The sequence below is a fragment of the Thermotoga petrophila RKU-1 genome (genome assembly GCF_000016785.1).
Classification (GTDB): domain Bacteria; phylum Thermotogota; class Thermotogae; order Thermotogales; family Thermotogaceae; genus Thermotoga; species Thermotoga petrophila.
In genome coordinates this window covers 1661671-1719341 of the sequence record NC_009486.1, presented here as the reverse complement: position 1 = coordinate 1719341, position 57671 = coordinate 1661671, and the positions used below count along the sequence as shown (strand labels likewise).

General features: G+C 46.8%; 56 protein-coding genes (2 of these 56 only partly in view). 21 read left to right on the top strand and 35 right to left on the bottom strand.

Annotated elements, in window-relative coordinates; genetic code table 11:
- The 3 genes in view from TPET_RS08790 to TPET_RS08780 are tightly spaced (at most 10 nt apart) and all read left to right on the top strand, a layout consistent with a single transcriptional unit that may run on beyond the window.
- On the top strand, positions 1 to 551 hold the 3' portion of the coding sequence (locus TPET_RS08790) for an ABC transporter ATP-binding protein (RefSeq protein ID WP_011944133.1). 331 nt of this gene lie to the left of the window's left edge; the window shows 551 of its 882 coding nt (coding positions 332-882); the start codon falls outside the window, past its left edge; its stop codon occupies positions 549 to 551.
- Positions 548 to 1339 (top strand): ABC transporter permease subunit, encoded by a 792-nt coding sequence (locus TPET_RS08785; protein ID WP_011944132.1) that lies wholly within the window; start codon positions 548 to 550, stop codon positions 1337 to 1339. Before TPET_RS08790 ends, TPET_RS08785 begins: the two co-directional genes overlap by 4 nt.
- Positions 1340 to 1349: 10 nt before the next feature.
- Positions 1350 to 1952, top strand: coding sequence for a TetR/AcrR family transcriptional regulator (locus TPET_RS08780; protein WP_011944131.1), 603 nt, complete (start codon positions 1350 to 1352; stop codon positions 1950 to 1952).
- Between the two features lie 21 nt (positions 1953 to 1973).
- On the opposite strand, the gene TPET_RS08775 is transcribed toward TPET_RS08780, so the two are convergent.
- Entirely contained in the window at positions 1974 to 2216 is a 243-nt protein-coding gene (locus tag TPET_RS08775; protein WP_011944130.1) for a glutaredoxin family protein, read from the bottom strand.
- 144 nt (positions 2217 to 2360) lie between these two features.
- On the opposite strand from TPET_RS08775, the gene TPET_RS08770 reads away from it, so the two are divergent.
- On the top strand, positions 2361 to 3470 hold the full coding sequence (locus tag TPET_RS08770; RefSeq protein WP_011944129.1) for an MFS transporter: 1110 nt from the start codon (positions 2361 to 2363) through the stop codon (positions 3468 to 3470).
- Here the strand turns inward: TPET_RS08770 and TPET_RS08765 are convergent.
- Complete coding sequence (locus tag TPET_RS08765; protein WP_011944128.1) at positions 3445 to 4452, bottom strand: mannose-1-phosphate guanylyltransferase; 1008 nt, start codon at positions 4450 to 4452, stop codon at positions 3445 to 3447. The genes TPET_RS08770 and TPET_RS08765 overlap by 26 nt on opposite strands.
- Before the next feature lie 43 nt (positions 4453 to 4495).
- On the opposite strand from TPET_RS08765, the gene wecB reads away from it, so the two are divergent.
- A complete protein-coding gene (wecB, locus tag TPET_RS08760; RefSeq protein ID WP_011944127.1) occupies positions 4496 to 5635 on the top strand; it encodes a non-hydrolyzing UDP-N-acetylglucosamine 2-epimerase in 1140 nt (379 codons plus the stop codon).
- On the opposite strand, the gene hisIE is transcribed toward wecB, so the two are convergent.
- From hisIE to TPET_RS08715, 9 genes are read right to left on the bottom strand one after another with little or no spacing between them, the layout of a single operon-like run.
- Positions 5636 to 6226 carry a bifunctional phosphoribosyl-AMP cyclohydrolase/phosphoribosyl-ATP diphosphatase HisIE gene (gene hisIE, locus TPET_RS08755; RefSeq protein ID WP_011944126.1) on the bottom strand — a complete coding sequence of 197 codons (591 nt, stop codon included), beginning with the start codon at positions 6224 to 6226 and terminating at the stop codon, positions 5636 to 5638.
- Positions 6223 to 6987 (bottom strand): imidazole glycerol phosphate synthase subunit HisF, encoded by a 765-nt coding sequence (hisF, locus tag TPET_RS08750; protein ID WP_011944125.1) that lies wholly within the window; start codon positions 6985 to 6987, stop codon positions 6223 to 6225. The genes hisIE and hisF overlap by 4 nt, the downstream gene beginning before the upstream one ends.
- The gene (gene hisA / locus TPET_RS08745) at positions 6977 to 7702 is read right to left on the bottom strand and encodes a 1-(5-phosphoribosyl)-5-((5-phosphoribosylamino)methylideneamino)imidazole-4-carboxamide isomerase (RefSeq protein ID WP_011944124.1); all 726 of its coding nucleotides are present in this window, start codon (positions 7700 to 7702) and stop codon (positions 6977 to 6979) included. Before hisA ends, hisF begins: the two co-directional genes overlap by 11 nt.
- Positions 7681 to 8286 carry an imidazole glycerol phosphate synthase subunit HisH gene (hisH, locus tag TPET_RS08740; protein ID WP_011944123.1) on the bottom strand — a complete coding sequence of 202 codons (606 nt, stop codon included), beginning with the start codon at positions 8284 to 8286 and terminating at the stop codon, positions 7681 to 7683. The genes hisA and hisH overlap by 22 nt, the downstream gene beginning before the upstream one ends.
- A complete protein-coding gene (hisB, locus tag TPET_RS08735; RefSeq protein WP_011944122.1) occupies positions 8283 to 8870 on the bottom strand; it encodes an imidazoleglycerol-phosphate dehydratase in 588 nt (195 codons plus the stop codon). Before hisB ends, hisH begins: the two co-directional genes overlap by 4 nt.
- Entirely contained in the window at positions 8867 to 9874 is a 1008-nt protein-coding gene (gene hisC / locus TPET_RS08730; protein ID WP_011944121.1) for a histidinol-phosphate transaminase, read from the bottom strand. The genes hisB and hisC overlap by 4 nt, the downstream gene beginning before the upstream one ends.
- The gene (gene hisD, locus TPET_RS08725) at positions 9871 to 11157 is read right to left on the bottom strand and encodes a histidinol dehydrogenase (protein WP_011944120.1); all 1287 of its coding nucleotides are present in this window, start codon (positions 11155 to 11157) and stop codon (positions 9871 to 9873) included. The genes hisC and hisD overlap by 4 nt, the downstream gene beginning before the upstream one ends.
- Positions 11129 to 11755 (bottom strand): ATP phosphoribosyltransferase, encoded by a 627-nt coding sequence (gene hisG / locus TPET_RS08720; protein WP_011944119.1) that lies wholly within the window; start codon positions 11753 to 11755, stop codon positions 11129 to 11131. Before hisG ends, hisD begins: the two co-directional genes overlap by 29 nt.
- Entirely contained in the window at positions 11749 to 12576 is an 828-nt protein-coding gene (locus TPET_RS08715; RefSeq protein WP_148186846.1) for an ATP phosphoribosyltransferase regulatory subunit, read from the bottom strand. The genes hisG and TPET_RS08715 overlap by 7 nt, the downstream gene beginning before the upstream one ends.
- Positions 12577 to 12839: 263 nt before the next feature.
- Between TPET_RS08715 and TPET_RS08710 the strand changes: the two genes are divergently transcribed.
- Positions 12840 to 14105: an ArsB/NhaD family transporter gene (locus TPET_RS08710; RefSeq protein ID WP_011944117.1), complete on the top strand. Its 1266-nt coding sequence runs from the start codon at positions 12840 to 12842 to the stop codon at positions 14103 to 14105.
- Here TPET_RS08710 and TPET_RS08705 read toward each other — a convergent pair.
- Entirely contained in the window at positions 14088 to 14945 is an 858-nt protein-coding gene (locus TPET_RS08705; RefSeq protein ID WP_011944116.1) for an alpha/beta fold hydrolase, read from the bottom strand. The two genes, TPET_RS08710 and TPET_RS08705, sit on opposite strands and share 18 nt — an antisense overlap.
- Positions 14946 to 15004: 59 nt before the next feature.
- On the opposite strand from TPET_RS08705, the gene minC reads away from it, so the two are divergent.
- The 9 genes from minC to TPET_RS08660 are packed head-to-tail and all read left to right on the top strand — an operon-like array spanning position 15005 to position 21616.
- Complete coding sequence (minC, locus tag TPET_RS08700) at positions 15005 to 15637, top strand: septum site-determining protein MinC (RefSeq protein WP_011944115.1); 633 nt, start codon at positions 15005 to 15007, stop codon at positions 15635 to 15637.
- 2 nt (positions 15638 to 15639) lie between these two features.
- Complete coding sequence (locus tag TPET_RS08695) at positions 15640 to 16638, top strand: M42 family metallopeptidase (protein ID WP_011944114.1); 999 nt, start codon at positions 15640 to 15642, stop codon at positions 16636 to 16638.
- A 3-nt stretch (positions 16639 to 16641) separates the two neighbouring features.
- On the top strand, positions 16642 to 17661 hold the full coding sequence (locus TPET_RS08690) for a M42 family metallopeptidase (protein ID WP_011944113.1): 1020 nt from the start codon (positions 16642 to 16644) through the stop codon (positions 17659 to 17661).
- Positions 17658 to 18653: a M42 family metallopeptidase gene (locus TPET_RS08685; protein ID WP_011944112.1), complete on the top strand. Its 996-nt coding sequence runs from the start codon at positions 17658 to 17660 to the stop codon at positions 18651 to 18653. Before TPET_RS08690 ends, TPET_RS08685 begins: the two co-directional genes overlap by 4 nt.
- 3 nt (positions 18654 to 18656) lie before the next feature.
- Positions 18657 to 19358 carry a hypothetical protein gene (locus TPET_RS08680; RefSeq protein ID WP_011944111.1) on the top strand — a complete coding sequence of 234 codons (702 nt, stop codon included), beginning with the start codon at positions 18657 to 18659 and terminating at the stop codon, positions 19356 to 19358.
- On the top strand, positions 19355 to 19900 hold the full coding sequence (locus tag TPET_RS08675; RefSeq protein ID WP_011944110.1) for a ComEA family DNA-binding protein: 546 nt from the start codon (positions 19355 to 19357) through the stop codon (positions 19898 to 19900). The genes TPET_RS08680 and TPET_RS08675 overlap by 4 nt, the downstream gene beginning before the upstream one ends.
- A gap of 14 nt (positions 19901 to 19914) precedes the next feature.
- Positions 19915 to 20394 (top strand): OmpH/Skp family outer membrane protein, encoded by a 480-nt coding sequence (locus TPET_RS08670; protein WP_011944109.1) that lies wholly within the window; start codon positions 19915 to 19917, stop codon positions 20392 to 20394.
- Positions 20391 to 21104 (top strand): LPS export ABC transporter ATP-binding protein, encoded by a 714-nt coding sequence (gene lptB, locus TPET_RS08665; protein WP_011944108.1) that lies wholly within the window; start codon positions 20391 to 20393, stop codon positions 21102 to 21104. Before TPET_RS08670 ends, lptB begins: the two co-directional genes overlap by 4 nt.
- Positions 21101 to 21616, top strand: a complete 516-nt coding sequence (locus TPET_RS08660; protein ID WP_011944107.1) for a TIGR00725 family protein — start codon at positions 21101 to 21103, stop codon at positions 21614 to 21616. Before lptB ends, TPET_RS08660 begins: the two co-directional genes overlap by 4 nt.
- On the opposite strand, the gene cutA is transcribed toward TPET_RS08660, so the two are convergent.
- On the bottom strand, positions 21597 to 21902 hold the full coding sequence (gene cutA, locus TPET_RS08655) for a divalent-cation tolerance protein CutA (RefSeq protein ID WP_011944106.1): 306 nt from the start codon (positions 21900 to 21902) through the stop codon (positions 21597 to 21599). The genes TPET_RS08660 and cutA overlap by 20 nt on opposite strands.
- Position 21903: 1 nt before the next feature.
- A complete protein-coding gene (locus tag TPET_RS08650; protein ID WP_011944105.1) occupies positions 21904 to 22902 on the bottom strand; it encodes a potassium channel family protein in 999 nt (332 codons plus the stop codon).
- A gap of 122 nt (positions 22903 to 23024) precedes the next feature.
- Between TPET_RS08650 and TPET_RS08645 the strand changes: the two genes are divergently transcribed.
- Entirely contained in the window at positions 23025 to 24623 is a 1599-nt protein-coding gene (locus TPET_RS08645; RefSeq protein WP_011944104.1) for an FMN-binding glutamate synthase family protein, read from the top strand.
- Between the two features lie 41 nt (positions 24624 to 24664).
- Here the strand turns inward: TPET_RS08645 and TPET_RS08640 are convergent, their stop codons facing one another.
- The 18 genes from TPET_RS08640 to TPET_RS08555 form a co-directional block, all read right to left on the bottom strand.
- Positions 24665 to 24928: a stage V sporulation protein S gene (locus TPET_RS08640; protein WP_004080441.1), complete on the bottom strand. Its 264-nt coding sequence runs from the start codon at positions 24926 to 24928 to the stop codon at positions 24665 to 24667.
- Between the two features lie 48 nt (positions 24929 to 24976).
- Complete coding sequence (locus TPET_RS08635; protein WP_048810895.1) at positions 24977 to 26311, bottom strand: MFS transporter; 1335 nt, start codon at positions 26309 to 26311, stop codon at positions 24977 to 24979.
- An 85-nt stretch (positions 26312 to 26396) separates the two neighbouring features.
- On the bottom strand, positions 26397 to 27551 hold the full coding sequence (locus TPET_RS08630; RefSeq protein WP_011944102.1) for a DUF2264 domain-containing protein: 1155 nt from the start codon (positions 27549 to 27551) through the stop codon (positions 26397 to 26399).
- Between the two features lie 5 nt (positions 27552 to 27556).
- Positions 27557 to 29248 (bottom strand): glycoside hydrolase family 2 protein, encoded by a 1692-nt coding sequence (locus tag TPET_RS08625; RefSeq protein WP_011944101.1) that lies wholly within the window; start codon positions 29246 to 29248, stop codon positions 27557 to 27559.
- A 17-nt stretch (positions 29249 to 29265) separates the two neighbouring features.
- Positions 29266 to 30450, bottom strand: a complete 1185-nt coding sequence (locus TPET_RS08620; protein WP_238374300.1) for a glycoside hydrolase family 140 protein — start codon at positions 30448 to 30450, stop codon at positions 29266 to 29268.
- A 73-nt stretch (positions 30451 to 30523) separates the two neighbouring features.
- Entirely contained in the window at positions 30524 to 32482 is a 1959-nt protein-coding gene (locus TPET_RS08615) for an ABC transporter substrate-binding protein (RefSeq protein ID WP_048810894.1), read from the bottom strand.
- Between the two features lie 32 nt (positions 32483 to 32514).
- Positions 32515 to 33537 carry an ABC transporter ATP-binding protein gene (locus TPET_RS08610; RefSeq protein ID WP_011944098.1) on the bottom strand — a complete coding sequence of 341 codons (1023 nt, stop codon included), beginning with the start codon at positions 33535 to 33537 and terminating at the stop codon, positions 32515 to 32517.
- Entirely contained in the window at positions 33524 to 34519 is a 996-nt protein-coding gene (locus TPET_RS08605; RefSeq protein ID WP_011944097.1) for an ABC transporter ATP-binding protein, read from the bottom strand. Before TPET_RS08605 ends, TPET_RS08610 begins: the two co-directional genes overlap by 14 nt.
- A gap of 11 nt (positions 34520 to 34530) precedes the next feature.
- A complete protein-coding gene (locus TPET_RS08600; RefSeq protein ID WP_011944096.1) occupies positions 34531 to 35634 on the bottom strand; it encodes an ABC transporter permease in 1104 nt (367 codons plus the stop codon).
- Between the two features lie 10 nt (positions 35635 to 35644).
- A complete protein-coding gene (locus tag TPET_RS08595) occupies positions 35645 to 36628 on the bottom strand; it encodes an ABC transporter permease (protein ID WP_011944095.1) in 984 nt (327 codons plus the stop codon).
- Positions 36622 to 39252, bottom strand: coding sequence for an alpha-L-rhamnosidase (locus tag TPET_RS08590; protein ID WP_011944094.1), 2631 nt, complete (start codon positions 39250 to 39252; stop codon positions 36622 to 36624). The genes TPET_RS08595 and TPET_RS08590 overlap by 7 nt, the downstream gene beginning before the upstream one ends.
- Positions 39253 to 39445: 193 nt before the next feature.
- Positions 39446 to 40249 (bottom strand): carbohydrate ABC transporter permease, encoded by an 804-nt coding sequence (locus TPET_RS08585; protein WP_011944093.1) that lies wholly within the window; start codon positions 40247 to 40249, stop codon positions 39446 to 39448.
- Between the two features lie 3 nt (positions 40250 to 40252).
- Positions 40253 to 41104: a carbohydrate ABC transporter permease gene (locus tag TPET_RS08580; RefSeq protein ID WP_011944092.1), complete on the bottom strand. Its 852-nt coding sequence runs from the start codon at positions 41102 to 41104 to the stop codon at positions 40253 to 40255.
- A gap of 40 nt (positions 41105 to 41144) precedes the next feature.
- Positions 41145 to 42425: an ABC transporter substrate-binding protein gene (locus tag TPET_RS08575; protein ID WP_011944091.1), complete on the bottom strand. Its 1281-nt coding sequence runs from the start codon at positions 42423 to 42425 to the stop codon at positions 41145 to 41147.
- 25 nt (positions 42426 to 42450) lie between these two features.
- Positions 42451 to 44307, bottom strand: a complete 1857-nt coding sequence (locus TPET_RS08570; RefSeq protein ID WP_011944090.1) for a rhamnogalacturonan lyase — start codon at positions 44305 to 44307, stop codon at positions 42451 to 42453.
- A 118-nt stretch (positions 44308 to 44425) separates the two neighbouring features.
- Entirely contained in the window at positions 44426 to 46393 is a 1968-nt protein-coding gene (locus tag TPET_RS08565) for an ABC transporter substrate-binding protein (protein ID WP_011944089.1), read from the bottom strand.
- A gap of 247 nt (positions 46394 to 46640) precedes the next feature.
- Positions 46641 to 48041, bottom strand: a complete 1401-nt coding sequence (aglA, locus tag TPET_RS08560; protein ID WP_011944088.1) for an alpha-glucosidase AglA — start codon at positions 48039 to 48041, stop codon at positions 46641 to 46643.
- 24 nt (positions 48042 to 48065) lie between these two features.
- Positions 48066 to 48824, bottom strand: coding sequence for a DeoR/GlpR family DNA-binding transcription regulator (locus TPET_RS08555; protein ID WP_048810893.1), 759 nt, complete (start codon positions 48822 to 48824; stop codon positions 48066 to 48068).
- A gap of 107 nt (positions 48825 to 48931) precedes the next feature.
- Between TPET_RS08555 and TPET_RS08550 the strand changes: the two genes are divergently transcribed.
- From TPET_RS08550 to TPET_RS08530, 5 genes are read left to right on the top strand one after another with little or no spacing between them, the layout of a single operon-like run.
- Positions 48932 to 49276 carry a sensory rhodopsin transducer gene (locus TPET_RS08550; protein ID WP_011944086.1) on the top strand — a complete coding sequence of 115 codons (345 nt, stop codon included), beginning with the start codon at positions 48932 to 48934 and terminating at the stop codon, positions 49274 to 49276.
- A gap of 5 nt (positions 49277 to 49281) precedes the next feature.
- A complete protein-coding gene (gene rhaI / locus TPET_RS08545; RefSeq protein ID WP_048810892.1) occupies positions 49282 to 50424 on the top strand; it encodes an L-rhamnose isomerase in 1143 nt (380 codons plus the stop codon).
- Complete coding sequence (gene rhaD / locus TPET_RS08540; RefSeq protein ID WP_011944084.1) at positions 50421 to 51131, top strand: rhamnulose-1-phosphate aldolase; 711 nt, start codon at positions 50421 to 50423, stop codon at positions 51129 to 51131. The genes rhaI and rhaD overlap by 4 nt, the downstream gene beginning before the upstream one ends.
- Positions 51122 to 52552, top strand: a complete 1431-nt coding sequence (locus tag TPET_RS08535; protein WP_011944083.1) for a rhamnulokinase — start codon at positions 51122 to 51124, stop codon at positions 52550 to 52552. Before rhaD ends, TPET_RS08535 begins: the two co-directional genes overlap by 10 nt.
- A complete protein-coding gene (locus TPET_RS08530) occupies positions 52549 to 55509 on the top strand; it encodes an alpha-L-rhamnosidase (RefSeq protein WP_011944082.1) in 2961 nt (986 codons plus the stop codon). The genes TPET_RS08535 and TPET_RS08530 overlap by 4 nt, the downstream gene beginning before the upstream one ends.
- A 71-nt stretch (positions 55510 to 55580) precedes the next feature.
- On the opposite strand, the gene TPET_RS08525 is transcribed toward TPET_RS08530, so the two are convergent.
- The 3 genes in view from TPET_RS08525 to panC are tightly spaced (at most 29 nt apart) and all read right to left on the bottom strand, a layout consistent with a single transcriptional unit that may run on beyond the window.
- Complete coding sequence (locus TPET_RS08525) at positions 55581 to 56492, bottom strand: adenine nucleotide alpha hydrolase family protein (RefSeq protein WP_011944081.1); 912 nt, start codon at positions 56490 to 56492, stop codon at positions 55581 to 55583.
- 29 nt (positions 56493 to 56521) lie between these two features.
- The gene (locus tag TPET_RS08520; RefSeq protein ID WP_010865261.1) at positions 56522 to 56995 is read right to left on the bottom strand and encodes a metallophosphoesterase family protein; all 474 of its coding nucleotides are present in this window, start codon (positions 56993 to 56995) and stop codon (positions 56522 to 56524) included.
- Between the two features lie 4 nt (positions 56996 to 56999).
- A protein-coding gene (gene panC / locus TPET_RS08515; RefSeq protein WP_011944080.1) for a pantoate--beta-alanine ligase crosses the window boundary here: on the bottom strand, positions 57000 to 57671 show its 3' portion. It continues 171 nt past the right edge of the window; the window shows 672 of its 843 coding nt (coding positions 172-843); the start codon falls outside the window, past its right edge — the gene reads right to left on this strand; its stop codon occupies positions 57000 to 57002.

Here is a 57671-nt window from a genome sequence, read left to right as displayed (position 1 = left end):
ATGTGAAGGAGCTCTGTGGTGTTTTCTCGCTCGACATGAAAAAACGTATCAAGGAACTCTCCATGGGAAACAAAAAGAAAGTGGCTATCGTTCAGTCTTTGATGCACAGGCCAAAACTTCTTATCCTGGATGAGCCCACGAATGGACTCGATCCTATCGTTCAAAACACCTTCTTTGAAATTCTGAAAAAAGAGAAAGAAAAAGGAACGACCGTGTTTTTCTCTTCTCACATACTGAGCGAGGTGGAAAAGCTGTGTGATCGTGTGGCGATGATAAAGGATGGAAGAATCATCAGGGTAGAAAAGGTGGAGAATCTCAAAGGGGAAAGGTACAAGGTGGTCCGGGTCAAAGGAGAAAATCTGGAAAAGCTGAAAGATCTGGCTGAAGTGAATCGACTGAAGTTTGAAAACGGCACAGCAGAGTTCCTCTTCTCAGGAAGTGTTGAAAGACTCATTGAAATTCTTCGTAGCTTGAAACTGTCCGATTTCTGGGTGGAGGAACCTTCTCTTGAAGAGATATTCATGTCCTACTATCGGGAGGGAGAAAAATGAACATATTCAAATGGGATATGAAGAGGTACATAAAGAGCACGATCGCTTGGACGGTCGTTCTCATTCTCCTTCAGCTCATGTACGCCGCGTTCTATCCGAGTATGGCAAAGGAGACAGAGTTCATAACAAAGTGGATGAAGGTAATGCCAAAAGCGTTTGTGAAACTCTTTGGGTTAGAAGACATGGACTTTTCCAACATCATGAACTACCTTGCCATGGTGTCCAGTATCTACGTAACACTCGTTGGAGGAGTTTTCGCTTCTTTGGTAGGTGTGAGGAGTATTTCGAGAGAAGAAAACGAAAAGACCGTTGAGTTTCTCTTGTCGAAACCTGTTTCGAGGCTTGAAGTTGTGATCTCGAAGTTTTTCTCATCTCTGGTGCACGTTCTCATTTTCGATGCGCTCTTGTTCAGCAGTCTGTTTGTGTTCGCAAATATCTACAGTTCAGGCCCGGTTGAAGTGGAAAAGTTTGTTGCCTTCGCTTTTAGTCAGGTTTGTCTCCACTTCACATTGATGAACATATCTCTCTTTGTGGGTACTACGAAGTCAGACGGAGCACTCTCTCTTGGGCTCGGTACTGTGTTCGTTCTGTACATTTTGAACATGATATCGAAGATCACGGACAAAGCGGAGTTTTTGAAGTATTTCACTCCGTTTTCCTACGCAGATCCCTCCACTGTCATAAGGCACGGTTTTCCGACGTTCTCCGGTCTTTTCTTTGTACTTGTGAACATAGCTCTTCTGATCAGTTCGATCGTTCTGTTTTCAAAGAAAGACATTCTTGTGTAATGGAGGGATCGTGTTGTCGAAGAAAGATGCGATATTGAAAGCGTCGATCGAGGTTTTTGGAAAAAAAGGTTACGATCGAGCCACAACAGACGAAATAGCGGAGAAGGCCGGAGTAGCCAAGGGATTGATCTTTCACTATTTCAAGAACAAAGAAGAACTGTACTACCAGGCATACAGGTATGTTGTAGAGAAACTGCAGAGGGAATTCAAGAATTTTCTCAGGGAGAACAGAAATAGAGACATCTTCGATTTCATGGAACGATGGATAGAAAAGAAACTGGAGTACTCTGCTTCTCATCCCGAAGAAGCGGATTTTCTGATAACACTTGTGAGTGTGGGTGAAGATCTCAGGAAAAGAATACTTCTCGACCTCGAAAAATCACAGAGGGTCTTTTTCGACTTCGTAAGGGAAAAGTTGAAAGACTTAGATCTCGCAGAAGATGTAACGGAGGAAATCGCATTGAAATTTCTGATGTGGTTCTTTTCCGGATTCGAAGAAGTCTATCTGAGGACCTATCAGGGTAAGCCTGAACTATTGAAAAAAGACATGAACGTACTCGTTGAAGAAGTGAAGGTCATGCTCAGGATTTTGAAGAGAGGTATGACAAAATAAAGCGGGGGAATCCCCCGCTTTTCACGATATTCCGAGGATTCTGTCGATTTTTGCTTTGTCGAATCCGATGACTATCTTGTTGCCGATCTCGATCACGGGAACTCCCATTTGTCCTGTCTTCTTCACCATGAGCTCGGCTTCTCTTGGGTTTTTTGTTACATCGACTTCTTTGAACTCGAGCCCCAGCGATCTGAAGTATTCCTTTGCTTTTCTACAGTACGGACAGGTGGGGGTTGTGTAGATTTTGATTTTCAGGTGCTGCATCGGTTCACCTCCATTTTCTACTTTTTTAGTCCAAATTTATTCTATCACAGCTGACGAATCATTTCAATTAATTCTCACAGAACTGAAAAGTTCAGGAAGCGAATCAATATGTTACAATTCCTTCTATGCAAAGGAGGGAACTTTGTGCGGTACAGACTCATGTCGATAGAATTCTTTGTCTACGGCACGATGGCCGTTTATTCACTGTTGAGTCAGTTTCTGGCAAACGAAGAACTCTCGAAATCTCAGATAGGCATTCTGATGTCTATCCTGCCGATCACATCACTCTACGCGAACCATCTAAATTTCGAAATCGCCTCTACCATAGGAAGAGTGAACTGGCTGAAAAAAGTGATTCTGTTCGCTGGAATCCTCTTCTGGGGGCTGTTTCTGTTCGAGGAGTTCTACCTGAAACTCATATTCATGTCAGTGTTCGCTTTCTTCTTCTCTGCGGTGACTCCTCTTGCTGAGTCCGTTATCGTGGACATCACACACCAGATGAAAATGAACTACGGCAGGATCAGGTTGTTTGGAACCTTTGGGTTCTCTTTCACAGCGCTTTTGATGAGCGGACTCATCAGACTGGGTTTCGTCACGATATTTTACGTTTTCACTGCCTTGATGCTTTTGACCTTTTGGATACTGAAGCCGATGAAAGAAGTAGACCTCGGTGAGGAAGAAAAAAGAAAAAGCAAAAAACCTCTTCCCACTTTCTTCTGGCTCCTTCTCCCTGTAGTGATCTTTGGTATAGCGGCAAACAATTTCAATTTTGTCTTTCTACCCGTTTTGATGAAGGAAAGAAACTACGACGTGTCTCTTGCGAGTATAGCCCTTTCTCTCATGGCCATCACAGAGACGCCGTTCCTCCTGTGGGCCGATGAGACAGTGAAAAGACTCGGTGTGGGTTTCATGCTCGCTTCGGGTGTGTTCGTTGTGGGTCTCAGAAACCTGCTGGTAACTCTGACAAGTTCTCCAGCTACTCTGCTGATGGTTCAGCTCTTGCAGGGATGGACTTACATAGTGATCTATTACTCCATGATGTTTCTCATTCGAACGTTTGGTCCCGCAAGGATCAGAGCACAAAAGTATTTCTGGGTCGCTATGGGAATAGGGCCGTTCATAGGCTCATCGGTAGGTGGTGTGCTCGCAGAAAATCTTGGTCTTATCGATTCATACAGGATTCTCGGTTTGGTTCCCATGATCGTTTCTCTTTTTGTCTTTCTTTTCCTCAGGAAGTACGAAAGAGCTTCTTGACCACCTCTCTCACTTTTTGAGCATACTCTTCTTTGCAGATCAGAATCCCGTTCGGTGTGTCGACCACGATCAGATCAGATAGCCCAACAACCGCTATGGGTTTGTTGTGGGTTTTCACGAAGATGCGTTCACTGTCGATGAGTATCACTTCGTCCGATTCTTCTGTGTATCCCTCTATTTCTCTCACGGAAGACCAGTTTCCCACGTCAGACCACTCGAAATCCGCCTTCACAACCCGCACCTTTTTCGATCTCTCCATGACAGCGTAGTCCACGCTGATCGAAGGTACTTTTTCGTAGGCTTTTTTGAGCTCTTCGAAATTTCTTGGATCGACATCCTTCAGGTTTTCGTATATGGATGGTTCACACACCTTCGCTTCTTCGATGAATTCTTTCGCTTTCCACAGGAACATTCCGCTGTTCCAGAGGAATCTTCCACTTTCGACGAATCTTTTAGCCGTTTCAAAGTCCGGCTTTTCCCTGAACTGAGCAACTTTGTGAACTCCTTCTTCCAGTTCTTCTCCGATCTCTATGTAGCCGTAGCCGGTTTCCGGCCTTGTTGGAACGATGCCGAAAGTGAAAAGACCGCCGTACTTATCCAGGGCATCGAGTGATTTCTTCACCGTTTTCCAGAATTTTTTTGTGTCCGGTATTCTGTGGTCCGCGGGTAGAACAAGCACCGGCTCATCGTCATCCGCCAGCTTTGTTCCTATGAAACAGGCTGGAGCGGTGTTTTTCTTCGTTGGCTCTGCGATGATGTTCTCATCAGGGATCTCTGGAAGTTCTCTTTTCGTTCTCTCAACGTAGTCTTTGTGAGTTACAACGATCACGTCTTTTGGGTCCATTTCCTCCATAACACGTTCGAAGGTCCACCTTATGAGACTCTTGTTTCCAAAGAGTTTCAAAAACTGTTTTGGAGTCTCAGGAGTGGAAAGGGGCCAGAATCTTTCTCCAGATCCTCCTGCGAGAATCAGAGCTTTCATTACTTCACCTCCTCGTGTACAATTTTAACAGGAGGTGGAGGACGTGATCAGAGTTCTCAGCGTCTTCGGAACAAGACCCGAAGCAATAAAGATGGCACCTCTCGTGAAAAAACTCGAAGAAGAAGAACGAAACGTGGAAAGTTTGGTCTGTGTCACCGCTCAGCACAGACAGATGTTGGACCAGGTGCTGGAAGTTTTCGATATAAAACCGGATTTTGACCTGAACATAATGAAAGAGCGGCAGAGTCTTGCCGATATAACTGTGAACGCACTGTCGGGTCTCTACGATTTGATTGAAGAGTTAAAACCGGATATCGTACTGGTTCAGGGAGACACAACGACTACGTTCGCAGGAGCACTCGCGGCCTTCTATCACAGGATCCCGGTTGGCCACGTTGAAGCAGGCTTGAGAACAAATGACAGGTACTCCCCTTTCCCAGAGGAGATCAACAGAAGACTAACGGGTGTTCTTTCTACACTGCATTTCGCACCTACAAAGAGGAACAGAGAGAACCTTCTTAGGGAAAACGTCATGGGAAAGATCTACGTGACTGGAAACACGGTGATAGACGCCCTCAGGTACACCGTGAAGGAGAGCCACGTTTTTGAGAATCCGGTTTTGAGGAATATGGATTTTTCCGACGGAAGGTACATCCTTCTCACTTCCCATAGAAGAGAGAACATCGGAAAGCCCCTTGAAAACATCTGTAAAGCAGTGAGAAGGATCGTTGAAGAATTCGAAGATGTGAGGGTGATTTACCCGGTTCACATGAACCCCGCCGTGAGAGAGATCGTCTTCCCGATGCTCGAAAACATGGAGAGAGTCTTCTTGATCGACCCCGTGAATGTGATAGACATGCACAATCTGATGGCAAGAAGCTATCTCATCATGACGGACTCTGGAGGAATACAGGAAGAGGCACCGGCCCTCGGAAGGCCGGTGATCGTTCTGAGAAGGGAAACTGAAAGGCCCGAAGCGATCGAAGCGGGTGTTGCCGTTTTGGGAGGAGTGGAGGAAGAAAGGATATTCGAACTCGCAAAAAAGCTTCTTTTGGACAGAGAAGAATACGAAAAAATGGCGAAAGCCGTGAATCCATTCGGGGATGGCAGGGCTTCAGAGCGCATAGTGAAGGCGATTCTCCACGAATTCGGGCTTTCAGATCCACCGGAGGAATTTGGCTGATCACTTTCTTCTCTTTTCGAGCTCTTTCATGACATCCTGGATAGTGACACCAGCGTCGACCATGAGGACGGTGAGGTGGTAGATCATGTCCGCTATTTCCCAGACGAGGTTTTCTTTGTCATTCTGGAGATACCCTGTGACCACCTCTACCGCTTCTTCACCGAACTTTTTGGCGATTTTTCCCTTGCCTTCCCTGAAGAGCTTCGACGTGTAGGAACCTTCCGGCATCTCTTCTTTTCTTTTTTTAACGAGTCTGTAGAGATCCAGCCAGAAGGTGGGAGAGCCCGTTTCTTCAAATCTGTGTTCCACCTTGAAAAAACAGGATCTGTTTCCCGTGTGACACGCCACCTTGTCTTCTGGAAAATCGACGATGTACAGGTAAGTATCGTCATCGCAGTCTCTTCTTATTTCAACCACTCTCATCGTGTTTCCAGAGGTCTCTCCCTTTTTCCAGATTTTCTGTCTCTCCCTCGAAAAGAAATGCGCGTATCCCGTTTTCTTGGTGAGCTCCAAAGCCTCCTCGTTCGCGTAGGCCAGCATCAACACTTCACCCGTTGTTTTCTCCTGAACCACCACTGGATAGAGCGTCATCGCAACCCCTCCAGTCTCACGTTCACTCCGTGTTTTTTGAGATATTCTTTCAATTCTCTCACATCGATCTCTCTGAAGTGAAAGACGGAAGCCGCAAGGGCAGCGTCGGCACCCGCCAGAAACGCTTCAAGGAAATGTTCCATTTTTCCCGCACCACCAGAAGCGATGATGGGAAGCGTAGTCAGTGGTCTCACAAACCTTATCATCTCCGTGTCGTAACCTGCTTTCGTGCCGTCTCTGTCGATACTGGTGAGTAGAATCTCTCCTGCCCCTCTCCTTTCTACTTCAACCACCCAGTCTCTCAGAAGTATGCCCGTGTTCTTCTTTCCGGAGTAGGTGAAGACCACGAACTCTCCATCCACCTTTTTTGCATCTATCGCCACGACGACGGCCTGGCTTCCGAAAGTTCGGGCGATCTTCGTGATCAGGGAAGGATCCTCCACAGCCGCCGTGTTTATGCTCACCTTGTCCGCACCCCGGAGAATGAGTTCGGAGGCCGTTTCGAAGTCGTGGATGCCTCCTCCAACGGTGAACGGAATGTCGATCTGCTCGGCCACCTTTTCGACCAGTTCCAGCATGGTTTTCCTCTTCTCAACAGATGCGGTGATATCCAGAAAAACGAGTTCGTCTATTCCAATTTCGGAATAGAACTTCCCCAACTCGACCGGATCACCGCTGTCCCTGAGATTTTCGAAGTTCGTTCCCTTCACCACACGGCCGTCTTTCACGTCGAGACATGCGATTATTCTCTTAGCGAGCATATCTCTTCATCACCTCAACTGTGAGAATTCCCTCCAGAAATGCCCTTCCCACGATCACACCTTTGAGAAGCCCGTTCGTTTCTCTGTGAACCCTCTGCGCTGTTTTCAAAGAGTTCTCCGAAGAGATTCCCCCTGCTGCGAATACGTTCACTTCAGCTTCGATCGCTATCTTCCTGGTGAGAGAAAAATCGTGCTCCTGAAGAGTGCCATCTTTTTCGATCTCCGTGTGTACGATCTCTTCAAGACCGTATTCCTTCAGTCTCTTCAGAAGAGATATCGGATCGATTTCCTCTTCCGCCAGCCATCCTTTGAACGCGACTTTCCCACCTCGGGTGTCCAGACTGAACACGGGCTCCACGTCGATTTCTTTCAGAAATTTCAGAAAAGAAGGATCTTCCAGAACTTTTGAACTCACAATCTGTCTCTTGTATCCCAGCTTGCGGAGTCTTTCTGCGTAATCGAATGATCTGATCCCGCCTCCGATCTGTATGTGTTCGGCAAATTCGGAAAGTCTTTCGAGGACAGGAAAGTTCTCAACGCTGTTTTCTATCGCCTTCGAAAGATCCACAACGTGGATCAGTGTGAATCCCTCTTCGATGAGTTTTTTCACCAGCTCTGCGGGATCTTTTTCGTAGAATATGGTGTTCTCCTTTTTTCCTTTCACCATTCTCGCTACCTTTCCTCTGAAGAGATCTATCGCCGGGACAACGAGCATTCGATCACCTTCTCAAGCAGTTTTCTTCCGATTTTTGAACTCTTTTCGGGATGGAACTGAAAACCCAGAATTCTCCCCTTCCTCACCGCGGATGGAAAGATCTCACCGTCGTATTCCGTTGTTCCCAGAACGTGTTCCTCTTTGCACACGGCTCTGTAGGTGTGGACGAAGTAGTAATACCCGTTCGGAAACGTGCCTTTGAAGATCACCTCGTTCCAGCCCATGTGTGGAAGTCTTCTACTCTTCAGTTTCACGACGTTTCCTTCTATGAGAGAAAGACCCTTTACGCCGGGTGCCTCTTCGCTCTCTTCAAAAAGGAGCTGCATTCCAAGGCAGACTCCGACCACGTATTTTCCATCTTCGACGTGTTTTTTTATGAACTCAACAAGACCGTTCTCTCTGAGTCGTCTCATTCCTTCGCCGAAGTGTCCTACACCCGGGATGAACAGAAGATCGTACAGATCGTCTTGAGGTGACTCCACGAGTTCTATCGAAACATCCTCAAAATTTTCTGATGCCCTCTTCACTCCACGGTACAGGTTCATTATGTTTCCCGGACCAACAGAGATTATTCCGATCCTCAATCTATCACACCCTTAGTGGTCTTTTTTTCCGACCCCTCCAGAGCCCGGGCGATCGCGAGTCCAAAAGATTTCATGGCAGATTCAGAAATGTGATGGTCGTTCTTTCCAAAGAATTTGAAGAAGTGGACCGTGATCCTTGCATGGTTTACGAATCCGCACATGAACTCCTCGAATCCTTCGACGGGCATGTCTTCTATCTTTTCAACGGAGAACTCGAAGTTCTTCTGGAAGAAGGGTCTTCCGGAAAGATCCACGTAGCATCCCACCAGCGCCTCGTTCATGGGAACGGTGGCTTCCCCGAATCTTCTCACTTTCGTGTAGTCGAAGAGCTCCCTGAATGCGAGACCCAGTGAGATTCCAAAGTCCTCTATCAGGTGGTGGAGGATACCGTCTTTGCTTTCGCAGGTACTCACCCTGAGACCCAAGCCGGAGTAATGACAGAAGGTGTTCAGAAGGTGATCGAAGAAGTTCACACCAGTACTCCCTTCGAGTTTTCCGTGTACCGTGTCGAGTGTTATAGAGATCTCGATCTCGTTGGTGTTTCTCTGAACGATCACGCCGTTTTCCAATCTTTCTACCGTCATTTGAACACCTCCAGTTCTTTCAGGATCATATCGTTCTCCTCGCGCTTTCCGATTGTGATTCTAACACCTTCCCTGAAACTACGAACAGCAATGTTCTTTGCCCGGAGGTGTTCGAGAAGTCTTTCTTTTTCTTCCTTTTCCATGAATATGAACACGAAGTTTCCTCTGGAATCGGTGATTCGGTATCCCATTTTTCTGAGGATACTCTTCATTCTCTCGCGTTCTTCCACGATGAACTTCGTTCTCTCCTCAAAGATCTCTCTGTGATCGAGAGCCACCTTCGCGAACATCTGGGAAACGTAGCTCACGTTGAAAGGAAGTCTCATCCTGTTGTAAGCGTCAATGAACTTTTCTGAGGATACAACGTATCCGATACGCTGCGCTGCCAGAGAAAACGCTTTCGAGAAGGTCCTGATCACGGCGAGGTTCTCGTATTTTTTCAGAAGATCCACGTAACTCTCTCCATGGAATTCGTAGTAGGCTTCATCCAGTGCGACGAAGGCACCCGTTTTCAGGATTCTTTCGATTTCCTCTCTTTCGAAGACGTGGCCCGTTGGATTGTTCGGGTTCGGAATGAAAACAACGTCTCCCTCTCCCACGTTCACCTCAGGTATCCTCAGATCCTTCGTGAGCGGCACCTCCAAGAATTTCGCTCCAACTGCCTTCGCAAAGATCCTGTAGCAACTGTAGGTCGGAGGAAAAAAGACGGAACGGTCGAACATGAGCATCATCACGTAGATGATCTCGTCCGCTCCGTTTCCCACAGAGACGTTGCTTTTCGAGAGGAAATCGGTGTTGAGGTATGAGAGTATCTTTTCTATTAATTCTTCATCGGGGGAGTCGTAGTAGATCTTCAGGGTGTCGCTGTTCAATCGTCGAAACACTTCATCCACGAGATCCTCTGGAAAGGGGAAGGGATTTTCGTTCAGCGCGAGGTAGGTTCTGTCTCTCTTTTCGGTTTCGTACGGATACGCCCTCCTTGCTATCAAATCGAGAGGATTCACAGTTTTCCCCTCCTGACGTCTATTGCCCGAGCGTGGGCTTCAAAACCTTCCCAACGTGCCATCTTCGAGTAAAGCTCGCCCTTTCTTTTGAAATCTTCTTCGGAGAGATACGTGATGAATATCTTCTTCGTGAAATCGGAAACTCTGAGTCCGGAGGAGAATCTCGCGGATCTGAAGGTGGGAAGGACGTGGTTCGGTCCCGCACCGTAGTCTCCCACAGACTCACAGGTGTACTTTCCAAGGAAAACAGATCCCGCGTTCTTTATATATCCCAGCGATTCAAACGGCTTTTCCACGAGGACTTCCAGATGTTCGGGAGCGATGAGGTTGGAGATCTCAAAGGCCCTTTTCAGACTGTCTGTCAAGATGATGGTACCGAAGTTTTCCGTTGAGATCCTGGCCGTTTTTCTTCTCTCTTCTGGAAGAGCTTCCAGGTGTCTTTCTATGACATGAGGCAATTTTTCGAAGACTTCTCTCGAGGTGGTTATCACCACGCTCATCGCGTTCTCGTCGTGCTCCGCCTGGGAGAGAAAATCCGCGGCTACGAGATCCAGATCAACGCTACCGTCCGTCACGATCGTGATCTCACTGGGACCTGCTATGGAGTCGATTCCGACGTCTCCGTAAACGTGTTTCTTCGCGAGCGTGACGAAGACTCCACCTGGTCCCACGATCTTGTCAACGGGTTTCACTGTTTCCGTGCCGTACGTGAGAGCAGCCACCGCATGAGCTCCTCCCATCCGATAGATCTCTTTCAGACCGAGGATTTCGCAGGTTTTCAGGATGTATGGGGAGATGCCTCCGTTTTCATCTGGTGGTGTTGTGACGACGATCCTTTCCACACCAGCGACGATAGCAGGAACCGCACACATGAGGAGCGTAGAGAAGTACGGAACCTTTCCTCCAGGAACGTAAATTCCCACGCTCTCGAGAGGGACAACCATCTCTCCCAGGAAACTTCCACCCTTCGTCGTGAAAAAGAAAGATCTTTCCTCCTGTCTTCGATGGAATTCTTTCAGGTCTTCTATCACCATTTTTATCGTTTCAACGAATTCTTCTTCTACTTGGGCTTCCGATATTTCCTTCTTTGTGACACGAAGGTTCTCGATGCCCACCGGGTGCTTCTCAAACCTTTTGAGGAATTCTTCGAGGGCTCTGTCTCCTTCTTCTTTCACTCTCCTGATGATCTCTTTTACGGCCTCTTCCACCTGCGATACGGATTCCATCCTCTGTTTCAACAGTCTGAGCACTTCTTTATCTCCGGGGTTGTTCATCAAAATCATGTTCGATCACCTCCTGGAGCTTTTCAAGGAAGGAAACCACCTCTTCTCTTTTCGTTCTGTAACTCACCGGGTTCACCACAACATGGGTTCTTATGACGAATATCTCGTCGAGAATCTCCAGATTGTTCTCTTTCAGTGTTCTTCCCGTTTCGGTGATGTCCACGATGAGATCTGCGAGCCCGGCTATTGGAGCGAGCTCAACAGAACCTTTCAGCGGTATGATGCGACAGTGCCATCCTCTGGTTTCGCAGTATCTCTGAGTTACGTTCGGAAACTTCGTGGCGATTCTCTTTTCACCCTCTGGAATTCCTTTTCCCTTCGGACCGGCGAGAACCATTCTGCTGATGTTTGTGGGAATGAAAAAGGGTTGAATAAGACTGGTTTCCTTTTCGAGGAGCACGTCTGTTCCACAGAACCCGATGTCTGCCACCCCGTGAACGAGATACGTTGGTACATCGAATGGTCTCACCATGAAACAGACGATATCCTTTCCTTCTCGAAGAATGGATGACTCTCTTTCAAAAGTAAATCCCGTTTTTTTCAGGTATGTCATCACCTTCTCTTCTAGTCTTCCTTTGGGAATAGCGAGTTTCAGCATGTTTTTCCCTCCAGAAAAATGGATCCACCCACACCCTTTTCTCCGTTCACTGTGTACTCTCCACCGGCAGCCACAAGTCTGGAAGAAGATGTGTCGTATATGGTGAATATCAGGCCACTGTATTCTTCGATCGTCCTCGCAAGGGTGAGATCGATCTCAACGGAGACGATGGGAAACTTTTCCTGAAGGAAAGAAGACACTCGAAGCAGATCTTCCTTCACTGAAGGTGGGAGATCCATCGCTTTCAGGTGTTCCGGTGATCTCCGGTATATACTGTCTTCAATGATCTTTCCTACCTTGGAGAGGTCTATCTTCTTCATGTGAGAGAGGAACTCGATTTCTGCGAGATTTTTCGTGTCGATGAGATTCAAAACCTTCTCGTGGAGGTTCTTCGGAATTTCTTTCAGCAGGTCCTCATAAACTCCGGTGTGTCCGATCTCCACTATCACCGGACCTTCGAAAAATTCCGATGCACTTTCGACGATGATCTCAAGAACTTCCAGCGAATCGTCCATGGAGTTCCTTGGAACCTTTTCGAGTCCGAGTTGGTACTCCGCCACCAGATCGTTTCCAGAGTACCTGTAAACGAAATCAGCGTACCAGACCTTGACCTGAGATCCAGGGGAATATCTTTTACGATGGTTGAGAACAGTTTTTGTGAAGTCTTCCCTGATGGAGAAAAGATTGCCCTTTCTGTCGAGAAAGAAATTTCCCGTTGGGCCTTCCGTTCTCTCAAGTGCTGGAACGAAGAACGGTGAAAATCCTTTTTTTGTGGCCTTGCTGTAGAACGAAACCACCTTCTCGAAGTCCAAGTAGCTCACCTCCCAATAAACGAAAAGGCCACGTCTTCTCGACGTGGCCCGAACGATTTTCCACCATCACACACCCGGTGGAGAAACCGCCGGGCCATAGCAGTGATGGTGGTGTTCATCAAAAAACATTTTCATGATTTCGTTCTGTATTTTCATACCCTTTCACTCCTCTAGTCTTTATTCTACCATTCTTGCCGTAGAATTCACTATTTTGAATAATACTTTTAAAAAAACCGGTGTTAGAATAATCCCGTGACAGGGAGGCGAAGAGTATGAACGAAGCACTGCTGGTACTATTGTTTGCGATCCTCGCCTACTACTTCATCATCTTTGGGAAGATCGCTAAATCTGTTGTTACTCTCCTCATAGCACTCGTTCTCATGGCAATAAAAGTTGTCGAGGGTCTCGATCTTAGAAACATAGGTGAAGTGGTAGATTTCAACACGTTGGGGCTTCTCTTAGGAATGATGATCATCGTACACATATTGAAAGGGACTGGTTTTTTCGAGTATCTTGCGATTTCCGCTATAAAGATTTCCAAGGGTAGATTCTGGCTTCTGTTCGCTTTCCTCATGGTACTCACCGCTGTGACCTCCGCCTTCCTTGACAATTTGATCACCATCATCCTCATTTCTCCCATACTGTTTTTGATCCTCGATACGATGGAAGTGAATCCCGTGCCTTTCTTTCTTTTCACGATCTTCATAGACAACATCGGGGGAATGTCGACACTCATCGGGAGTCCTCTGAACATCGTGCTTGGTTCGATAAGTGGACTCAGCTTCAACGATTTTCTGAAGAACATGGGTCCTGTGACTGTTCTTGTATTCGTGATCGTCTTCTTCCTCTTCAAAAGGTACGTTCACATCGATGAAAAAGCCTTTGAAAGACTGAGAAATCTTCTCAATGTAGATCCGAAACGATCGATCACGGATCCTGTGGTTCTCAAAAAATCGCTGTTCGTTTTCCTCTCAACGCTGGTGTTGTTTGGCCTTCATTCCCTCGTGGAAGTGGAACTTTCGTTGATAGCGCTCATAGCTGCCTGTGCGCTTCTTCTCATGCTTGGAAAGAATTTCGAAGAAGTGTCAGAGGGAATGGACTGGGACACGCTGTTCTTCTACACAGGGCTCTTCATCATCTCGTACTCTCTGGAACAGATCGGTGTTATGGAAGTCATAGCCAGTTTCCTGAAAGCTCTATCTTTCAACAGATTTCTTTTCGTTAGCACGGTAACATGTATCTCCTTCTTTTCCACTGCCTTTTTGAGCGCCGTTCCCGCGACTCTCATAATCGCTCCCACACTGAAAATTCTCATCTCGCAGGGCTTCCCCGCTTCGCTGTGGTGGGTGTACGCCTTCGGGGCGAATCTTGGAACGAATCTGACACCACTTGGGGCTGTTCAGAACATAGTTGGTCTTTCTCTACTAGAAAAGCACACGAAACACACGGTGAGTTTCAAGGAATTTTTCAAAGTGGCGTGGAGTTTCATGTTCATACCGTTCATAATCGCAATACTCTATTCACTCATCATTTATTAAGAATCTCATCGCTCTTCTTGCGATGTATCTCCTGAAGAAGTAAGAACCTTTGTGACCCGATGGAAGATAGACGGTCTTCTTGTTCTTGAGAAGCTTGTGAAGACACGCGTAGGACTGGTACGGTATCACACGATCGAAGAGCGCCCAGAAGAAGAGAACTTTCTGATCCACGAACGGCGCGAAAGATGCCGGATCGTAGAAATAGCAACCCACCGGTGGTTTTCTCCTGATATCTTCGATAGAGTTAAACGATCTGACGACTTCAAGGACACTTCCTCTGTTCTTAATACAATCTTTCTCTGATCTACAACCGTATTCGTTTCCGTTCTCTCTGTAGAGTTCTCTCAATTTCTCTGTGTAGGGTGAATACCAGTTGATCCACCTCCAGTCCCCACCGGAACAGCAGATAACACCCTTCCCAATTTGTTTTTCACGGGCGAGTGCTATGGTCGTTATCATCCCTCCGAAACTGAAACCCATCAGCGAGATGGGCTTGTCGTTGTCTTTCTTCACAACACCAACCAGATCGATCACGTCCTGCACAGCCTCGTCGAATCGCTTCACACAGAAAGAAGGTGAGGAATGGTAAAAAGGTTCTCCCCCAGTCCAGTTCTTCGGTGCTCGCTTCTCGTGGTAGGGAAGGATGAGAAACCAGGTTTTGATGTTGTGCTCTCTGAACTTCTCTCCGAACCAGAGAAGGTATGGAATATTTCCGTTTCCTATCCCGTGAAGAAAGATCAGATTGTGTTCAATCCTCTCCGGTTCAAAAACATAGACCCGTACAGTTTTACTCTCCTCAACAATGGGTTCGTAAGAAGCATCGAACGTTATCAGTCTCATTTCAGACACCTCCGATTATTATTTTAAACATGATAGAATCTAAAGATGAGGTGATAGGAATGGTGGACTTCAAGATGACAAAGGAAGGTCTCGTACTCCTCATAAGAGATTATCAGAACCTCGAAGAAGTCTTGAACGCGATCTCCGCTCGTATCACCCAGATGGGGGGATTCTTTGCCAAGGGAGACAGGATTTCTCTGATGATCGAGAATCACAACAAACACTCTCAGGATATTCCAAAGATCGTTTCTCACCTGAGAAATCTCGGTCTTGAAGTCTCCCAGATACTCGTTGGAAGCACTGTTGGTGGAAAGGAAAATGACCTGAAAGTAGAATCACGAACGACGGTTGAAAGCACCGGGAAAGTGATAAAAAGGAACATCCGATCCGGTCAGACTGTTGTTCATTCCGGTGATGTGATAGTCTTCGGGAACGTGAACAAGGGGGCTGAAATCCTCGCCGGAGGTTCTGTTGTTGTCTTTGGGAAGGCACAGGGCAACATACGTGCGGGATTGAACGAAGGAGAACAGGCTGTGGTGGCCGCTCTCGATCTTCAAACCTCCCTCATTCAGATAGCGGGTTTTATCACGCATTCCAAAGGAGAAGAGAACGTGCCTTCCATCGCGCATGTGAAGGGGAATCGAATAGTGATCGAACCGTTCGACAAGGTGAGCTTCGAAAGGAGTGAATGAAGGTGGAAACCAGAAAACTATTGATGGAACTGTCGAACCTCGACGGTCCTTCAGGTTACGAGACGAACGTGGTTTCTTACATAAAGTCAATCATTGAACCTTTCATAGATGAAGCGAGAACAACCCGCCACGGGAGTTTGATCGGGTACAAAAAAGGTAAAGGAATAGGAAAACTCGCACTCTTTGCCCACGTGGATGAAATCGGTTTTGTTGTTTCGAAGGTGGAGGGGCAGTTCGCCAGACTCGAGCCCGTGGGTGGAGTGGATCCAAAGGTAGTTTATGCTTCGAAAGTTCGTATTTACACAAAAAACGGAGTCGAACGTGGCGTGATAGGGATGCTCGCTCCACATTTACAGGATCTGGAATCTGGAAAAAAGGTCCTGATGTACGATGAAATTTTCGTTGATTTATCTTTGTGCGAAAGAGATGTCCGTGTAGGGGATATAGCGGTGATAGATCAAACTGCTTTCGAAGCGAATGGGAAGGTGGTTGGGAAAGCTCTGGACAACAGAGCGAGTTGTGGAGTTCTTGTGAAAACACTCGAATTTCTCAGAAAGTACGATCACCTGTGGGATGTCTACGTTGTCTTTTCTGTTCAGGAAGAGACAGGATGTCTGGGTGCTCTCACGAGTGCGTACGAGATAAATCCCGACGTGGCGATCGTGATGGATGTTACGTTCGCTTCCGAGCCTCCATTCAGTGATCACATAGAGCTCGGAAAGGGACCGGTGATAGGCCTGGGACCGGTTGTGGATAGGAATCTTGTCCAGAAGATCATCGAGATAGCGAAGAAACACAACGTTTCTCTTCAGGAAGAAGCGGTTGGAGGAAGGTCTGGTACAGAAACGGATTTCGTTCAGCTTGTTCGAAACGGCGTTAGAACATCTCTCATATCCATTCCCTTGAAGTATATGCACACTCCCGTGGAGATGGTAGACCCACACGATGTGGAGGAACTCGCAAGACTTCTCTCCCTTGTCGCGGTAGAATTGGAGGTGTGACAGATGTATCTCAAAGAGCTTTCGATGATGCCGGGTGTGTCTGGAGATGAAGGAAAAGTTAGGGATTTCATAAGGTCAAAGATAGAAGGTCTTGTTGACAATCTTTACACCGATGTCCTTGGGAATTTGATAGCCCTGAAAAGGGGCAGAGATTCTTCAAAAAAACTGCTCGTTTCGGCTCACATGGACGAGGTTGGTTTCGTTGTGAACAAAATAGAAAAAGATGGAAAAGTGGCGTTCTTGCCCGTTGGAGGGGTCGATCCCAGGATACTTCCCGGAAAGGTGGTTCAGTTGAAGGATCTCAAAGGAGTCATCGGCTACAGACCGATTCACCTTCAGCGTGATGAGATGAATACCCCACCAAAGTTTGAGAATCTGCGAATTGATTTTGGTTTTTCTTCTGCAGACGAAGCGAAAAAGTACATATCAATAGGGGATTACGTTTCTTTTGTGAGTGATTACATCGAAAAGAACGGTCGGGCAGTTGGAAAAGCATTTGATGACAGAGCGGGTTGTTCCGTTCTGATCGATGTTCTCGAGAGTGGTGTGAATCCCGCCTACGATACGTACTTTGTATTCACAGTTCAGGAAGAGACAGGCCTTCGTGGAAGTGCAGTTGTGGTGGAACAGCTGGAACCCACCTGTGCCATCGTCGTGGAAACCACCACAGCCGGTGACAATCCGGAACTGGAGGAAAGAAAGTGGGCAACACATTTGGGTGACGGTCCTGCCATCACCTTCTTCCACAGGGGATACGTGGTTCCAAAAGAGATTTTCCAGACCATCGTGGATACGGCGAAGAACAACGACATTCCGTTTCAGATGAAAAGGAGAACCGCTGGGGGAACAGACGCTGGACGCTACGCCAGAACCGCCTACGGAGTGCCCGCAGGTGTGATCTCCACTCCAGCCCGATACATTCACAGTTCGAATTCGATCATAGATTTGAATGACTACGAAAACACAAAGAAACTCATAAAAGTACTTGTCGAGGAAGGAAAAATCGTGGAGGTGGTCTCATGAAGGAACTGATCAGAAAGCTGACGGAAGCCTTCGGTCCGAGTGGACGGGAAGAAGAGGTGAGAAGAATCATCCTCGAAGAACTCGAAGGGTACATAGATGGTCACAGAATCGATGGGCTCGGCAATCTCATAGTTTGGAAAGGAAGCGGTGAGAAGAAGGTGATACTGGACGCTCACATAGATGAGATAGGTGTTGTTGTTACAAACATAGATGAAAAAGGATTTCTGACGATAGAACCCGTCGGTGGTGTCTCTCCGTACATGCTTCTTGGAAAAAGGATCAGGTTCGAAAACGGTGTGGTAGGCGTTGTTGGTATGGAAGGTGAAACAACAGAAGAAAGGCAGGAGAATGTGAGAAAGCTCTCGTTCGACAAGCTGTTCGTTGACATCGGTGCAAGTTCCCGGGAGGAAGCACAGAAGATGTGCCCGATTGGAAGTTTCGGCGTCTACGACAGTGGATTCGTTGAAGTTTCCGGAAAATACGTCTCGAAGGCGATGGACGACAGGATAGGATGCGCCGTAATCGTCGAAGTTTTCAAAAGAATCAAACCCACTGTTACGCTCTACGGTGTTTTCAGTGTTCAGGAAGAAGTGGGATTGGTTGGTGCCTCGGTGGCAGGCTACGGCATATCAGCGGATGAGGCCATTGCGATCGATGTGACAGATTCGGCAGATACACCGAAGGCCATAAAGAGACACGCTATGAGACTCTCCGGTGGTCCCGCTTTGAAAGTCAAAGACAGAGCCTCGATCAGCAGCAGACGCATCCTCGAAAATCTGATAGAGATCGCGGAAAAGTTCAGTATAAAGTATCAGATGGAAGTTCTGACGTTCGGTGGCACGAACGCCATGGGATATCAACGAACAAGAGAAGGAATTCCTTCCGCCACGGTGTCTGTTCCCACACGATACGTTCATTCACCCAGTGAGATGATCGCACCGGATGATGTTGAGGCAACGGTCGATCTTCTCATCAGGTATCTGGGGGCGTGAGAGATGGCCAGAATCACCCTTTCCGATGGTCAGTCGAGGTTTCTGTTTTGGCTGATCGTCGTTATTTTCGGTGTGGCTATAGCTTTGCTGTCTTGGAATATTTATTTGAAATTCCAGCTCAAAAACGTAAAAGTGGAGATTGTGGAGATAAAGCCAGTGGAGATAAAGATACCTGAAGAAATAGAAGCATCCATCTCGTTAACACCTCCACCGACTCCTCTCCTCGTAGAATTCGAGGAGTTCGACTACGAGAAGTTGAGAGACGAGATGGCGAATTTCGTCTCTGAAGATCAGGTGGTTTCCTCCTTCGTTGTGAAGAAAGAAGACGCTCTGAGGATCATCAGAAGGTCGGGTCTTCCGTATCTCATTTCTCCCGTTTCAACGGACACCTATTCGGTGGTGCTCCTCGGTGAGTTCGAGGATTTCTCACAGATTGCCCAGAGGTCTCTTTATGGAGTCTTTGTGATAACAACGTTGTCTGAGAGTCTTTCAAAAGAACTCGCTTACGATCTGAGAGTGGCGGGTTATCCTTCCTATGTTTACGCCTTCCAGAAACTTGATAAGAAGTACTACTCTGTGGTGGTGGGGGCTTTTCCAACGCTTCGACTTGCTGAAGAGTATTTTGAAAAACTGAACTGGGAAGACATCATGAAGCGGGTGAAGGTGAACAGGCCGGGATACGCCGGGAGGTTGATCAGTCCTTGAAACTCAAAAAGCAGCATCAAAGAACAATACTGTTCGTGGCACTCGTGTTCTTCATATTGCTTGGAATTGTTATGGAACGAGAAACAAAAACAGAGGAGGACACAACACCCTCTCAGAAGGTTGTTGCTTTTCCGGTGGATCTGAATACCGCTTCTCTGGAAGATCTGATGTCGATTCCCGGAATCGGCCCTGTGAAGGCCCAGAGGATCATCGATTACAGAGAGTCACATGGTGGGTTTTCGAGTGTGGAAGAATTGAAGAACGTCTCCGGGATCGGAGAGAAAACTCTGGAGAAGATTTCTGGATATGTGACCGTTGAGGGAGTTGAACAACATATCAAAAGAGAAGTCACAAAACTGAACGTAAACACGGCTTCTGTTGAAGAACTCGAAACCCTTCCCTACATAGGTGAGATGAAGGCAAAAGCCATTGTCGAGTACCGTGAAAAAAACGGTCCTTTCTGTTCTCCCGAAGATCTTCTGAACGTGCCTGGAATAGGTGAAAAGACACTGGAGAAAATAAGAGGAAAAATCACATTTTGAAAGGAGGAATAAACATGAAGAAACTGCTCCTACCATTTGTTTTGGCAAGTGTTCTCCTTGCAACGTTACTCGTTTCACAAAGTTCCTCGAATTCTTCCCTGAGGGTGGCCTACGTCGATGTGGAGAAAGCAACGGAGAGTTACTACAAGTGGCAGGATCTGAACGAAAAATACAAGAGAGACTACTCTTTCTATCAGAACAAGTTGAAGGAGATGGAAGATGAGCTCAAAAAGATGCAAGAAGAGGGAAGGCCTCAGGAAGAGATACTGGCAAAACAGAAGGAGATTCTCTCGAAAAAGACCGAGTACGAAAATCTTCTGAAGTCCGAATACCAGCAGAAAATCCAGGAAGTAATGGGAGAAGTTGTGAACAAAATTCAGGAATACGCGAGCGTCATGGGATACGATCTTGTGGTTGCAAAACAGATGGTTCTCTATGGAAAGCCATCTTACGATATAACAGACCAGGTGATCGCTTACATCAATCAGAAATGATGGATTTTCTAAAGTGCGAGAACCTCAAAAAGAGATTCGGAAGAAGGTACGTAGTGAACGGGGTGAATCTGGAGTTTCACAGGGGTGAGATAGTTGGTCTTCTCGGTCCCAACGGAGCCGGGAAGACCACTATCTTCAACATGATCCTTGGTGTTGTTGTACCGACTTCAGGAAGGATCATCTTCAGGGATCTGGATATAACGAAGTTTCCCGTTTACAGAAGAGCAAGGCTCGGTATCACCTATCTTCAACAGGAGACTTCGATCTTTGGAGGCCTCACTGTGAGAGAGAACATAGATCTTGTGCTTCGCTTCCACGAAAAGGAGAGAGAGAAGAGGGAAAGAAAAATAGAAGAACTCCTCCACGAATTTCATCTGAAACCCCTCGAAAATCAACCTGCGAGCTTTCTTTCTGGAGGAGAAAAGAGAAAGCTGGAACTCGCAAGGATGATGTGTTTGAATCCCGCTTTTATACTGCTCGATGAACCCTTCAGTGGAATAGATCCGAAGACTGTGAAAGAAATTCAAAAAATGACTTTGGAACTGAAGCAGAAAAATTTCGGAATCGTCATCACCGACCACAACGTCGACGAACTCGTTGAAATCGCTGACAGAATCTACGTCATCTACAAAGGAGAAATTCTCGCGGAAGGTCCTCCTGAAAGAATTTTGGAAGACGAAACAGTGAAGGAGGTGTACCTCGGAACGTGAAAAAGGTCGCCGTCATTGGATACTCCGGACCGGTGGACAGGCCTCCGCTACTGGAGCTTCGGGATATCTGTTTGGAACTCGGGAAAACCCTTGCCAAAAAAGGTTGCATCGTGTTCAACGGTGGAAGAGACGGCGTGATGGAACTCGTGTCTCAGGGAATCAGAGAAGCGGGTGGAATCGTAGTGGGAATACTTCCCGATGAAGAGGTGGGAAACACCTATCTTTCTGTCGCAGTGAAAACAGGCCTTGACTTTCAGATGAGGTCTTTCGTTCTTTTGAGAAATGCAGATGTGGTTGTCTCGGTTGGCGGAGAGATTGGAACAGCGATAGAAATCCTGGGAGCATATGCGCTGGGAAAGCCTGTGATCCTGTTGAGAGGAACGGGCGGGTGGACCGACAGAATTTCCCAGGTTTTGATAGACGGAAAATATCTGGATAACAGAAGAATTGTGGAAGTTTATCAGGCTTGGACTGTAGAGGAAATTGTTCAGATCATGGAACAGATTCTCTGAGCCAATTCATGTATTCAGGGAGGACATTTTCCACCTTCAGTGTGAAGATCGCGGGTGTTTCATATGGGTGTAGACCTCTCAGTTCTTCATAGAGTTCCTTTTCCTTTTCTTCTGTGGTTTTGAAGATAGCTGCCCACTCTTTGTCCTGAACGATTTCGCCTTTCCACCAGTATCCGGATCTGATTTCAAGCACGTTGAAACAGGCGATCAGCCTTTTTTCAAGGAGATTTCTTCCTATCTCAAGCGCTTTCTCTTCACTCGGGAAGGTTGAGTATACGAGTATCATATTATCCCTCCTCGATCAATCTGTGGAGTTTTTCGAAATGATCACTTTTTCCCACCACCATGAGTCGGTCTTCCGGGAGTATCTTCGTGTCTCCCGTCGGGTTGAAGATCACCTCTCCTCCACGTCTGATCGCAATGACGATGGTTCCAGCTCTCTTCGCAAGGTTTATTTCACCGAGTGTTTTGTTAGCAACAGGACTGTTTGGAGGTATTACCACTTCTTCTACTCTGAAGGATTCCTCACCGAAAGAAAGAATGTCCAGAAAGCTTATGGTAGTAGGGTTGAGAGCCATCTGGGCGAGCCTCGTACCCGCGAGCTCCGATGTGGCGATCACTTTGTCCGCTCCAGCGTAAACGAGCTTGCTCAGAGCTTTCATGTCAGAGACTCTGGATACGATCTCGAGATTTGGGTTCAACGATTTTGCGGTGAGAACAACAAACGTGCTTTTCGCGTCATCAGGAAGTGTCACCACAAGAGAACGAGCTCTTTCAACTCCTGCTTTTATGAGAATTTCTTCTTCTGCAGCATCTCCCACAACGTAGGGAAACTCCTCTCCCAAAAAATCTTTGAGTCTGGCAATGGCTTCTTCCGATTGATCTATCACAACAAAAGGTCTCTTGGCTTTCATTATTTCCAGAGTGGTGTGTCTTCCCGTTCTTCCCGCTCCAACTACGATGAAGTGATCTTTCAGTCTGTCGATCATCTTCCTCATCCTCCTGCTTTTGAAGTACTCTCCTATGTGCCCCTCAACGATCATCGATGTTACCGATGTGAAACCGTACAGCACGATGGTCACACCAGCGCTTATGAGAATGGAAGCTATCACTTTTCCAGCCTGAGAGAGATTCTCAGGAATAGAGTATCCCACCGTGGAAACGGTGATGAGTGTGAAAAAAAACGAATCGAAAAGACTCCAACTTTCTATCAGATGGAAGGCAACCGTTCCGAAAACAAATACGAACGCTATCATGAGTATGAGTATGATGATGTTTCTCTTCATGTTTTTTACCTCCTATCCATAAATATTACAACACATTGACTACTTTGTGATGTCGTTTGTTTGTTCTATAATTAAAAAAACTGCCGGAATATAAATTCACTTGTTGTCAAGGAGGGACAGCGATGGGAAACCTGAGAAGACCAAATGCGAATGAAGCAACTGGAACGTTCAATCGTTCAAGAGATGTTGTTCCTATGTCTGGCATATGTTCCAGGTGTATTGACGGATGCACCGGTGGCTGCGAGATTTGGCTCGCGTCGTTTAGAGGAAGGGAGGTACTCTACCCGGGCCCGTTTGGTGAAATCACCGCGGGTGCTGTCAAGGACTATCCGGTTGACTACTCACACCTGAACATCCTAGGATACGCGCACGGTGCGGAAGGACTGCCCGAAGACGTAGAACCTGGTCCTGACACTGCGATATTCACGAACGTCGATACGACCACAGAATACGGTTGGGACATCAAAGTGAAGATGAAGGTTCCCATATTCACGGGTGCACTCGGTTCCACAGAAATCGCGAGGAAGAATTGGGATCACATAGCGGTGGGAGCAGCCATCAGTGGAATAACGGTTGTCTGTGGAGAAAACGTAGCGGGCGTCGATCCGAATCTGGAACTTGACAGCAATGGAAAAGTAAAGAAATCACCTGAGCTCGACAGGAGAATAGAAATATACAAAAGATATCACGACGGGGAATATGGGGAAATACTTATTCAGATGAACGTTGAGGATACAAGACTGGGTGTTGCCGAATACGTTATAAACAAACACGGTATCGAAACCATTGAACTCAAATGGGGTCAGGGAGCCAAGAGTATCGGTGGAGAGATAAAGGTAAGATCCCTTGAGCGAGCTCTGGAACTGAAAAGAAGAGGTTATATAGTTCTTCCCGATCCCGAACTTCCGGAAGTCCAAAGAGCGTTCAAAGAAGGAGAAATCAAGGAGTTCGAAAGACATTCAAGACTCGGTTTCGTTTCCAAGGAGTCTTTTCTGAAAGAAGTAGAAAGACTCAGAAAACTCGGGTTCAAACGAATCACTTTGAAAATGGGAGCTTATTCCGCAGTTGATCTTGCCATGGCCCTCAGATACGGTGCTGAAGCGAAGATAGATCTAATCACCGTCGATGGAGCACCAGGCGGAACGGGTATGAGTCCATGGCCGATGATGAACGAGTGGGGGATTCCCACATTCTACCTCGAAGCTTTGACGTATCAATTCGCGGAGAAATTGAGCAGGAGAGGAATCAGGGTTCCCGATATCGCCATAGCCGGTGGTTTTTCCACAGAAGACGGTGTCTTCAAAGCTATTGCGATGGGCTCTCCATACGTGAAAGCCGTTTGTATGGGAAGGGCCCTCATGATACCTGCAATGGTGGGAAAGAACATAGGTGAGTGGCTCAAAAGTGGAAACTTGCCAAAGACAGTTTCGAAATACGGAACGACGGAAGAGGAAATCTTCATCACCTATGAAGAATTGAAATCCCGATTTGGAGAGGAAGAAGTCAAGAAATTGCCTCTTGGCGCTATAGGATTTTACACGTTCGTTCAGAAGTTCAAAACAGGTCTGCAGCAGCTCATGGCCGGTGCGAGGAAGTTCAGACTCTCTGCTCTTTGTAGGAAGGATCTCGTCGCTCTCACAAAAGACGCGGCAGAAATCTCAGGAATTCCGTACGTCATGGAGTCTTACAGGGACGAAGCAGAAAGAATCCTTGAAGAGTGAAGCGAGAAACAGGAGAACTAAAGGGGAGCTGATGCTCCCCTTTAGCTTTTTGGAAAGACAATGAACTTGATGGCTGTTCGCTTTTCGTTTTCGATTTCTACGTCCGTGAAGGCAGGAACAAAAACGAGATCGATGCCACTCGGTGCAAGATACCCCCGCGCGATGGCAATAGCTTTCACTGCCTGGTTCACTGCACCGGCTCCGATGGCCTGAATCTCCGCTTTTCCGTGCTCCCTCACTACACCGGCAATAGCACCAGCGACCTTGTTAGGATCGGACTTCGACGATACCTTCAGTACTTCCATGTTACTTACCCCCTTCGTTGTGTGATCTCAACAGTATTTTACCACGTCTCAACGCTTTCTTCTAAAAATGTTCAGTGTGTTCAACCTTTCTCTGATCCACGGAACTGTTTCTGAGAAGAATGACTCTTTAACCGCCTGGATCAGAGAGTCCACTTTCTGTGGTGTTCCAAGATCCATTCTGGACATTATGTACGCTGCCAATGCTCTCAAAAAGAACGATACAAACATGGTGAGTCTGATGGCGGATATCCCAAAGGGAAGATTGATGTTTTCCAGTGAGGCAACTAAAACGCTTGCAACTAAAGAGCCGGCGAATAAAGAAAGATTGGATAGGCTGTTGAACACAGAGAAGGCTTCAGTTTTGAGGGATGAAGGTGCTGTGTACATGAGGGTGTAGAAAACAAGCTGGCTTGTTCCTGCTGTTACGAATATACCAATTATTATCTGGAGGAAGAAGACGTAAAGGAACGATCTAGGAGTCAGTGCCCAGAGGAGAATAACAATCGCATGAATCCACAGACAGACTTTGAGAAAGTATTGAAATCCATACCTGTCTCCCAACTTTCCCCAGAAAGGTTGGAAGAGAGTTCCTATGAACATTCCCACTGCGTTCAGAACACTTATTTGAAGATAGGAAAACTCGACCTCTTTTAAAAGCATCACGTTTATATAGACCGTACCAACACCTATGGCAAATTGCCAGAAGGCGAATCCAAGAAGAAAGTTTTTGAAGTGTTCTTCTTTCAGGAGAAACTTCACGGCTTTTGTTATGGAAACAGACGCCTCGCGTGGTTTGTACGGTGGCTCGTACTGTATCTTCAAGAAGTATCCGTTCAGTGCCCCGAGAGAACCCGCTATGAGAAAGAGTGTGCCAAAACCTTTCCAGTTTTCTCCAAGAGAATCGAGTATCGCGCCTGCAAGGAACATAGCGGGAATCTGAACCGCTCCATGAATGAGATTTCTGAAACCAAAGTAGCTTCCAATCATATCTTTTGGTACCAAATCAGACATCCAGCTCTGCCAGAGAGGAGCAGACAGGGCACCAGCGATCTGGATGTAAAAATAAAGAAGATACGCAAAGAGAAGGCCATGCCTGATAGCGGGAAATACGGCGAACAGCAATATGGACGTTCTGGCAGTCCACATCAGTGGAACGATGATCTGTTTCCTGGATTTCAAACGATGTGAGAATGAGAGTGTGAGAAGTTGGAGCGTGTTTGCCAAGAAGGGAATAGAACCGAAAAGGCCGATGAAGAAGCTTGAGGCTCCCATCCACAGGAAATAGCCCGTCAGATAAGCTCCACCGAAGAACTGGTTGATGAGTACGGCCAGTGCTCCTTCTATGATGGATATGTTCAGCGCTCTTTTTATTTTTGGATCCAACACCACTTCCTCCTCAAGTTGTTTTGACTTCAGACATAGTATCACTGAAAGATTAATGGATTGGTTCGGAGAGTTTTAATGTATGTTAATCCTCTAATGCTTTGTCGGGTATAGTATCTTCACCCTCCCATATCTTTTTATTCGTCCATTCCTTGCAGGAATCTTTCCAGAAAGGGTCTGAGGAAGGAAGTCCGAGAGGCAGAAAGACCGTTGTGCACAGATACAGACTGCCTGTTGTAATGTACTCCTCACCGAGTGAGGGTTGAGAACCAACAACACCGATCTTCAACCAGCCTTTTTCATCGAACGTCGAGGGGTTTTCAAAAATCCTCCTGAGAACGGCAGTGAGTGCACATCTGACCTGGGCTGGAGAAAGGCTCACTGGAAGAAGGTGAAGAAGCGATAACTGGCTCAAAAGATGAAAGACTGCCGTTCTGTAGGTTATCGATCTACCGATGATGGGAAACGTTCCTTCAGGGGATACCATTCTCTCGAGAACGACAGCATACCTTTGAGCTCGCTTCAGTACTCTCACGTACAACTCTTCCCACTCTGCTTTTTCCTTGGAAATGATCCTTAGTATGTCTATCATCATCGGATAAATAACGAAACTGTTGTAATAGTCCCACCTGAAAAGAGGACCATCACCATAGGCTCCATCTCCTTTGTACCAGCTTTCTACACTTCTCAGTATCAGATCGACTTTTGTGCTGTCCCATTCTTCTCCTGCGAAGAAGAAAAAAGTCTCAACCACGGCGGAAAACAAAAGCCAGTTGGAAAAGTAAGGTTCTATCTTTCTTGTTGTCTTCAATTCTCCGATCAATCTTTTCTTTATAGAAACATCAAGATCTTCCCAAAGAACTTTTGGAGCTCTCAATATAGCCTGTACAATAAAAGCAGCATCAACCAGTGGTTGCCTTCCATTTTTGAAGTTCATGTAGTCTTTGCAGTTTGGGTTCGTCGCCACACTGAGGGATTTGACCGCAAGCTCCGATAATCGGAATGCGATCTTTCTCTCCTCTGGATCTGTGTCCAGGCTTTCTTTGTTCAATTCAAGAAACGGGGAGATCCCGCAAAGAATTCTCCCCAGAAGTTCTAAGTAAGTGAATTTTCTTCTCTCTTCGCTCTTCTTTCCCTCCACAGGCATCGATTCCTTCAAACGATCCGATGCGCAGAGCTCAAGAGGCATTTCACATATTTTCCGAAGAAGAGAAACCCAGTAACGCCGAGCATCGGTCATAGATCTCAAACCTCACTCCACAGTTTTCTCAGCACATGAGCAACGAGTTTGGGTTGTCTGTCTCTTGTGAAGACACCCTTGTAGTTGAGGATGGGCCTTCTCACATTTTGAGGGGTTTTGAAGTCCGCGAAGGCCCACACGTGTGTTCCAATGACGAAGTCTTTTTTCAAAAGAAGCCTGATCGTCTTTTCAACGAGCTCTGCCTGGTACTCCTCGGAGAACATCTGAGGTGGGTCGTAGTGGATACCGGCTATCGCGTCTGCACCGAACTCCGTGACAAAGATGGGCTTTCTGTGTCTTGCGTAGAGTTCTTCTATGTCTTTTTCCAGAGCCTGAAGTCCTTCTTCTATCCTTCCCTGATAGATGTACCAGCCGTAGTACCTGTTCACACAGACGATGTCGAAGTACTTCAGTGCCACATCTCTTGTTCTTTCGTCTGGCGTGTCCATCATGCTCACCATGACCACAGGACGTGTTCGATCCATTTCTTTGGCGGTCTCGTAAAGGGCTTTGAAGAAACCCTCCGCGTCTGGATGGTTGGATTCTGGTTCGTTCGCTACACTCCACATGATCACACTGGGATGGTTTTTGTCTCTGTCGATCATCCTTCTTATGTTGTCTTCGGCTATCTTCTGAGTCTCGGGGTTGTAGTGGTACCTTGTGATACCAACGTGCGGGGCTTCGTCTATCACAAGGATTCCCAGCCTGTCGGCAAGATCCAGCCACTCTTCACTGTAAGGGTAGTGAGAGGTCCTGAAGGAATTCGCGTTGATCCACTTCAGAAGGTTGAAGTCTTTTATCATCAGAGGATAGAAAGTGCCCTGTCCCAGAACGGGAAATTCTTCGTGTTTTCCAAAGCCTTTCAAAAAGACGGGTTTTCCGTTCAGGTAGAGCTTTTTCTCGTCCCAGCTGATCGTTCTGATTCCGATGTCCAGAGTGTACTCGTCCCTTTCGAGTTCCACTTTTAGAGGATAAAGATACGGATCTTCGAGGCTCCAAAATCTGGCGTTTTCGAGGATGAACTCTTCTTCAACGAACCTGTCGAATGTTTTGATCTTTTTCTCAGCTTCTCCAAGTTTGATCGTCATCTCCTGTCCCAGCGCTTCCTCTGAGACTTCTACCTTCACTTTCACTCTTCCAAGTTTCTTCTCCGGTTCGGATTCACTCGTGTCCACCCAGATGTCGAGTATCCTCGCGTGGTCTGTGAATTCTATCAGAACAGGTCTTATGATTCCTCCGTAGGGAAAGAAGTCGAAGTTTGCAGGTGGAAAACTTCCGAAGAATCCCACAGTGTGAGTGCCTCTGTCTGGAACCTTCGAGGGAAATCCTCCCACCTTCAACCTGTTCTCAACAACCACCTTGAATTCGTTCTCTCCTGGTTTCACTTTCCCTGTCACATCTACTTCGAAGGGAAGGTATCCAATGTGATTCTCTCCCACTTTCTCTCCGTTTAGGAAGACATCGCAGTCTGTGTTCACGGCAGCAAAGTAAAGTCTGATGTGTTTTTGTGAAAGTTCCTCTGGAACGTAGAAGGTGGTTTTGTAGGTGAAGGGTCCTTCTTCGTAGCACAGATCCTGGTACTGCTCGTTCCAGCTTCCAGGAACGGCTATGGGTCTGTTCTCTTCTTTTATCTCACAATCCCAGAAGCCATCCAGGTTTTGTACGATTCTCTTAAGAGTGTTCTTTGGTTTTAACATGCAATCTTCCTCCTCTCTCAGAGTTCAACAACAACTAAGGCATCCGAGTTTCGGTCTAAAAGCTTCAAACATACAGAATCACTTCTGAAATACACCTCAGGCAGGAACACATCGCGTGTTGTCAGGTCCACGCCCCAGACTTCTTTCAGGTTATCCAGCCGGATTCTCACGACACTCGCGAACGGGATGTAAATGAGGCAGTGCTGGTCATTTCTCGCTATCCGGATCTCGGGATTCTCAGTATCCAAGAGCAATTCCCGAGAAGGTTTCAACCCAAAGAATCCGAATTTCTCTATCAGCCATCTTGCAAAACAAACATCGTTTGCTCCCTTCATTTTGAGAGCTTCTTTCCATGTAAAAGATGAAAGATGTCTTTCGGTTTCTTCCCCTTCCTCCTCACACCAGTTCCAGATACCGTGTGCACCATATCCTATTCCTGCAAAAGAACCCGAAAGGAAGCTTTGCCAAAAAGCTTTTCTCACGTCGAATGAGTTGAATCTGTACCCATCACTTTTGTAACCAATACCTTCGTAACAGATCTCACCGTTTATCACAGGCTTGCCTTTCTTATAGAATTCATTTGCTAGTTCCCAGGTGAGTTCTGGGTGATGTCTGTCATGTCCAGATTGATACGTATAGAAGTCTATATACTGGTCTATTTCTGGAGGAACGCTCATCCATCCCCTTGCAAGATGAATGGAGACCGGACAATTTGTGTTTTCTTTTATTATTTTCGTAATGGCCGAATAATACTTCACCGCTTCAGGAGTTCTGAAATCGACATCTCCACCTGAGAAGAAGATAGGATTGTATTTACTGAACCTCCTTGCTACTTCTTTACTAAAATCCTCAAGTATTTGAAGCGGAAGAATGTTTGAACTATCGGAGACAGTAGCCCACGTTCCAGGTACACAACCGCACCAGACAACAGTTATAACGGGTACCATTCCTTTCTCGAAAACTATTTTTACCTTTTCTTCTATCTGATCGAGATAATCATCTTTTAGAATTGCTTTGTAATTCTCCCAGGGTGTAAGATTCATCTGGATAGCATTGAATCCCTGTTTTTTTCTTGTTTCCAGATACCCATACCAGTCTTCAATCTTCGCTTTGTAAACTCCCCTCCAGGCGGTGTCAGCGAGGTAGAAGACTTTCCTCCCATCTCGAACAAAGTGTTTGTCCTCTTTATTCACAACAATCACAGTTTGCACCTCCTGCTTTAAGAAAAGGGGGTGGTACATCCACCCCCTTGTGGTCTTTCAGAGAAACAGATCACTATTTGTCCATGTAGTACTGTTCAGCGTGTTGTCCATCACCCTCGTTTTCCCACACAAAATCTGGTGAATCAGGTACATTCTTGAAATAAGTCTTCACAACAACCGGCCAGATTGGTTCTCCAACTGTTCCTATGAAGAAAATGTTTTTCTTGTGAACATTTATGACTTCTCTGAAGAGTTTGTCTCTTTCTTTCTCATCGACTGTCATTTTGACCTTTTCCCAGAGTTCGTATATTCTTCTGATGTCGGATCCTTCGGGTGGTTCTTCACCACCCTTTCCACCCGAAGTGTACCACTGACCGTAGAGTGGTGCCCATGGCCCATCGGTTACCGTTCCAAGAAGCCTTCCGGGATCGAGCATTGGATACTTGTTTCTGTCAAAGAACCAGACGCCTATTTCAGGCTCACCACCGTTACATCTTGTTATGTACAGTGATCTCTCCTCTGGTTTCAGATTGACCTTTATCCCGATTTTTTGGAAGTATTGAGCTATCATCTCGAGTGTTTTGTCCCATGCACCGAAGATACCCGTGGGATATTCGATCGTCAGGATCAGTGGTTGACCGTCCGGTCTCAATCTGTAACCTTCTGCGTTGCGTTTTGTAAGGCCTATTTCATCCAGAAGTTTATTTGCAGTCTCAGGGTCGTATTCGGCGAATCTTGTTTCCCATTCAGGATCGTAGAATTTAACACCGCTCACAAACGATGCCTGTCTCGGTTCACAGAGACCGTAATAGACAAGGGAGTTTATCTCTTCACGATTGATGGCAAGTGAGAGTGCCTGTCTGAATTTGATGTTCTGGAAGAGTTCTCTGAGAACAGGATCTTTGACGTTTTGATTCAACCAGAGTGTAACATCACTTCCGCGTGCAAGTTTCCACTTGATGATTTTGTAACCACCCTTCTGTGCGTTAGCGGCAAGGAGTGTGTAGTCTTCCAGACTCAGGTGTCTTGCTTGCATATCGATTTCTCCTGCCATGACTTTCAGAAGTATCATCTGTCTATCCTGGACGGTCCAGAATACGATCTCATCGATATAAGGAAGCTGATTCCCTTCGGGATCTATCTTCCAGTAGTACGGGTTCCTTTCTATTACGAGTTTTGCATCCGTGATTTCTTTCAACTTCCAAGCAGCTAGCACGGGAAGATCGGGATTGGAGATGTGAGCGTTGTGATCACCGAGAGACCAGAAGTAGTTCGTCCAGTTGTCGTACCCATTTTCTTCTGCCATCTTCTGGATTTTTTCCAGCGGCACGTACTTTGGATGGAATTGTTTCAGGTAATGCGCTGGAAGCATGATTCCACGGATTCCCCAGCTTCCCTTTCTCGTTGCGTACAGGTACAGGAAGAGAGGATAAGGTTCTTCAAAAGTGATCTTGTAGGTGTATTCGTCTATGATTTCGAGTTTCATAGGTTTGCCGCCAGCCATGAGATCTCTTGGGAATGTAGGAACGAGTTCCTCGTTGAGAAGGACATCTTCGTACCAGAATCTCACATCTTCTGTGGTAACAGGAACTCCATCAGACCATTTCAAACCTTTTCGGAGAGTGCAGATGAATTCTTTTCCATCGGAAGACATTTCGATCTTCTCAAGGATGTTCGGATAGAGCTCCTTACCCTGGGGATCAAACACCATTGCAGATTCGAGCATGAACCTGTCGGCCTGTGGTCTGTCGGCAGGTCCTGTCCAGGCTCTGTTCCATGTTCCTCCGTACTTTCCTGTGCTTTCCCACGGAATGAGAACAACGGGATCTTCCGGCAGTCGTTCTTCTACAGGGGGTAACTTGCCCTGCTTTACCTGTTCGTTCAGAATCGGAGCTTCGTTGAACTGAGTGATCTTCTTGCCGGTGAGTTTTTCAAAGTCTGAAAGGTTGTACTGTGTGAGAGGAGGCAACTCTGTTGCAAAAACCGCTGTTAAAGTGAGCAAAACCACAAGAAACACCAGAAAACGCTTCATCCTACCACCTCCACGGAAATTTTGAGGTAATCTCATACTTTCACCCCCATTAACTCCAGTTCCTCAGCAAAGTGACACGCCACGAAGTGAGGATTTTGGTCAGAGCCGACGTTTCTGAGCTCTGGGTACACCTCCTTACAGATGGCTTTAGCGTAAGGACACCTTGGATGGAAATAACAACCAGAGGGTGGATTCGATGGGTCCGGGACCTCACCTGTGAGATGCACCTTCTTTCTCTTTCTTTTTGGATCTGGCTTTGGAACGGCAGAAAGGAGAGCCTCCGTGTAGGGGTGCTTTGGAGAAGAAAAGAGATCTTCAGTCTCTGCAAGTTCCACGATCCTTCCCACGTACATCACGGCCACCCTGTTTGTGATGTGTTCCACCACACCAAGATCGTGTGAGATGAACAGATAGGTGAGATTGTACTCTTTTTGAAGGTCCTTGAGAAGATTTATGATCTGTGCCTGAACGGACACATCCAGAGCGGAAGTTGGCTCATCACACAGAACAAGCTTTGGCTTCAAAGCGATCGCACGTGCGATGGCGATTCTCTGTCTCTGCCCACCCGAGAAGGCGTGGGGATACCTTTGCATGTACTCTGGCCTCAGGCCGACAGCCCTCAAAAGATCTGATACGATCTGGTCTATCTCCTCCTTCGACTTCACCAGTTTGTTTACAACAAGGGGTTCTGCTATGATATCCCTCACGGTCATTCTTGGATTCAAAGAAGAATAAGGATCCTGGAAGATCATCTGAACGAACCTTCTCACACCCTTTTCCCTGAGTTCTCTCTCAGAAAGCTTTGTGATATCGACTTTCTCTCCGTTCATACTCAAAATAATCTTTCCCTCTGTTGGCTCGATCCCTCTCATGATGAGTTTTGCCGTTGTGGTCTTACCACAACCACTCTCTCCAACAAGCCCGAGGGTTTCCCCCTCTTCTATGTGGAAAGAAATACCATCCACCGCCTTCAAATATCCAACAACCTTCCTTCTAAAGCCACGCTTCATGATGGGAAAGTACTTCTTCAGATTCTTCACCTCAAGAAGCGCCATCTTCTGTCCCTCCATAGAGAAAACAACTGACTTTATGTTTTGGCCCCACCTCAACCTCAACCGGCTCTTTCTCATCACAGAGACCCTTCATCCTGTAGGGGCACCTTGGATGGAACCTGCAACCTTTTGGCATGTTCCTTGGATCTGGTACATCCCCTTCTATCACCTCGAGCCTTTCCACCCTCTTTCCCACAACAGGAATGGACCTCAAAAGAAGCGACGTGTATGGATGCTTTGGATTGTAAAAGAGCTCCTCAACGGGTGCACTCTCCACCACCCTTCCAAGGTACATCACCACAACATGATCAGACATCTCCGCAACGACTCCCATGTTGTGTGTGATCATCATGATCGACATGTTGTAATCTTTTTGAAGCTCCCTCAAAAGATCAAGAACCTGAGCCTGTATCGTCACATCGAGGGCCGTGGTCGGCTCGTCTGCGATCAAAAGACGCGGATTACACGAAAGAGCCATCGCTATCATCGCACGCTGCCTCATACCACCCGAGTACTCAAACGGATAGGCGTCTATCATCTTCTCCGGCTTTGGAATACCAACTCTTCTTAAGAGTTCTATCGCACGCTCTCTTGCCTCTTCCCTTGATATCTTGAAGTGATAGACCATACCTTCTATGATCTGGTCTCCCACCGTGTAGACAGGAGAGAAGGCGGCCATCGGCTCCTGAAAGATCATCGCAATGTGCCTTCCTCTGACCTTTCTGATCTCTTCCTTTGAGAACTTTGCAAGATCCACCACCTTCCCGTCCATGTTGTAGAGGATCTCTCCGGAGACTATCCTTCCTGTTGTGCCAAGAAGCTTTATGATCGACCTTGCCGTCACACTCTTTCCACAGCCACTCTCACCGACAACACCCAGTGTCTTTCCTTCCTCTATCTCAAAACTCACCCCATCGACCGCCTTCACAACGCCTTCGTCTGTAAAAAAGTAGGTCTTCAGGTTCTTCACCTCAAGAAGTGCCATCTTTTTCCCTCCTACATGTTCGCGTACGGATCTGCCGCATCCCTGAGCCCGTCCCCAACGAAGTTGAAGCACAGAACGGTTGTGATCACAAACACAACGGGTATCAAAAGCCATGGATACAGGGCAACAACCGTGAGATTCTGCGCTTCCTGCAGAAGCACTCCCCAGCTGATCACAGGCGGCCTCAAACCAAGCCCCAAAAAACTGAGACTCGTCTCACCAAGTATCATCCCGGGAATGGAAAGTGTGATGCTCGCTATCAGATGGCTCATAAAGGAAGGAAGCATGTGACGAAAGATGATCCTTGCTTCTGAAGCCCCCATGAACCTTGCTGCCATCACGAAGTCTTCTTCCCTCAAAGACAAAAATCTGCTCCTTACAACCCTTGCAAGACCTGTCCAGCCTGTAAGGGACAGAATGATCGTGATCGCAAAGTAGACCCTAAGAGGTGACCAGTTCTCAGGAAGAGCCGCACTGAGTGCCATCCAGAGGGGAATTGTGGGAATGCTCCTTATGATCTCTATCGTTCTCTGGATGAAGTTGTCCACAGCACCACCGAAGTATCCTGAGATGCCCCCTATGGTGATACCAAGAACAAAGCTCAAAAAGACCCCTATAAGACCGATCGATGTCGAGATGCGGGCACCGTAGATGATCCTTGAGAGCATATCCCTTCCCAGTCTGTCTGTTCCAAGAAGGAACATGTAGCCTTCTTCCACTCCGATGAAGTGTACGTTCGTCTTCCATATGCCCCAAAGTTTGTACTCGTCTCCCCGAACAAAAAACTTTATCCTGAAGATCTTGCTCTTATCTTCCCTGTAGATCCTCCTCAGGGTCTCAAGATCCACCGTGGAGGTGTAGCCGTACACAAAAGGCCCTATGAACTTTCCCTCGTGGAAAAAGTGTATCCTCTGCGGCGGTGCGTAGGGAAACCTGTAGTTGTACTTGTTCGGATCGTACGGAGCAAAAAACTCGCAGAATATCGCAAGAACGTAGATTATTAAAAGCACCACTCCTCCTATCACCGCAAGTTTGTGTCTTTTGAACCTCCACCAGATGAGCTGCCATTGTGATGCGTAATAGAACTTTTCTTCCATCCTCTCTTTCTTCTTCATGCTTCCCCTCCTACTCGAACCTGATCCTCGGATCCACCCACGCAAGAAGTATGTCTGAGATCAGTGTCCCTATCACCGTGAAAAAGCTCAAAAACATCACCAAACTCCCCGCAAGGTACATGTCCTGACTCTGAAGCGCCCCCAGAAGAAGTGGCCCAACGGTCGGAAGGTTCAGAACTATCGCCGTGATCGTCTCACCGGAAAAGATCCCCGGCAGTGACCATCCCACCGTGCTGATGAACGGTATCATCGCTATCCTCAAAGGATACTTCCAGAACACTTTGTTCTCTGGAAGCCCCTTGGAGAGTGCTGCCTCCACATAGGGCTTGTGAAGTTCATCGAGAAGGTTTGCCCTCAGTGTCCTGATGAGCCCTGCCATGCCCGCCGTTCCCACAACGATCATCGGAAGCCACAGGTGCTTCAGCATGTCCACAAATTTTGCAAAACTCCATGGTGCATCAAGGTACTGCGGTGAAAACAGCCCTCCAAGGTTCACCCCTGTCGTGCTGTAAACAAGCCACAGAAGTACCAGTGCCAGCAAAAAGTTCGGTGTGGCAAGCCCAATGTAGCCCAAAAATGTCGCAAGATAGTCCCCTATCGAATACTGATGTGTCGCAGAGTACATGCCTATCAAAAAGCCACTCACCCAGCTGAAGATCACAGCAACCGTCGACACAAGAACCGAAAGCCCAAGTCTTCCCCACAAAAGTTCCGATACCGGCCTGTTCCACGAAAACGAGTAGCCAAAGTCCCCGTGCAGTATCCCCCACAACCACTTGAAATACTGTACGTATATCGGTAAATCCAGTCCATATTGCTTCCTCAATGCCTCTATCGTCGCTTGATCCACTGTCTCTCCCGTCGCTGCCAGTGACGCTATGTACGATGTCAGATAGTCCCCAGGTGGAAGCTGTATGATCACAAACGATATCACCGATATCACAAACAATGTCACCAGCATCTGGACTAATCGCCGTAGAATGTAGCCTAACATTCTCTCACCCTTTCGAGAACGATGTTGTAGGCACCTGGTTCAAGTTCAAACTCAGAAGGATAACTCACTTGTTTGCTGTTTATTGCAGATACTTTGAAACTTTCCGGAACAGCGAAAATACCAACCGTATTCACCGGTATAATAATCTGGATTTCATATTCTTTATTCTGCTTTTTCCAACTAACCTCAAGTGATCCATTTGGGGTTTTTATTTTGGCCGAAACGAAATCTATTTGATCAGCGAAGTATGGTTCTATCCTTATCTTCTTCCAACCGGGAGCAACCGGTTTTATTCCCGAAAGATACTTATAGAACCATGTGTCGACGCTACCCAGCATGACATGATTATGTGAATTCATGCCAGTACCTTCCAGCTTCTCCCATCTCTCCCACAGTGTTGTTGCACCGTTCTTTATCATGTAGCCAAAGCTTGGATAATCTTCTTTCAAAAGAAGTTTCAATGCAAGGTCTTTCCTGCCATTTTCCGATAAAACCTCGAGTATGTAACGAGTACCCACGATTCCGGTGTCAAAATGCGTATCGTTATCCACTTCTATCAGTCTCTCAAGGACTTTGAACACATCCTCTCTACACTCTTCCGGAACCATCTTGTTCCAGAGAGGCAGAACATTACACGTCTGAGTGGTGGGAATTCTATCTTTGGGGCTCAACTTTATTCCTCTGTAGAAGCACACAATCCGACCCGTGTGATCCTCAACTTTCCTGAGAAAATGACGGTTGAAGGCTTCTTTTATTTCTCCGGCAAGTTTTCTATACTCATGTTCGTCTTCCTTTTTTCCGAGTATTTTCGCTATCTCGCTCAAAATGAGGGTATCGTGATAGTAATACCATGTGGAAGTTAGAATCAAAGGAGTGCGCTTTGGGAATTTATCACCTGGAGGACACCAATCACCATGCTGTCCTAATTTTGTTAAATGATTAGGGGAATTCTTTCTGAGAAACTCTACGTAACGTTTCAGCGAATCATAGTGTTCTTCCAGTACTCTTCTGTCTTCATAGAAGAAATAGAGATACCACAAAATCGTCGCATAGGCGGTTCCCCAAGCTGGATCTGACGGGTATCTCTTCCAGTAGGGAGGAGCAACATCTGATATACTTCCATCTTCTTTCTGGGAAAGCTTTATGTCCATGAGATATTTCGTGTAGAAAGCTGCCATGTCGAAGTTGTACATCGCCTCTTCAACCGTTAATTGGGCATCACCCAACCATCCCATTCTTTCATCTCTCTGGGGGCAATCTGTAGGAATTCCCATCAGGTTAGCTAACTGACTGTTCACAACACATGAGTGGATTTTGTTCAAAAGTTCACTCGAGCAGGCAAAATCTCCAACTTTTTCAACATCTGTGTGGACAAACATTGCTTCTATGTTATCGGAGGTTAAAGTGCCAGGATAGTCTTCCACTTCGACATAACGAAACCCATGGTATGTGAATCTTGGTTCGTAGATTTCCACTCCCTGTCCCTTCAGAATGTATTCGTCTGTAGCACGTGCTAGACGAAGATTTCTCGTATCCAGCCGATCCATGGAGGGATCCAGTACTTCCGCATAGCGTATGATAATTTTCTCCCCTCTTTTACCGTTATTTACTCTCAGCTTCACCCACCCGGAAATATTTTTGCCAAAATCAACTATGAAAGTTCCTCTGGAAGACAACCACAACCTCTTTGGTTTAATAACCTCACAAACACGTATGACAGGAATCAGTTGTGCTTTCAGAGAAGGACCTTCTACGATTTCTACTTCTGACCAGTTCCTATCGTCGAAACCGGGTGAATCCCATCCAGATATTTCGTCGCGGGCATCGTAGACTTCGCCAAAATAGATGCCATTTTCCTTCAGAGGTCCATGTGAAACCTTCCATGTTTCGTCGGAGCAAATGAATTCCCGCGATCCATCTTTGTAGAACACAAGCAGTTGAAGATAAAGTTTTGGTTTTGAATACCCATAATCTCTGATATGGCGGCCGTTACCAAGAATCACACCTATTGTATTTTTTCCCGTTGTTAGATATTGTGTGACATCGTATGTTGAATAGAGTGCTACCTTGTTGTAATCCGTTGGTGCAGGATCGAGAACATTGTTTCCCACTCTTTTTCCGTTCAAATGGAGTTCATAGACTCCCAGCCCGCTCACATAAACCCGTGCTTTTTCTACCTCTTTGTTTAAGAGAAACTCCTTTCGAAAGTACATAGCGTAGAAGAGTTCATGGCGATGGGCTGGATCCTTAAAAGAGAGCGGAGAAGGCATGGTTATCCATTTTCCTCTCCAATCCTCTAAAGGGCCCATTTCGAAGTAAGCTGTCTCACTCCACGGTCCATTTTCTTTTTCATCCCAAAGTTTCACGCGCCAATAGTAGCCCTTGTAAGCTTTCAATTTTGGCCCTTCATATTCTATGTTCAGGTTTTTTGAAGAATCTTTTTCGCTCTCCCACACATTTCCTATTCCTCTTTCGATATCATCGAAATTGTCCGAAACGATAATTTTGTATCGTGTTTGTTTCTTTCCATTACCCTTTAATCTCCAAGAAAATCGAGGAATCACATCGAGTCCAAGGACAGGAGACGTCAAATATTCACAGCGAAGATCACAGGCCTGTATCATTTTGTCACCTCTTTTTTTGTTCTTTATCGATCATAAATTTATCATAATATGATCTTTCATACAACCAATCTGGTACATAGAAAATAGAAATTATTGTTGAATTATGGTTTTCATGAAGAATCACAGGTGATTATCTTGCGAAATCTTTCAATTACAACCAGTTACAACTGATCTCTTATCGTTACTCAACCGATCAATATTTCAATCCACCAGTCATGATACCCCTCATAAACCATCTCTGGAACAGCAGGAATATTATGAGAGTTGGAATCACGGTAAGGTTCGAAAAAGCGAGCACAGCGGTCCAATCGTACGGCCCCAGCTCTTCTTGAATGGAGGCAAGAGCTAGTTGCAAGGTGAAAAGACTCTTCTTATTCACAATGATGAGAGGTAGTACAAAATCATTCCATCTCCAGGTGAAGGAGAATATAGAAAGGGTGGCCATCAGTGGTTTTGAAAGCGGTACAACGATTCTCCAGAAAATCTGCCATTCGTTTGCACCATCTATCTTTGCGCTCTCAAGGAGCTCATTGGGAATATCTCTCATATACTGGACTGCAGCAAATGTACCTGTGGGGGTGTATACAGCTGGTATGATCATACCCCATATGGAATTCACCAGACCCAAACCTCTGATAACTATAAAGAGCGGAACCATTGTGACTTCTGCTGTTATGAACAGAGTCCACGCAAAGAGACCGTTGAAAAATTTTCTGCTTCTAAAAGTCCCTTTTGCCAAACTGTATCCGGTCATCAAACACACAGGAACTGTCAAAAGTGTTGCCACAACCGCTACGAAAAGAGTGTTTCTGAGATAAAGTAAGAAATCATGTTCTTTCAACACTTTTATGTATCCCTCAAAGGTAGGATTTTTCGGAAAAAACGTTGGTGGGTAAGAAAAAATTTCTCCTATTCCTTTAAACGAAGAAGTAATTGACCAGAAGATTGGAAGCATGAAGAAAATTGACAATATTATGACGAACAATTTTCTACCCATTACTTATTCCTCCCTCTGCAACCTTAAGATGATCAGCCCCACCACAAGTGCAAGTACAAAGTAAACAACACTCATTGCGTACGCATATCCTATCCTGAATTGTGTAAGGCCTGATCTGTAGATGTACAAGGCGATGTTCGTGGTGGCATAACCGGGACCTCCTCCTGTTAAAGCATAAATACCGGCAAAACTTCTCAGAGAATAAGCAACAGACACCATAAGCACAAGCAAGTTGGTGTTCTTCAAACATGGGAAGGTCACATACCAGAAGGTCTGCCATCTGTTTGCTCCATCGATTCTGGCCGCTTCTATCAGCTCCTGTGGTATGTTCTGGAGACCTGTGATGAACATCATCATGAAGAACCCCACACCCCAGATACCCGAAAGCACCACTGAGAATAAAGCGTTTAGGGGTTTTTCAAGCCAGTAAATGGGAGAAAGACCAAGAGTTCTAAGAATGTAATTAAAGAGACCTGTGTGATACGAAAACATCCACTTCCACATCGTTGCTCCTGCTATTGCAGGCATAAGACACGGCCAGTAGAAAATGGCTCTGAAAATCTTCGAAAATCTATCCTCTCTGTAAAGAGCAAGAGCCAGACTGAGAGACAGAAAGAAATTTATGGGAACGCCGAGTCCCATCAACTTGAAGGTCACAACAAGTGAATTCCAGAAGTATTTATCAGATATCATCCTTTTGAAATTTGCCCATCCTATAAACCTCATCGGAGACAGAAGATTCCATGAATAAAAAGAAATGAAAAATATAGAAACTATAGGTACAAGAACAAAGAGAGACATAAAAAACAGACCAGGTAAAAGAAATACAAAACGGGTCTTAATGAGTTGTCTCATGATTACTCCCTCCAAAAAAGGCGGGGAACCCCCGCCCTGGTTATCTCTTTCCTCCAAGTTCTTCTAGGATGGTTTCGTACTCTTTTCGGATGTTTTTCAATGCATCATCAAGATTCTGCTGGTCACCTATTACCATGGCGATCTGTGTTCTCAAAGGATCGTAGAGTCTTGCCCAGAGTTCGCAGGTTCTGACCGGAACTATCCAAGAAGGTGCCCTTTCGATCAAAGTCTGAAAGACCGGTATCCATTCGTTCATCTCCGGTACACCGTAATCTATTTCATGGCCTTTGAACGGTGAAATTCCGAGAAGCGCCTTGTTGAACACATCGTTTCCAAGTCCCTTCTGTCCTATCCAGAGAGCGAATTTTATAGCTTCTTCCTCTCGCTTCTTGTCGCCTGTTCTTACCACCCCGAAGATATGGCCTCCGTTGATGCCAAACCAGTCGACATCTTTTGGAACGTAAGCCGGAGCAAAACGTTTTCCTGTCTGTTTCATGATGTCGATGATGGATCTGCACATCCAGCTACCGGACCAGTGAACCGCCGTGATACCCCCCAGGAAATCGTTTATATCGGACTGCTGTGCTATCCACTCCGGTGCCGGCACTAGTTCTTCTTTGAAAAGATCTACAAAATCTTGCAGCACCTTTTTTGCTCTGGGATCCTTATCGAGAACAAGATCCAGGTTCTCGTCCAGAACTTTAACTCCCCTCACGGCAAGGTAATTGAATAATCTCTCCGTGGAATAGGAAAATGACATGGCAGCTGGTAGTTTGTTGACTTTTTTGACTGTTCTGAGAACATCTACGAACTCTTCCCATGTCCAGGGTTCATCCCTTCCTCCAAGTGGAGGATAAGGAATACCCGCTTTCTCAAAATAATCAACGTTCACCCAAAGACTGTGGACAGTGAGATAGAGGGGAACGTAAGTTAACTCATCCTCCGTTTTCCCCACATAGGCTCTGACCACATCGTACATGGAATCTTTGTACTCTTTGAGAGAAATGCCTAGGTGTTTCTCTACATAAGGTGCGAGATCAATAAGGTAAGATCTGAAATAATCCGCGTATGGAACAGTGATCGCTATTAGATCGGGAGCATCACCACTCATCAACGCAAGGGAGAACTTCTCCTGCCAACCAGATGTGATATTGACGTGCTCGAATTCCACCTCTGGATGTAGTTTTTTGTACTCAGCGATTGCCGCATCCAGTGCCTGACCCTCACTGGCACCGGCACTGAAGATCGTAAGTTTCACTCCTAGAAGAATGCCAGCGAACAAAAGTAGTAAAAATCCCAGGACCATCAACCTAGAGCGCACGTTAACCACCTCCTAAAATACGGAATTATTTGACAACGTAAATATCTGGTTTTGGAGGAGTTTCCATCATACCGGTACCGAGATAAAAACTTGTGTGTGGCGGCTGATTGTAACCCACATTCTGATTGGCGATGTCTATTCTGTAAAGAGGATCGTGCATCAATGTGTAGAATGTGTAGTTCGTTGGGTAAGTAGATACATACACTCTGAGCGCAGTGCTGTCCTCTGTTCTCCAGATAACTTCTTCTCTCCAGTCACCGAGTATATCTGCTTGCAGGCAGGGATTTCCTTTCGTCCAGTTGTTGGAAAGAGTTCCGGTGAAGGTCACAAGATTTACCAGTTTTTCGTTTATGTAGTCCCATTTGTCGATCTTCCCTATTCCGTGATCGCCGTACCAGGTATGATCGAGGAGTTCTCTGAGAAGGTCTCCGTCCCACCAGATGGCGAAGTTGACAGAATTGGGTCTGTTGTCGGAGATCTTTTCTCCTTTACAAGTGTAGAGACCCGTTTTGTTCGTCCAGCATTCCACACCGGGATACCTTGGATCTATGTCGGCTGCGAGTCCTCTTCCTACATCCGCTCCTTCGATGTAGACACCCCACAGCACATTTCCTGTCTTGGCGTCCCACATGGCGACACCGTAGGGTTTCTTTGACCTTCCTTCGTGGATTGTAAAGACTTCATAACCAGGCCTTGTTGGATCGAGATCTCCAAAGTGCATTGCATCACCATGTCCAAGGCGTGTCGAGAACAGACCAGTTCCATCGTCATCTATGACACACGAACCGTAGATGATCTCATCTCTTCCATCGTTGTCCACATCAAAAACCCTCAAGAAGTGATGTCCCTGACCTTCGTACTCTTTGTTGCCGGTCTTGGTATCAAATTTCCAGAGGAGTTCCAATTTCCCATTCCTGAAGTTGTAAGCAGCCAGAGCAGTTCTGGCATAGTAACCTCTGCAAGAGACAACACTCGGTCTCTGGCCATCCAGATAAGCAACTGCCATCAGGAATCTGTCCACTCTGTTTCCATAGTTGTCTCCCCAGCTCTCCACAGTTTCCCGTGCAGGTTCGAACGGAACTGTTACCAGAGCTCTTCCTGTTAATCCATCGAACACCGTCAAGTACTCCGGCCCCGTGAGGATCCTTCCTTTCTCGTTTCGATAATCCGCGTTTGGATCTCCTATCACGTTCCCCTGTCCATCCACTGTACCATCGGAAGTTCTGCAAACAACTTCTGCTCTGCCATCGCCGTCGAGATCATAAACGATGAAAGGTGTGTAATGTGCACCTGATCTGATGTTTCTACCCAGGTCTATCCTCCAGAGGTGTGTTCCGTCAAACTCGTAGGCATCAAGATATGTGTTCCCAGTGTAACCATCGTGTGCGTTGTCCTTCGAATTGGTAGGATCCCATTTCAGAACGATTTCGTATTCACCATCACCGTCCAAATCTCCGACAGCTGCATCGTTTGCGGTGTACTCATAATGCACACCGTCTGGTGTGACACCTCCCTCCGGTTTTCTGATGGGAATCTCAAGATAGTTCTTCTCCCAGACTTTCACCTCTTTTGAAGCTTCTTCAACCCGCTCTTTCCCTCCGATCACAGGAATCACTTTGTATACAGACTCAAGTGTCCCTTCAGGATCGAGGAAATTGGTCAAGCTGACGGGAGCGGGGGTTATCCTTTGCCCATCGCGGTAGATGTGGAATCTGACATCTTCAGGATCGGTTCCCAGTTTTCTCCAGCTCAGAAAGACTCCCTCATCAGTCTTGATGGCTACCATCCCTCTTTTGAGGTATTCCATCTGCCGGGCTCCGAAGAGCAAAAGGGAACAGACGATGGTCAAAATCAGAATCAAAAGAGATCTTTTCACCAGCATCACCCCCCATAAAATGATCATCATCAGTTACAGATTTTATCATGTTATGATCTGCAAATTCAAGATCGGCAATAAAAAACCCGGTGGTGGACCACCGGGTAATTCCGGTAGATGCTTATTATTTCAGTTCAAAGAAGAATTGTTCCGGTCGGGCATTCTTTGGACTGAAGAGAGGATGATCAAAGATTAATCCATCAGGGACATTTCTGAAATTGTCCTTCACGATGACAGGTATCTGGACTTCTCCCACCGTTCCTATGAAGAAGATATTTTTCTTATGAATGTTGATGAGCTCCTTGAAAAGTCTGTCTCTTTCTTCTTCATCGACGGTTACTTTTACTTTGTCCCAAAGCTCGTAGATTCTTCTAATGTCTGAGCCTTCTGGTGGTTCCTCGCCAGCTTTTCCACCGGAAATGTACCACCTTGCATAAAGAGGTGCCCATGGGCCATCCCACACTGTTCCCAGTAACCTTCCAGGATCGCTCAATACGGCTGCACATCTGTCGAATGACCACGCACCTATTTCAGGCTCTCCTGCTTCACACCTTGTCATGTAGAGCGATCGTTCCTCAGGTTTCAGGAGCACCTTGATACCCAGATTTTCCCAGTACTGTTTTACCATCTCCAGTACGTCAACAACAGCGTCTGTTACGGAGTACTCTATTATTATTTCCAACCTTTTGCCATCCGATCTTATTCTATAACCCTCGGCATCTCGCTTTGTCAGGCCTATTTCATCCAAGAGAGCGTTCGCCTTCTCAGGGTTATATTCCGCATATGCTTTCTCCCATTCAGGATCGTAGAAAGCAACACCTGTGATCAGTGATGCTTGACGTGGCTCACCAAGGTTGTGGAAGACCAGGGTAGCTATTTCTTCTCGGTTTATCGCCAGTGAAAGGGCGTATCTGAACTTTGGATTCTGGAAGAGTTCTCTAAGAACGGGATCTTTCACATTTTGATTCACATAGAACGTTACTATGCTGCCAACACCCCAAACCCATCTCAAAACTCTATAGCCACCTTTTTCCCTGTTCTCAAGTAATATAGTGAACTGTTCCGTTCCAAAGTGCCTGGTTTGCATATCTATTTCTCCAGCCATAGCTTTCATGAGCGCCATCTGTTTGTCTTGAATCCTGTAGAACACTATTTCATCTATGTATGGAAGCTGATTCCCTTCAGGATCCACCTTGAAATAGTATGGGTTCCTTTCGATGACGAGTTGTGAATCAGTCAATTTCTTCAATTTCCATGGATAGAGTACGGGAAGCTCAGGATTCGTAATCCACGCATTGGTATTGGTACCTTTCGCAGCGAAAAGTTGCCACCAGTAATCGTATCCTTCTTCCTTCGCCATTTGTGTCAGTTTTTCAAGCGGGACATACTTTGGATGGAAGTTTTTCAGATAGTGCGATGGGACAACGAAAACGTAACCGCCCTGTCCCCGGTATGCTAGCTGATAGAGAAACAGAGGATAGGGGACTTCGAAATTTACTTTGAATGTACACTTATCGACGATTTCTACTTTTAAGGGTTTACCTCCAGCGATCAGCCAGGAAGGAATCGTAGGGGTCAGATTTTCATCCAGTAAAATGTCTTCATACCAAAATCTCACGTCCTCTGTGGTGACAGGCACACCATCAGACCACTTCAGCCCTTCTCTTATCTTGAAGACAAACGTTTTACCATCACTGCTAACCTGCCACTCTTCGAGGATATTCGGAAGTATTACCCCACCGGTCTTATCGAACATCACGAGTTTCTCGACAGCGATCTTATCGACATTGGGCTGATCCGGAAGGCCGAACCATACTCTTCTCCAGGTACCACCGTATTGACCTATCTCCTCATAAGGTGTCACCACAACCGGATTCTTCGGAAGCCTTTCCTCCACAGGTGGAAGCAGTCCTTTCTCAACCATCTCTTTCAACATCGGTGCTTCGTTGAATTTCGTGATCTTCTTGCCTGTCAGACGTTCGTAGTCGGTGAGATTGTAATACTCACCGGGAACGATTTTGTTGAGTCCAATAGCAAGGATCTGGGCTGCGAAGATTACTACAAGAAGGCCCCACAGAACTCTCCTGAACATCGTACCACCCCCCACGTTATAGAAATGATCACAAAAATGAACCATTGTGATCTTGACATTATCAATATGATATCAACTGTTGTACAACCAGGTCAACGATTTTCAGTACAAAATAATTCTGATGTTGAACTATCAAGGACAAATATGGTTGATTATTGTCGATCACATTCGTTTTTCTTTTTTTTACAACCCCTTACAACAAAAAAGCGCCCCTTATGGGGCGCTACGGTTTTTACAAATCGGTTTTTCAACCGCCGTAGTGCTTCTTCATTTCCTCGTTGAAGGGGAGGTTAAGGATATCATCGATGACAGCAACAGCCTGTTCGTAAGATCTGGTTCTTGGATCCCTGACGAGGATCTCCTCCAGAACCCTCCTGTCACCAGATATGAACGCCTCAAGTGCCCACTCCATCCTGAGTATCCTTGGAAGAAGATAGAACTTCTTGATCCTGTCTGTAAGATCAGGCTCTATCTTCTCCGGATGTATCCCTTCTTTATCAACTACCACCGGCACCTCCACCACCACATCGTCCGGTATCCCCTTTATCACCCCTCTGTTCTCTATGTTCAACACAAGCCTCGCTTTCTTGTTGTTCACAAGCGCGTTTATGAACGGTATGTGCTGCTCTACACTCTCACTGCCTGTTGTGAACACCTCAGGCCACACCTTCGTCAGCTCTATCGTTGGATCTTTTTCCACTTCTTTCGCAAGTTCCATCAGTCTCTTCCTCTGCTTTCTCAAACTCTCGTAGAACTTCGGCCTCTCCACTTCGTTGTCTATCCCTCCAAACTTCCCGTACCATCTCTTCTTTGTCTCAAGATCGTAGTGGTATTTCCATGTCCCACTCCTCACCGTGTCCCCTATCGGGTACATCCCGTAGAACCTGTACATGTCTATCGCTGCAGGTGAAAAGTCCACATCCCATGGATTCTTCGGCTCCCACTTCGACGCGTTCTTCTCTATCCATTCGTCCAGCTTCGGATAGAGATCCTCCCCTCTGCACCTGAACCTGTTCATCCATATCGCATGGTTCACCCCTGCTACTTGCCAGTCTAATTCTTCTGGCTCCACACCGAGTACCTTCGCAAGGTGGAACACGTGCGCATATCCGTGGCAGAAACCCACTATCTTCGCTTTCGTAAGTCTCTTCACAAGCTGCGTGATCTCAAAAACGGGATTGGCCGTCTGCAGTATCCACGCATTCGGTGATATCTTCTCCACTGCCTTTGCTATATCAAGGCTCATCTTCAGGTGGTTGTAGTTGCTGAGTGTGTAGTAGTCCGAGACCATGTTCAGCTCCTGGCTGTCTATCCCTCTGTAGTAGCCATGTCTCTCTCCTACTCCCCTCATGATCTCGTAGTGTACGTATCCATCTTCGTGTCCTGGTGCCCTGTAGAGGGCTGTGTTGATGACAAAGTCTGCCTCTTCAAGTGCTTTCTCAAGGCTTGTTGTCTGTTCCACTGTGTACTCTGCATTCAGTTCTCTGAGGTACTTTGTGACGAGAACGTACGTTGCTTTCAACCTTTCTTCGTCGATGTCCATCAATACCAGTCTTGACCCATACAGCTCCGGTGTCTTCGCCAGGTCCCCTACCAGCTTGATCGTGTACCTTACGCTCCCCGCTCCTACAAATACAATGGTAGGCATGTGTGCACCTCCCTGTTGAATTAATCAATAAACAATTTCCACACCTTTTTCCCTGAATATTTCATACTGATTTTCTGGAGGTTTTCTGTCGGTGATGAGATGATCGATTTTTTCTGCGGGTATCAGATGTGCCAGCGATCTTTTTCCTATTTTGCTGAAGTCAGCGAGTACGAAGATCTCTTCCGCTCTTTCCACGAAAATTCCTTTTATTCCCATTTCCATGGTGTTTATTTCGTAGGTTCCTTCTTCCGCAGTCACTCCTCTACAGGAGACAAAGGCTTTTTTCACGGAGAATTTTTTCCCACACTCTATCGTCAGAGAGCCTTCCACAGCCAGGTTCTCCGGATTCACCTTTCCTGTGAGCAGAACAACGCTTATATCGGAGTTCTTCGAGAGCTCCATTGCAGTGAGCAGGTTGTTTGTGATAACGTGAACGGACTTTTGAGACGAGGCCAGGTGTTTGGCAAAGATATGCGCAGTGGTGCTTGCGTCCAGAAAGATAATGTCTCCATCTTCAACGAAGTTCAGCGCAAGCTGGGCAATTTTCTCTTTTGCTTCTCTGTTTATTGAGAGTCGTTTCATGAAATCTGTTTCCTTTTCAAAATAATTCACCTTCCTTATGCCACCATGTACTTTTTTCACCAAATTCCTTTTCACCAGTTCTGCCACGTCTCTTCTCACGGTGATCATCGAAACGCCGAGTTGTTCCTGAAGATCTTTCATGCTGATGAAACCGTTTTTGTCCACTATGTCAAGAATTTCCTTGAGCCTTTCTTCCTTCATATCAACACCTCCTTTCTTCTCGAAAGATTTTATCACAAACATCGTTGACTTTTGTGATTAATTTATGATAACTTTATGTATGAATTCGTACCCAGAGGTGATGAATAATGAACGGTGCCAGAAAATGGTTCTTTCCAGATGGTTACATTCCAAATGGCAAAAGAGGATATCTTGTTTCTCATGAATCTCTGTGTATCATGAATACGGGTGATGAAACAGCAAAAATAAGGATCACGTTCCTCTTCGAAGACTCTGAACCAGTTGTTCATGAAGTAGAAATTTCACCAATGAAGAGTTTGCACCTGAGACTGGACAAACTTGGTATACCAAAATGTAAGCCTTACAGCATAATGGCGGAAAGCAACGCACCTGTTGTCATGCAACTTTCACGCCTTGACGCTGGAAAGGATCACTACACTCTTATGACAACCATCGGTTATTGGGAGGAGTGATGAATATGGAAAAGATTTTTGAAGAACTCGACGAGCTGATGTTCGAACTTCCCTCCTGGGCGTTCAGCGATGCAGGAACGAGGTTTGCCGTCTTCCACGAAGAAGGAGCCGCCCGGAACGTTTTCGAACGAATAGAAGACGCCGCTCTCGTTCATCGTCTCACAGGTTGTTGTCCTTCCGTTGCCCTTCACATTCCCTGGGACAAAGTGGAAAACTGGGAGGAACTGAGAGAGTTTGCTGAAGAGAAAGGCTTGAAGATAGGTGCAATCAACCCGAATCTGTTTCAGGATCCTGATTATAAGTACGGAAGCCTCACCAATCCCAGTGAGAAGATCAGAAAAAAAGCGATCGCTCACGTGATGGAGTGCGTGGACATAGCCGAAAAAACTGGTTCAAAGGTGATCAGTCTGTGGCTCGCGGACGGAACGGACTATCCCGGTCAGGACGATTTCCGCTCCAGGAAGAAAAGGCTCGAAGAGTCCCTGAGGTACATCTACGAGAACATGCCGGCCGACATGTATCTCCTCATAGAGTATAAGTTCTTCGAGCCTGCCTTCTACCACACGGACATACCGGACTGGGGAACGAGTTATCTTCTCGCTGAAAAGCTGGGAGAGCGAGCCCTCGTGCTGGTCGATCTGGGGCATCATCCCCAAGGAACGAACATAGAGTACATCGTTGCAACACTTCTGTCTGAGAAGAAACTCGGAGGTTTTCACCTGAACAACAGGAAATACGCAGACGACGATCTCACGATCGCCTCCATAAATCCGTACGAGGTGTTTTTGATCTTCAAGGAGATCGTCTTTGCATGGAGAGATCCTGAACTTTCTGACTCTGCAAAGAAGGTGGTTCTCATGTTCGATCAGGCCCACATCACAAAACCGAAGATCCTCGCGATGATACAATCTGTTTTGATCGCCCAGGAACTTTTTGCAAAGGCTCTGCTCATCGATCAAGAACGCTTGAAAGAGGCTCAGAAAAACTGTGATGTGGTTGAAGCAGAAGAAATTCTCATGGATGCGTTTCGAACAGACGTAAGGCCGATTCTGAGGGAGTACAGAAGGCAGAAGGGTCTTCCGGAGGATCCGCTCAGAGTCTTTCGGGAAGAAGACTACATGGAAAAAAGAAGGAGAGAGAGACGATGAGAGAGACGATAAGAGAGATTCAAAAAGTAGCTTACTGGCTTGCCATAAAGGGCCTTTCCGAGGCGAACGCAGGGAACATCTCTGTCAGACTGGATGAAAGACCAGAAGGGTACGAGGTCAAGAGTGTGAACGAATACGGGTTCGATTACGACGGTCCCGAGATGTACCTTCTGATCACGGCAACGGGTTCAAGAATGAGAGAAGTCTACGAAGACGACAGCAAGATCTGTCTTCTTCACGTCCTTCCGGGGAAACACTACGAAATACTCCATGGAAACGGAAAACCCACCAGTGAGTTTCCCACACACCTCATGATCCACGCAAAATTCAAGGAGATGAATCCGGAAAAGAAAGCCATCGTTCACACTCACCCTCTGAACCTGCTCACTTTGATGAATCTGGAAGACTTCCAGGAACTTCTTCCAAAGATGATGAAGATCCACCCGGAGGTTCTCATCTTCTTCCCACGAGGGATCTCCGTTGTCGAGTTTGAGAAACCCGGCAGTGTAGAGCTCGGCCTGAAAACGGTAGAAAAATCAGTAGGAAAAGATGCCGTTCTCTGGGACAAACACGGTGTTGTGGCTTTTGGAAAAGACGTCGCGGAGGCCTACGACAGAGTCGAGATCCTGGAAAAAGCGGCGGAGATCCTTTTGAGAGTGCTCAGCCTCGGAAGAAATCCCACGGGTGTTCCGGAGGGATGGCTGTGAAGGTCCTCTCGATCGATCTTGGAGCAACGAACGGAAAGATCTACGAGGTGGAGTTGAAAGACAGGTTGACGGTGAAAGAAATAAAGAGATTCAGAACAGAAGGAACCTTTCTTCCTGGGAAGGATAGAGAACACTTCGTGTGGAATCTTCCCGGGTTCTACGAGGAGATAAAGGGTGTTCTTGAGGCCTCTGACGCACAGTCTGTTGGGGTGGATACATGGGGTGTGGATTTTGCCTTACTCGACGAAAATGGAAGACTCGTATCTCTTCCCTATCACTACAGGGATGTGAGAACGAAGGGAGTCATGAAAAAGGCCTTCGAAGTGGTTCCAAAAGATGAGATATTCCAGAGAACGGGTATACAGTTCATGGAGATAAACACACTCTATCAGCTGTACTCCATGGTGCTCTCGAACGATCCGTTCTTGAAGACGGCAAAGCACCTTCTGATGATCCCCGACGTGTTCAACTTCTGGCTTTCTGGAGAGATGGTGAGTGAGTACACCATCGCGAGCACTTCTCAGTGCTACAGTGTGCCGGACCGGGAATGGGCGTACGACCTTCTCGAAAAACTTTCCATTCCCACTGAGATCTTCCCAAAGGTGGTTCCACCGGGTACCGTCCTGGGAAAATGCAGAGTGAAAAAAGGTATGAACGTGATCACCACCGCCTGCCACGACACCGCTTCCGCCGTCGTTGCCGTACCGTTTGAGGGGGAAGGAATCTACATCAGCTCTGGAACGTGGTTTCTTGTGGGAACAGAGCTGGAAAGACCACTTCTGAGCAAAGAGGCACTGGAGAGAAATTTCACGAACGAAGGTGGGTACGGGAAGATCAGGTTTCTAAAAAACGCAACGGGCATGTGGCTTCTGGAAGAGTGCAACAGAATCTGGAAGAAGGATTATTCGGAGATCATCGAATCGGCCAGGAATGCCCCTGGTTTCCAGGCGTTTCTCGATCCCGATAGAGAAGAGTTTCTCCACCCTGGAAACATGCTGGAGAGGATCAGAAATTATCTTGAAAGAACGGGCCAGAAAATCCTGGAGAGGATCGGAGAAATCTCCCGGCTCATCTTCGAATCCCTTGCGTTCAACTGCAGATGGATCGTGGAGCAGATCAAAGAACTCACCGGCAAAAGATACGGGAAAATCCACGTGGTGGGTGGAGCTGTGAGAAACGATCTTTTGATGAGTTTCATAGCCAGTGCGACGGGGAAGACGGTGGTGGCGGGTCCTGTGGACGCCACTCCCATCGGGAACGCACTCGTTCAGCTGATCACCCTGGGAGCGATAGCAAACATCAACGAAGCCAGAAAGATCGTGAAAGAATCCTTCGAATTGAAAACGTTCGAGCCGGAAAATATGGAAGAGTGGAACGAGGGCTACGAAGAGTGGAAGAAATACAAAGAGGTGGAAATATGAACCTGGAAGAACTGAAAAATCCGGGTGTGTGGTACAGACCCGCTCCCTTCTGGAGCTGGAACGATAAGTTGTGCGAGGAGGAACTTCTAAGGCAGATAGACGAAATGTATGAGAAGGGCTACGGAGGCTTCTTCATGCACTCGAGAGTGGGGCTTGTAACGGAATACCTCTCTGAGGAGTGGATGAGACTCGTAAGAAGCTGTGCAGAACACGCCAGAAGACTCGGGATGCTCGCCTGGCTCTACGATGAGGACAAATGGCCTTCCGGATTCGCTGGAGGAATCGTGCCACTCGAAAAACCGGAACACAGGCACAAATACCTCACACTCTTGAAAAAGGATCAGATCAAACCAGAAGATGAGATCCTGAAAAAGATAGAAAGAGACGGCGAAGAATTCTACGTGGTAAAACGCGTTATGAAGCTTGGTGATCCGTGGTTCAACGGAACCTGCTACGTCGATCTGCTCTCAAGAGAGACCACAGAGGCGTTTCTCAGATCGACACACGAGAGATACAAAAAATCGTGCGGTGATCTTTTCAGAGTCTCCATCCCCGGGATCTTCACCGATGAACCCACCTATCTGAGAGTGCATCACCCTAAAGAAACCACACTCCCCTGGACAGAACGATTTCCAGAGGAGTTTTTGAGGCGAAAGGGATACGACATCAGAGACCACTTAGAAGAACTCTTCTTCAACGTGAAGGACTACATGAAGGTGAGATACGATTTCTTCGATGTTGCGACGAGTCTGTTCATCGAAAACTTCACGATCCCGTACGCGAAGTGGTGTGAAGAAAACGGCATCTTCATGACGGGACACTACATGGCAGAAGATACACTCAGAGGACAGGTGGAGTGGATAGGTGCCGCGATGCCACACTACGAATACATGCAGATACCGGGAATAGACAAACTCGCCAGACACCTGGAACAGGTGGTCACGATAAAGCAGGTTTCATCGGCGGCAGAGCAGTTAGGGAAGAAATGGGTGCTCTGCGAAACGTTCGGTACAACGGGTCAGCACGTGAGTTTTCTGCACAGAAAATGGATAGCGGACTGGCAGGCGGTTCTCGGTGTCACGTACATAAACCCGCATCTCAGTCTTTACTCGATGAGAGGAGAGAGAAAGAGGGACTACCCACCGAATCTCTTCTATCAACAGCCTTGGTGGAAGAACGAAAGATTCCTGTCGGATTACTTTGCAAGACTGAACCACATCGTCACACAGGGAAAGAGAGAGGTCAAAGTGCTCATGATACATCCCATCTCCTCAGCGTGGTGTGTGTATTCTAAGTTCGATGACGAGATCGATAAGCTCAACGAGCTCTTCGATACGATCACAAAGGAACTCGTTGCGAACAAGATAGACTTCCACTTCGGCGACGAGATGATCCTCTCAAAACATGGAAGAGTGAAAGAGGCAAAACTGAGAGTAGGAGAGTACGAATACGAAGTCGTGGTGCTGCCACCGCTCCTGAATCTGAAAAGTTCTACTGTGGAACTTTTGAACTCACTGGCAGAAAACGGTGGTAAGGTCTTTGTTTTGAAGGATTTCAGGTACGGCAGGTTCTTCCCGGAAAGAGTGGAAGGAAAGAAGGGAAGAATCGAATTCCTCAAAAAGGCTCGTGTTTTTGAAACGCTCGAAGATCTCATCGAAGAACTCAAACCCTTCTCTTCTGTGGATGTTCTGGATACGAAAACGAAAGAGAATGCAAAAGCGGTGATCGCGCAGAAGAGAGTGCTGGAAGACGGATCTTATCTTCTCTTTCTTGCGAACACGGACATCGACCGGGAAGTGCACTGCCATCTGGAACTGAAGGAAAAGAGAAAACACACGTACGCGATAGACCTGTTCGATTTCAAATTGGTGGAGCTGAAGGAAAACGAGTTTGTCATGTTCCCAGCGTCGAGTGTTTGTATCTGGGTAACGGACGAGGAGGTTCCTGCGGAAGATGAGAAAGTGGTTTCAACAGGAGTTCTTCTGGAGAAAGAATTCGATTTCGAGACGGCACTGAACGATTTCGAAGTGAAGATGAACTCTTTCAACGTTCTTCCAGTGGACAGGGTGGAGTATTTTGAAGCGGGTGGAAGGGTTTTCAGGAACGAGTTCGTCTCGAAGATCTGGTACGAGTTCTACAGGTTACCGGATGGTACACCGTTCAGGGTGGAGTACTCTTTCGAGGTCAGGAAAAAGCCTCAAAAACTCTTTCTCGTCGTTGAGTGCGCGGAAAATCTTGACAGAATCACGGTGAACGGTCGAGAGGTGAGGTACGAAAGAAAAAGCTGCATTTTCAACGAGGAACAGAATTTCCTGGATGTGAACTTTGGAAAGATGGAGATCACAGATCTCGTCAGAGAAGGAAAGAACACGGTTGTTCTGGAGGGAAGAAAAGAAAACAACATCACAGGCCCGGGGTGTCACACGAGGGTGAAAGATCCAGAGAATCACAGGCCAACAGAGGTGGAGACGATATATCTTGTGGGAGATTTTTCACTTGTGAACGTGGACGAGACGAGGTACGTGATCGATGCACCCAAGGTACCGGATCACAGGGACATCACACGGGACGGGTACCCGTTCTATGTGGGATCCTTCACGCTCAAAAAGATATTTGAGTGTAAAAAAGACCCGGGGAAAAGATACTTCCTCAAGCTGAACGGTGTGGAGGCGGCCTCGGTCGAGGTGATTCTGAACGGGAAGTTCCTGGGCGTTCTTTTCTGGAGACCTTTCATGATAGATATTACAGATGCTCTGAGAAATGGAAAAAACGAACTCCAACTCGTCCTCACAAACACACTGTTCAACCTCATAGAGGCGAACCACAAGGCAGACGTTCTCGAGGAGACCTTCAGAAGACCGAAGAGCTTCATAGATTTCGAGCACCACACGGACAGATACATCCTGCTGCCCTTCGGCCTGGAAAACGTCGCCGTTCTCAGCTCTTCTTCACGATGAACTTCGGTTTTCTTCTGAACTTGAATATCTTTCTCAGAAAGAGCAGAAGGGGACATCTGAAGGCCATAGTCTCACTCCTTTCTGGCATCGACCACCTGAAAGGTGCGAAGTTTGTTGTTCTTCGATTCTCTCCACTCGATCTCGATGGGGAAGGCGAACTCCGGTTGAAGCCTTCCCTCCTTTATCCACTTTCTTGACTCTTCGTTCCTGTAGATCGCGGGACTGGCCAGAACCACGAGTTTCATAGGGCCATCGACCACGATGACCCCGTCTATCGTCTCTTCTGCGGAGAGCTTTTCGACGATCTCGTTCATCACCTTTTCTGGTGGAAGAGGTTTCACATTCACGAGGGCGATGTTTCTTGAAAGCGGCCCGATGATCTTCACGTTGGCGAGTTCCGGCTTGAAGCCATGTTCTTCGAGAACTCTGAGAAGGATCTCGTTTGCAGTAGAAACAGCTTTTCCGTGGTAATCCGGGTTTATGAGCATCTTCAGAAGGTGTTTCAGTTTGCATCCTTCTCTTCCCGCAGACTCACCGATCTTCTTCACTTCCAGTCCGAGGAACTTCAGCATCTCGTTTATCTCTTCTTTACCGACCCTGCAGAGTGGTGAGTAGACACCGTCGAAGACCTTCAGGCCCGTTTTTCCCCAGCTGTCGGAGGCGTTTGCACCGCTCGCAACGAGGTGACCCTGAGCGTATCTTTTCACCAAAACGGTCTTCACGTCGCGGGTGCAGGCGTTGCAGGATGGACCGTGTCTCCAGACCTTCTCCTGCATTCTGTTGGAAGGAATGAAAGTGTGTTTCAAGCCGTGTTTTTCTGCGAAGTTTCGAACAATCTCTCTCGATCTCTCGTAGGTGTAAGGGCTCCAGTCCACGGTGACGAGCTCCACCCTTTCTTCTCCGAGGGCCATCTTCGCCAGGATTGCCACCAGCGAACTGTCCTTTCCCCCGGAGAAGGCAACGTAGAGCTTTCCGTCTTTCACGGTTTCTCTTATGTCCTCGACGATCTCTTTTACAAGGTCTTCAACTCGAATCGTACTTCACCCCCGTCCAGTTCAAGGACGGCGTAAGAGCCTTCAGCGAGGCTTCCCGGGTTCAGAAATCTCACACCCGCTTTCACCGTGTCCTCCGGTTCGTGGGTGTGTCCGAAGAGTATCACCTGAGGTTTTTCGTTGAAGACCTTCAAAAGACGGTCTTTCAGATCCCACGGGGCACCCCACCCGTGACACATTCCTATGGTGACACCCTCTACAAGCAGGACTTTCGAGAACGGAAGGTGTTCTTTCACGTCTGGATAATCCATGTTTCCGTGAACTCCGTAGAATTCCTTAGAAAATTTCTCAAGAAGGATCACCGTGTCCAGATCCACATAGTCTCCAAGGCCTATCACGCCATCGTACTCTTTCAAAGAGTTCAGTATCTCATCCGGAAGACTGGCCATGCGCACGGGAACGTGTGAGTCGGAGATCAAAAGGAACCTCTTCACGTTCTCACCCCAGGATCGTGTTATCTATGAGTCTTGCATTTCCAACCCAGGCAGCCACCGCGACGATCACCTTTCGATCGATCTTCTCAACCGGCTCCAGAGTCTCCTCGTCCACAATCTCCACGTAGTCTATCTTCACCTTATCGAACCTGGAAAGGTGCTTTATCATCTCCTCTTTTATCTTTTCTGCGTCTCTTTCACCGTTCAGATAGAGATTCTCCGCTATTTTCAGAGACTGATAGAGCGAAAGCGCCTGCTGCCTTTCTTCGGGCGACAGATACACGTTCCTTGAGCTCATCGCGAGGCCATCCGGTTCTCTCACGATGGGACACTCGATCATTTCCACGTCCATGTTCAGATCTCTCACCATCCTCCTCAGAACCCTGAACTGCTGTGCATCTTTTTGACCGAAGTACGCCCTGTGAGGTTTCACGATGTTGAAGAGCTTCGTGACCACGGTGCACACTCCACGGAAGTGTCCAGGACGGGATCTACCACACAGGTGTTTTGAAAGCTTCGTTTCTTCAACGTAGGTGGAAAAATCGGGAGGATACATCTCCTCGACTGACGGATGGAAGATGCAGTCCACGTTTTCTTTTTCGAGAAGTTTTCGGTCTCTTTCGAAATCTCTTGGGTACCTCTCGTAGTCTTCGTTGGGACCGAACTGGGTAGGATT

Coding starts and splice junctions, on each gene's coding strand:
- TPET_RS08785 (WP_011944132.1), top strand. CDS start 548: ATGAACATATTCAAATGGGATATGAAGAGGTACATAAAGAGCACGATC.
- TPET_RS08775 (WP_011944130.1), bottom strand. CDS start 2,216: ATGCAGCACCTGAAAATCAAAATCTACACAACCCCCACCTGTCCGTAC.
- TPET_RS08765 (WP_011944128.1), bottom strand. CDS start 4,452: ATGAAAGCTCTGATTCTCGCAGGAGGATCTGGAGAAAGATTCTGGCCC.
- hisIE (WP_011944126.1), bottom strand. CDS start 6,226: ATGACGCTCTATCCAGTGGTGGTTCAGGAGAAAACAACGGGTGAAGTG.
- hisF (WP_011944125.1), bottom strand. CDS start 6,987: ATGCTCGCTAAGAGAATAATCGCATGTCTCGACGTGAAAGACGGCCGT.
- hisA (WP_011944124.1), bottom strand. CDS start 7,702: ATGCTCGTTGTCCCGGCGATAGATCTCTTCAGAGGAAAGGTAGCGAGA.
- hisB (WP_011944122.1), bottom strand. CDS start 8,870: ATGACGGTAGAAAGATTGGAAAACGGCGTGATCGTTCAGAGAAACACC.
- hisD (WP_011944120.1), bottom strand. CDS start 11,157: ATGATTTTGATGAACAACCCCGGAGATAAAGAAGTGCTCAGACTGTTG.
- hisG (WP_011944119.1), bottom strand. CDS start 11,755: ATGCTGAAACTCGCTATTCCCAAAGGAAGACTAGAAGAGAAGGTGATG.
- TPET_RS08710 (WP_011944117.1), top strand. CDS start 12,840: ATGAACGAAGCACTGCTGGTACTATTGTTTGCGATCCTCGCCTACTAC.
- TPET_RS08705 (WP_011944116.1), bottom strand. CDS start 14,945: ATGAGACTGATAACGTTCGATGCTTCTTACGAACCCATTGTTGAGGAG.
- minC (WP_011944115.1), top strand. CDS start 15,005: ATGGTGGACTTCAAGATGACAAAGGAAGGTCTCGTACTCCTCATAAGA.
- TPET_RS08690 (WP_011944113.1), top strand. CDS start 16,642: ATGTATCTCAAAGAGCTTTCGATGATGCCGGGTGTGTCTGGAGATGAA.
- TPET_RS08685 (WP_011944112.1), top strand. CDS start 17,658: ATGAAGGAACTGATCAGAAAGCTGACGGAAGCCTTCGGTCCGAGTGGA.
- TPET_RS08680 (WP_011944111.1), top strand. CDS start 18,657: ATGGCCAGAATCACCCTTTCCGATGGTCAGTCGAGGTTTCTGTTTTGG.
- TPET_RS08670 (WP_011944109.1), top strand. CDS start 19,915: ATGAAGAAACTGCTCCTACCATTTGTTTTGGCAAGTGTTCTCCTTGCA.
- lptB (WP_011944108.1), top strand. CDS start 20,391: ATGATGGATTTTCTAAAGTGCGAGAACCTCAAAAAGAGATTCGGAAGA.
- cutA (WP_011944106.1), bottom strand. CDS start 21,902: ATGATACTCGTATACTCAACCTTCCCGAGTGAAGAGAAAGCGCTTGAG.
- TPET_RS08650 (WP_011944105.1), bottom strand. CDS start 22,902: ATGAAGAGAAACATCATCATACTCATACTCATGATAGCGTTCGTATTT.
- TPET_RS08645 (WP_011944104.1), top strand. CDS start 23,025: ATGGGAAACCTGAGAAGACCAAATGCGAATGAAGCAACTGGAACGTTC.
- TPET_RS08640 (WP_004080441.1), bottom strand. CDS start 24,928: ATGGAAGTACTGAAGGTATCGTCGAAGTCCGATCCTAACAAGGTCGCT.
- TPET_RS08630 (WP_011944102.1), bottom strand. CDS start 27,551: ATGACCGATGCTCGGCGTTACTGGGTTTCTCTTCTTCGGAAAATATGT.
- TPET_RS08625 (WP_011944101.1), bottom strand. CDS start 29,248: ATGTTAAAACCAAAGAACACTCTTAAGAGAATCGTACAAAACCTGGAT.
- TPET_RS08615 (WP_048810894.1), bottom strand. CDS start 32,482: ATGAAGCGTTTTCTGGTGTTTCTTGTGGTTTTGCTCACTTTAACAGCG.
- TPET_RS08610 (WP_011944098.1), bottom strand. CDS start 33,537: ATGGCGCTTCTTGAGGTGAAGAATCTGAAGAAGTACTTTCCCATCATG.
- TPET_RS08605 (WP_011944097.1), bottom strand. CDS start 34,519: ATGGCACTTCTTGAGGTGAAGAACCTGAAGACCTACTTTTTTACAGAC.
- TPET_RS08600 (WP_011944096.1), bottom strand. CDS start 35,634: ATGAAGAAGAAAGAGAGGATGGAAGAAAAGTTCTATTACGCATCACAA.
- TPET_RS08595 (WP_011944095.1), bottom strand. CDS start 36,628: ATGTTAGGCTACATTCTACGGCGATTAGTCCAGATGCTGGTGACATTG.
- TPET_RS08590 (WP_011944094.1), bottom strand. CDS start 39,252: ATGATACAGGCCTGTGATCTTCGCTGTGAATATTTGACGTCTCCTGTC.
- TPET_RS08585 (WP_011944093.1), bottom strand. CDS start 40,249: ATGGGTAGAAAATTGTTCGTCATAATATTGTCAATTTTCTTCATGCTT.
- TPET_RS08580 (WP_011944092.1), bottom strand. CDS start 41,104: ATGAGACAACTCATTAAGACCCGTTTTGTATTTCTTTTACCTGGTCTG.
- TPET_RS08570 (WP_011944090.1), bottom strand. CDS start 44,307: ATGCTGGTGAAAAGATCTCTTTTGATTCTGATTTTGACCATCGTCTGT.
- TPET_RS08565 (WP_011944089.1), bottom strand. CDS start 46,393: ATGTTCAGGAGAGTTCTGTGGGGCCTTCTTGTAGTAATCTTCGCAGCC.
- aglA (WP_011944088.1), bottom strand. CDS start 48,041: ATGCCTACCATTGTATTTGTAGGAGCGGGGAGCGTAAGGTACACGATC.
- TPET_RS08555 (WP_048810893.1), bottom strand. CDS start 48,824: ATGAAGGAAGAAAGGCTCAAGGAAATTCTTGACATAGTGGACAAAAAC.
- TPET_RS08550 (WP_011944086.1), top strand. CDS start 48,932: ATGAACGGTGCCAGAAAATGGTTCTTTCCAGATGGTTACATTCCAAAT.
- rhaI (WP_048810892.1), top strand. CDS start 49,282: ATGGAAAAGATTTTTGAAGAACTCGACGAGCTGATGTTCGAACTTCCC.
- rhaD (WP_011944084.1), top strand. CDS start 50,421: ATGAGAGAGACGATAAGAGAGATTCAAAAAGTAGCTTACTGGCTTGCC.
- TPET_RS08535 (WP_011944083.1), top strand. CDS start 51,122: ATGGCTGTGAAGGTCCTCTCGATCGATCTTGGAGCAACGAACGGAAAG.
- TPET_RS08530 (WP_011944082.1), top strand. CDS start 52,549: ATGAACCTGGAAGAACTGAAAAATCCGGGTGTGTGGTACAGACCCGCT.